This window comes from Brucella pituitosa, assembly GCF_003049685.1.
GTDB classification, from domain to species: Bacteria; Pseudomonadota; Alphaproteobacteria; order Rhizobiales; family Rhizobiaceae; genus Brucella; species Brucella pituitosa.
Genome location: NZ_PYSY02000002.1, coordinates 1,542,780 through 1,595,000 on the forward strand (window position 1 = coordinate 1,542,780; position 52,221 = coordinate 1,595,000).

Sequence of the window (52,221 nt, forward strand, 5' to 3'; positions counted from 1 at the left end):
AGGATGTCATCACGCGCTCATTTCAGATGCGCGGCTTCAACTCGAATTATGTGCCGGGCTGGGATTGCCACGGCCTGCCGATCGAGTGGAAGATCGAGGAAAAATACCGCGCACAGGGCAAGAACAAGGACGAAGTTGCAATCAACGAATTCCGCAAGGAATGTCGTGAATTTGCGGCTGGCTGGATCAAGATCCAGTCGGAAGAGTTCAAGCGCCTCGCAATCTGCGGCGATTTTGAAAACCCATACACGACCATGAACTTCCACGCGGAAGCGCGGATTGCTGGTGAACTGTTGAAGTTTGCTGCAACCGGCCAGCTTTATCGTGGGTCGAAGCCTGTCATGTGGTCGGTTGTCGAACGCACAGCCCTTGCAGAAGCCGAAGTCGAGTATCACGACATTGAGTCGGATATGATCTGGGTGAAGTTCCCGGTCGCAGGTTCTGGCGATCTTGCCGGGAGCTCCGTGGTTATCTGGACTACAACTCCATGGACCATTCCGGGCAATCGTGCCGTGGCCTATTCGACGCGTGTCGAATATGGCCTTTATGAAGTCACAGCTGCTGAAAATGATTTTGGCCCACGTCCCGGCGAAAAGCTTATCTTCGCTGATAAACTGGCTGACGAATGCGCCAAGAAGGCAAAGCTTGAGTTTAAGCGCCTTCGCGATGTGACCGGCGAAGAGCTTTCCAAGAATGTACTCGATCACCCGCTCAAGGGCTTTGGCGGCGGATACGAATTCGTCGTGCCGCTGGTTTCTGGCGATCACGTCACTGACGATGCCGGTACTGGCTTCGTGCACACCGCTCCAAGCCATGGTCGCGAAGACTTTGAAGCTTGGATGGACAACGCACGTGAGCTGGAAGCGCGCGGCATTGATCCGAGCATCCCGTTCCCGGTCGGCGATGATGGCTATTACACCAAGGATGCGCCGGGCTTTGGTCCGGATCGCGAAGGTGGGCCTGCGCGTGTCATCGATGATAACGGCAAGAAGGGCGATGCGAATGATGCTGTCATCAAACAGCTCATCGCGACTGACAAGCTGTTTGCACGTGGTCGTCTGAAGCATTCCTATCCGCATTCATGGCGCTCGAAGAAGCCGGTTATCTTCCGCAACACGCCACAGTGGTTTGTCTATATGGACAAGAACCTCGGCGATGGCACCACACTGCGTTCGCGCTCGCTGAAAGCGATTGAAGATACGCGTTTTGTGCCGGCTGCCGGTCAGAATCGTCTTCGTGCTATGATCGAAGGTCGCCCGGATTGGGTTCTTTCGCGTCAGCGCGCATGGGGCGTGCCGATCTGCGTGTTTGCAGATGAGGAAGGCAACATCCTTCAAGACGATGCCGTGAACAAGCGCATCCTTGAAGCGTTCGAGGCAGAAGGTGCGGATGCATGGTTTGCGGACGGTGCGCGTGAGCGTTTCCTCGGTAGCCGTTCCAACGAAAACTGGACACAGGTTCGCGACATTCTCGACGTGTGGTTCGATTCTGGTTCGACGCATACTTTCACGCTGGAAGATCGTCCGGACATGAAATGGCCAGCGGACGTTTATCTCGAAGGCTCCGACCAGCATCGCGGCTGGTTCCACTCGTCGCTGCTGGAGAGCTGCGGAACCCGTGGCCGTGCGCCTTACAATGCTGTCGTCACCCATGGTTTCACCATGGACGAGAACGGCAAGAAGATGTCGAAGTCGCTCGGCAACACTGTCACGCCGCAGGACGTCATCAAGGATTCGGGTGCGGATATTCTCCGTCTATGGGTCATGACGACCGATTATTGGGAAGATCAGCGCCTCGGCAAAAGCATCATCCAGACCAATATCGATGCATATCGCAAGCTGCGTAATACCATTCGCTGGATGCTGGGCACGCTCGCCCATGATGAAGGCGAAAATGTTCCGCATGCAGAACTGCCGGAAATCGAACGCCTGATGCTGCATCGTCTGGCGGAGCTCGATGAAGTCGTGCGTTCGGGCTATGACGCGTTTGATTTCAAGCGGATTGCCCGCGCTCTGATCGACTTCATGAATGTCGAGCTTTCGGCTTTCTATTTCGATATCCGCAAGGATGCGCTTTATTGCGATGCACCATCGAGCGTCCGCCGCAAGGCAGCCCTTCAGACTGTTCGCGCAATTTTTGACCGCGTGACAACCTGGCTTGCTCCAATGCTGCCTTTCACAATGGAAGAAGCCTGGCTCGACCGCTATCCGCAATCTGTTTCGGTGCATCTGGAACAGTTCCGCAAGACGCCTGCCGAATGGCGCGACGATGTGCTGGCTGAAAAGTGGCGCAAGGTTCGTAATGTTCGCCGGGTCGTTACGGGCGCTTTGGAACTGGAACGCGCGGATAAGCGCATCGGTTCTTCTCTGGAGGCAGCGCCCGTTGTCTATATCGCCGACAAGAGCCTTGTCGATTCGCTTGAAGGATTGGATTTCGCTGAAATCTGCATCACCAGTGGCATCAATGTGACTGATGCTGCAGCACCTGCTGACGCCTTCACGCTGGATGACGTGAAGGGCGTTGCAGTTGTTCCGGTTCGTGCAGAAGGTGAGAAGTGCGCGCGTTCGTGGCGATACACCACGGATGTCGGTTCTGACCCGGAATTCCCGGAAGTCTCGGCCCGTGATGCGGCAGCCCTTCACGAGTTGAAGGCTCTCGGCAAGCTTTCGGCATAATAATCAAAGGCCCGGCTGCGGTGTGCATCCGGGTTTTTCGCTTCAGGGCTTGCCTTGTAAAGTGAGGACATGGTGAAATAGCGGTTAATATCGCGATTGCCCGTAGAGATGCTCTCATGTACAAGGCTCTCCTTGAGATAAACTTGCAATCTGCCTTGGAGTTGCCGGTTTCTTGCGGCAAGGGTTGAAAAGAAGCCTTTGACGAAGAGAAAATCGACAGGCGTAAAAGAAGTGGCGCTAATGAAGATTGAAGGACGAGTTCTGGTATTGATGACGGCAGTCGCGGGCCTCGCGCTGTCTGGTTGTGTATCGTCGCCGACCTACGGAACCGACAAAACTGCGAATGCGCAGCTTCTCGATGACGTGTCGAACATGGCAAGCTTTGGTCAGGGCAAGAAAAAAGACCGTATTGATTACAAGCCACGACCTGATCTTGTGCGTCCGGGAGAGGGTGACAAGGGTGTGTTGCCAGCTCCACAGGAAAGTCTTGCAAGTGCGGGCGATCCATCATGGCCAGAATCGCCAGAACAACGCCGCAAGCGCTTGCGTGATGAAATCACCGCAAACCGCGACAATCCAAACTTCGTTTCGCCTGTTGAGCAGGACGTACCTGTTGCAAGCAACGTCCGGGCTTCATTGCCAAGCGGTGCCAGCCGTCGCGAAGATTATGAATCGCGCACGCCGACCTTCGATCCAGCCAAGGTTGCTGAGCTGAAGAAACAGCGTGCAGAGCAGACACAAGGTACATCAACCAATCGCCGCTATCTGAGCGAGCCGCCACTTGGTTACCGTCAGCCTGCATCTACAGCAGCTGTTGGTGACATGGGGCAGGATGAGGCGCAGAAAGAACGCGAGCGCAAGAAAGCAGCTGGCGGTGGCGGCAAGAGCTGGCGCGATCTGCTGCCCTGGAATTGATATACATAGTATAGATTTTCATAATTGCGGAAGCCGGAAGATTTTTTCTTCCGGCTTCTTTTTTATATCACTACCAATTTTCTGTCATGAAGTCGGAACTGCTCCGTAGTAACGGATCTACAATATTAAATATTTTTAATGTTGGCTATTCTGAACAATATTTGATTTCAATCAACGAAAGCATTCTGGCAAAGCGTATCCTGCAGCTTTTCGGGATGTAAGGTATAGTAATGAATAAGACAAATTCAATTTGGGATGGCCCCAATGGTTACGGCGTCGTCAGCCGTATGTTTCATTGGTTGATGGCCGCGCTTTTTCTGTGGCAGTTCATATCTGCTATCCTGCGCGTATTTATCAAAGAAACGCCGCTTTATAACTTCTTTTGGTCAGCGCATTTCACGATTGGCTTTTCTCTGCTGGTGCTCGTTCTGCTGCGTGGAATTTGGGGGGTGCTAAATCTTTCCAGTCGTCCGCATAAGCCGGGTGTGATGGGTAAGCTTGCGGGCTTCGGTCATCTGGTGATTTATGCGCTTATGTTTGCAGTGCCTGCGCTTGCACTACTCCGGAGCTATGGCAATGGCCGTGGCTTTTCGGTCTTCGGCATCCAGCTATTCGAACAGACTGGTGTGCAGAACGCAGCATTAACCGCGCCGGGCAACGCGCTTCACGGTCTTCTTGGCTGGGTATTGCTTGCCGTTATTGTCGGACATGTGCTGATGGCGCTGGTCCATCATTTTGCGCTGCGTGATAATACTCTGCGCCACATGATGGGACATCGGGTGGTAAATTAAGCTTCACTCATCGCTTTTCGCGAAAAAAATCCCGGAGAATTTTCTGGGCTTTCTCTTCGGAGAAGCCCGCATAAATTTCTGGAACGTGATGGCATGTGGGCTGTGTGTAGAAACGCGGCCCATATTCCACGCCGCCCCCTTTAGGGTCAGCGGCGCCATAATAAAGACGGCGTATGCGAGCAAACGAGATTGCAGCGGCACACATCGCGCAGGGTTCAAGCGTCACATAGAGATCGCAGTCGAGCAAGCGTTCGGAGTTAAGTGCTTCTCCTGCCTGACGAATTACAAGCACTTCCGCATGGGCGGTAACGTCGTTCAATTCCCGCGTACGGTTGCCAGCCCGGGCGATAATCGTGCCTTCATGCACGATGACCGCACCAATGGGCACCTCACCGCGGAGGGCTGCAGATTTTGCCTCTTCAAGCGCAATCTCCATCGGTGTCGCCACTTTTGGGCGTGAAATGTTTGCAACCTTTTTCAAGCCAACCTCATTTCGTGCGCTGGACAGGGAAATTTCGCTCGCAAGCCATTGAGCGATTTGTTACTGCATAAGTCACGAAATCAAAACCGATTTGTAAACGGATTTATACAGCGTTCTTGACCGGACGGTTCTTTGCCAACCCCCAAGGTGCGAAAGACGACACGGCGGCGCTGCTGAAAGGCCAATACCAGATGAGCACTGAAGACGATAACAAGGGCGGTCGACGCCCCCCGCATGGACGTGGTGAAGGCCGAGGCGATCGCTCCGGCAGCAGTCGCCCAAGCAGCAGTCGCGGTGAACGCGGCGAGCGAGGTTCGGGCCCACGTGAAGATAGGCCGCGCCGTGACGACGATCGCGGAGGTCCGCGTAAGTTCGGATCGCGCGACACGCAAGAGGGTGAAGATACCAGCGAGCGCATCGCTAAGCGTTTGGCACGTGCAGGCATTGCATCGCGCCGCGAAGCAGAGACCATGATTGCGGCGGGCCGCATCTCTGTAAACGGTAAGGTGCTTGAAAGCCCCGCGGTGAACGTGAAGCGCACCGACGTCATCACGGTTGATGGCAAGCAGTTGAAGCAGGCGGAACGCACACGTCTCTGGCTCTACAACAAGCCTGCGGGTCTTGTGACCACCAATCGTGATCCGGAAGGCCGTCCGACTGTTTTTGAGGCACTTCCTCCGGAAATGCCGCGCGTACTTTCAGTTGGCCGTCTCGACATCAATACCGAAGGTCTGCTTCTGCTCACCAATGATGGTGGTCTGTCGCGCGTTCTGGAACTGCCTTCCACCGGCTGGCTGCGCCGCTATCGCGTTCGCGCCCACGGCAAGGTCACGCAGGTACAGCTTGATGCACTGAAGGACGGTATTGCTGTCGATGGCGTTTTTTACGGCAGCATCGAAGCAACGCTTGAGCGCGAGCAGGGTGCCAATGTCTGGATTTCTATCGGTCTGCGCGAAGGTAAGAACCGCGAAGTCAAGAACATCCTTGGCGCACTTGGTCTAACGGTCGGTCGCCTGATCCGCGTTTCGTTCGGTCCTTTCCAGCTCGGCGATCTTGAAGAGGGTGCGGTTCGTGAAATTCGGGGACGCATTCTGCGTGATCAGCTTGGTGAAAAGCTCGTTGAAGAATCGGGCGCGGATTTCGATGCGCCAGTTCTGAACGAATTCTCCAACACCGTTGTGCAGGGCCGCACGCGTCGTGAGATGGAGCAGCAGGAGCCAGAAGGCGAATATCGTCGTCAGCCGCGTGAACGCGAATGGATCTCCAGTCAGCCAGAGCGTCGCAAGCGTGAAGAAAAGAAAGAAGACAAGGTTGAGCCGCGTCGCCGTGGCAATAGCAATGTCTGGATGGCACCAGGTGCCCGTCCACAGGGTGAAAAAGCTGCGGCAGAAAAAGCCGCGCGTGCTACGGCTCGTGGTGAACGCGCCAGCCGCTCGGGAGGTGATTTCAAATCGCGTCCACGCCGTTTCGAGGATGGCGATCAGCGTCGTGAAGCGGGCCGTGATGACCGTCCCCGCCGCTCAGAAGGGCGTTTTGATAAACAGGGCTCCCATTCCGGAAATCGTCCTGAGGGACGCTCGGATAGCCGTTCAGGACCTCGCGCTCCTCGTGCGGAAGGTGATTTCCAGTCGCGTCCACGTCGTTTTGGAGATGGTGATCAGCGTCGTGAAGAAGGTCGTGATGATCGCCCGCGCCGTTTTGAAGGCCGTTCGGAAGGCAGACCAGAAGGCCGTTACGAGCCTCGTGCACCACGTCCGGAAGGCCGTGATGATCGCAAGCAAGAGCGTCGTCCGGGCAAGCGCGAGCGCGCTGAACTGAAGAACGAAGGCGGCGAAAGATCATCGGGCGGATATGAAGGCCGTAGCTTCGGTAAGCCTTCGGGTCCACGCAGCGAAGGTCGTTTCGGTGGCGGTAATGCCGATCGTGGCCCACGCAGCAGCGGTCCGCGCTCTGGTGGCGGCGAAGGTCGTGGCCCGTCGAAGGGGCCAGGCGGCTTTGGCAAGGGGCCGGATCGTGGCGGTTCGGGTGGCAAGCCAGGCAACGGAAGATCTGGTGATGGAAAGCCACGCGGTGGCAAGCCAGGGGGCGGCGGTGCGGATCGTCGGCGGTAAATTCCGCGGGCGCGCGCTCGTCACACCGACCACAAATTCTATTCGTCCGACCACAGATCGGACGCGGGAAAGCCTATTCAATATTCTCGCACACAGCTTCCCGGACAAGGTTGAAAGCGGGCGTGTTCTGGACCTTTTTGCAGGTACAGGCGCGCTCGGCCTTGAAGCGCTTTCTCGCGGCGCCCGCTATGCCGTTTTTGTCGAAGAGTCGGCGGAAGGGCGCGGCATTCTTCGTCAGAACATCGAAGCTTTTGGTCTGCAGGGCCAGACCAAGGTTTTACGCCGCGATGCCTGTAAGCTTGGTGAAGCAGGCACGATGGAACCGTTCGATCTGATTTTTGCTGATCCGCCCTACGGCCGCCGCATGGGCGAAAAGGCACTTTTATCAGCACTTGAAGGCCGTTGGCTTAATCCTGACGCACTTCTCGTGCTTGAAGAAGATGCGGAAGCATCGCTTGAACTGGATGAACGATTCGTCGTTCATGAAGAGCGGAATTATGGTGGCACCATCATCCGGCTGATACAGTTGAAAGCGGACTAGAGATTTATCCGAAACCGGAGCGCCGGTTTCGGAAGCACAGTGAATTTTGAATATAGAGCATGTCTCCCAAAAATGGGAACCGATTTTGGGATAAAGACATGAGCGAAACAAATAAATAGAGCATTTCTACCTATTCATCTTAGATAGGAAATGCTCTGGATCTTGCCGCTCGCCAGACATTTCAAAGTTGTCAGGGCGGAATGAAACTGATTGGAGATGTCGTTTGGTGCATAACCCCTCACTCCGGCACTTTTTGTTGTCCACCGCCCTTGGTTTGGCGTTGGCTCTGCCACTTGCAACGGGCTCGGTTCAGGCGCAGACGCCCGCACCGGCAGCTGCAACTGAGGCTACCCAGTCTCAGGCACAAACAAATCTGCCAGAAATCACGAAATCCGAAGATATCAGCAGCTTTACCCTCGAAAACGGGTTGAAGGTCGTGATTATTCCTGATCATCGCGCCCCGGTGGTCACGCAGATGATCTGGTATCATGTGGGGTCGGCTGATGAGGCACCGGGCAAATCCGGTATTGCGCATTTTCTTGAACACCTGATGTTCAAGGGCACCAAAACCTATCCGGCTGGCGAGTTTTCCGCGAAGATCGCAGCCATTGGCGGTCAGGAAAACGCGTTCACCTCTTATGACTACACGGCCTATTTCCAGCGTGTCGCGCCCGATGCACTAGAAATGGTGATGGGCTATGAATCGGACCGCATGGCCAATCTGGTGCTCGACGAAGAGGCGGTAACGACTGAGCGCGAGGTTATCCTTGAAGAGCGTCGTATGCGTGTGGATTCAAATCCCGCAGCAATGCTGATGGAAAACACAGACGCTGTGCTTTTTTACAATCATCCTTATCGTGTGCCTGTGATTGGCTGGCGACAGGAAATGGAGAAACTCAGCCTCAAGGATGCGGTTGATTTCTACCAGCAATATTACACCCCGAATAATGCAACGCTGGTGATTGCCGGTGACGTGACACCTGAACGCGTGCGCGATCTTGTCATGAAGACCTGGGCCACAATCCCCAAGCGCGCCGAGGTTCTGCCGCGCGAGCGTCCGCAGGAGCCGGTCAAGCACGCAGCGCGCGTTGTGACGCTGCATGATGATCGTGTGAGCACGTCATCGTTCCGGGTGTCGTGGCTGGTGCCGTCTTATTCCAACGAGAAGCGCTTTCCGAATGTGAAGGCAGGCGATGCGCCAGCGCTCGATCTTTTGAGCGAAATTCTCGGCGGCTCGCTCCGCTCGCGTCTTTATCAGGAGCTGATCGTCAAGCAGGGCATCGCATCCAATACGGGTGCAAGCTATGATGGCGATCCCCTCGATGACGGTACATTCTCGGTTTATGGTTCACCACAAAACGGCAAGACGCTGGCCGATGTTGAAAAGGCCGTTGATGCCGAAGTTGCACGTATAATCAAGGATGGCGTGACACAGACCGAACTCGATCAAGCCCGCAATCGCTTCCTGAAAGCTGTCACATTTGCGCGTGACAGTCAGTCCGGCATGGCCCGTATTTACGGCTCCACGCTCTCCATTGGCCAGAGCATTGAAGATATTCAGAAATGGCCGGATGTTATCAAGGGTGTCACTGTCGAGCAGATAAAGGATGCTGCGAGCCGCTATCTGGTAAAAGACCAGTCGGTGACGAGCTACTTGCTGCCGCCGGATACCGATCCTGAAAATGCACGTGAAAATCCCAATGCTGCCGCTGGCAATGCAGGTGAGAATGGCGCGGGAGGAGCAATCCAGTGAGCAAAGCTATTGCGTTGAATGTTAATCGTGCAAAGACGGCAACGATAGCACTGGCAACATCCATGATGTTGCTGGTGGTTCTGAACCTTCCGGCATACGCAATCGAGATTCAGGAAGTCGTTTCGCCAAAGGGTATCAAAGCCTGGCTGGTTGAAGACAGTTCCGTACCGCTTATCTCCATGCGGTTTTCGTTCAAGGGTGGCACGTCGCAAGATCCGAGTGGCAAAGAAGGTCTTGCCAATCTGATGACGGGTCTTTTCGATGAAGGTGCTGGGGATCTTGATTCCGACAGTTTTCAGGAACGCATCGATAATCTTGGTGCAGAAATGAGCTTCTCGGCTTCTCCTGATTCGGTTTCCGGCAATATCCGTATGCTTGCCGAGAACCGTGATGCAGTGAACGGCCTATTGGCGCTTGCCGTTAACAAGCCACGCTTTGATCAGGATGCGATTGATCGTATTCGTCAGCAGGTGGTTGCAAGCCTCGAAGCTTCGCAGCGCAATCCTTCGACCATTGCCTCGCGCAAGTTTTCCGAAGTTCTTTATGGCAGCCATCCTTATGGTCGCCCGGACGAAGGTACGATCAAGTCGCTGCAATCAATCAGCCGCGAAGATCTTGTCAATTTCCATCGCAAGAACTTTGCTCGTGATCGCCTGACGATCGGCGTTGTTGGTTCGATCAACGCCAAGGATCTTGGCGAAATGCTCGACAAGGTATTCGGCGATCTGCCAGCAAATGCTGAGCTGGTGCCAGTGCCCGATGCGAAACTCGCGCTCGGCACGACGACGAGCCTTAGTTTTGATATGCCGCAGACATCGATCAGTTTTGTCTATCCGGCAGTTCCACGTAAAGATCCGGAGTTCTTCGCTTCCTATCTGATGAACCATATTCTGGGTGGCGGGTTTACGTCGCGCCTTTATGCGGAAGTGCGTGAAAAGCGCGGTCTGGCCTATTCCGTGTCATCGTCGATGGCGCTACGTGATCACGTATCGGCGCTGACGATTTCGACTGCAACACGACCTGAAAAGGCGCAGGAATCGCTCAAGATCATTCGTGAGCAAGTCGCTGCGATGGCAAATGACGGTCCGACTGAAGCTGAGCTTGCTGCAGCCAAGAGCTATCTCAAGGGCTCTTATGCGGTGAACAATCTCGATTCCTCGGTGTCGATTGCCGACACACTTGTTGGCCTTCAGGAAGCCGGGCTTGATCGTGATTACATCGACAGGCGCGCTGAACTGATTGATGCCGTGACGCTCGATCAGGTGAAAGCTATTGCCAAAAAGCTTTTGGAAGCTGAACCTGCAATTCTGATTTTTGGCCCAGCCCAGTCGTAAGCCTATATGCCGTGAGGAAAGTTTCATGGATATAACCGTACCGACATCACCACGTATCGCCGTCGCCTTTGGCGGCGGCGGTGCTCGCGGTATAGCTCATATCCACATTGTCGAAGTGTTGGACGAACTGGGTATAAAGCCAGTAGCAATTGCCGGTTCATCCATTGGCTCGATTGTCGGTGCTGGAATGGCGAACGGCATGAGCGGCAAGGAAATTCATGAATATATGGCGGCGATTTTTAATCGTCGTGCGGAAGTCGCCCGCCGTATGTGGCAGGCGCGTCCTGAACGTTGGGTGGAGCTGCTGAAAGGCGGTTTCCGCGTCAGCCAGTTCAACATCGAAAAGATACTGGACGTCTTTTTACCGGCGGCACTGCCCGAAAATGTGGAAGAGCTGAAAATCCCGATGAGCATTACCGCTTCGGATTTTCATGCAGCCACTGAGCTTAATATCGAACAAGGCGATCTACGCTCAGCCATTGCGGCTTCCTGTGCTATTCCGCCGGTTTTCAGACCGGTGCGTCGCAACGGGCGTATTCTGGTGGATGGCGGATTGCTCAATCCGGTGCCATTCGATCTGCTCTTCGACAAAGCGGATATCGTGATCGGTATCGATGTTGTTGGCGCTCCGGTTGGGCCCGACGACTATATGCCAACCACCATTGAAGCTGTCATGGGTGCCAACCAGCTTACCATGTGTTCGATCATCGAGAACAAGTTCCGCAATCGCCCGCCGCATATTTTCCTTCGCCCCAATGTCGAGAGAATCGGCCTGCTCGATTTTCTGAAGTTCGAGCAGATTCTGTCGCAGAGTGCAGACATTCGCGAAGAGTTGAAACTTGCCCTCGATGCAGTTCTAAGTGGCAAGCCCGCCGCTGCCGCTTCCTGATCCTATTCAGCGGCAACTGCGGCCGAGGCCGTTCCTTCATCGACATTGGCAACCGCATCGATGCTGTCGCCCGCTTTGTCAATACGCTGACCTTCGCGTTGTGGTTTAACCAGAGGCTCAGGCGTGACGGGCTTGTTGAAGAGCAGATGCCGTCCTGCCATGATTCCTTCCGACGCTTGTACGTGCAAACGATCTTCATCGCGCTGACGCACATCTTCGCGGATGGCATAGGCGTTGGCTTCCGAAAGCCCCAGACCTTCGAGCGTGCGCTGACCGAACAGAAGACCGGATTCGAAAGTTTCACGCAGTTCATATTCAACACCTTGAGCGCGAAGTTGCAGCGTATGTTCACGATCATAGGAACGCACAAAAAGACGTACGTCGGGAAATTCCGACTGGATCAGATTAACGATCCGGTTGGTGATTTCCTTCTTATGCGTGCACACGGCGACAATTTTGGCTTTGCGGATGCCCGCAGCTTCGAGCACGTCCTTGCGCGTGCCTTCGCCGAAATAGATGCGGAAACCGAATTTTCCGGCTGCACGCACGCGGTTAGGTGAGTTGTCGATCACCGTCACATCAATGCCACCGGCGAGCAGGATCTGAGCGGAAATTTGTCCGTAACGCGAAAAGCCGATCATCAGAACATCTGCGCCAGCGCCTTCGAAGTTTTCTTCGATGACGTCTTCGGTCTTGTCTTTGATCAGCAGCTTTGAGCCAATGGCTACAGAAAGCGGTGTCAGTGCCATCGAAACTGTGACGGCGGCGACAAGCTCTGAGCTTAACGCGCTTGAAATGACAGCAGCGGCAGCAGCTGCGGAAAACAGCACAAACGCAAACTCGCCGCCCTGTGGAAGCAGAAATGCAACGCGGATTGAATCATTATGGTTCGAGCGGAAGATGCGGCACAGCACATAGATAATCGCCGCCTTGACGATCATGAAGATCGGCACCGCCATCAGAATGGTCTGCCAGTATTGCAGGATCACAGTCAGATTGAGCGAAAGCCCGACAGCCACGAAAAACAGGCCGAGGAAAATTCCGCGGAAAGGTTCGATATCTGCTTCAAGCTCATGTCTGTAAGACGATTCGGCCAGCAGCACGCCTGCAATGAATGCACCCATTGCCATGGATAGCCCTGCTGCCTGTAAAAGACTGGCTGAACCCAGCACCACAAAAAGGGCAGCGGCGATCATCACTTCACGTGCGCCGGTATTGGCAATGATACGGAACATCGGATTGATGAGATAGCGTCCGGCAATCACCAGTGCGATAATCGCGGCAATGGCTGTCGCCAGATGAAAGCCCGCACTGGCCTGTGAAGGTTCATTGGGAGACAGTGCCGGAATGATTGCCAGAATAGGAACAATGGCGAGGTCCTGAAACAGCAGGATAGCGAAGGCACGCTGCCCGTGCTTCTGGTTAGTCTCCGCGCGATCTTCCAACACCTGCATGGCAAATGCCGTTGAGGACAGCGCCAGGCCGAAGCCGATGATGATTGCCGCATTCGTCTCCAGCCCGGCAAGATAGACGCCCAGGGCTGCCAATGCCGAGCCTGTAAGCAAGACTTGAGCAGCACCCAGGCCGAAAATTGCATGGCGCAACGACCAGAGCCGCGATGGCTTCAGTTCAAGTCCGATTATAAACAATAGGAAGACGACGCCGAGCTCCGAAAAATGCAGCAGTTCCTCGCCTTCCGAGATAAGGCGTGCAACGGGACCGATCGCAATTCCGGCGGCGAGATAGCCCAGAACGGTGCCAAGGCCAAGGCGTTTGAATAAGGGCGCAGCGATGATCGCACCACCCAGAATCATCAGCGCCTGTAAGTAAAGACTTCCGCCAGTTGCGACCATGTTGTGCTCTTGAAATGTGAAGAATGTGGCAGGCTTGCCTTGAAGCCCCCGGATTTCGGCAATATAGAAACAAGATATGGCTCTAATCAGCCCGATGTCGAATAATTTGACGATATTTTTTCGCAAATTCCCATTACGGTTGGTTATATCTCGTGGTTGCCAGTTTGGTGCCGTTTTGCCCCTATAGTCTTGGATTATGTAATGATTTCAGATAATTCGTCGGAGAAACTGGTTGATCGCGCAGCGCAGCTGGTGGCTGCTGCAAAGCGTGCGGGGGCCGATCATGCTGACGCGGTTGTGATCCGAGCGCGCTCGGTCAGCGTCTCTGTTCGGCTTGGCAAGGTTGAGGGAACCGAATCGTCCGAGAGTGATGATTTTTCTCTTCGGGTGTTCGTTGGGCGACGTATCGCCAGTGTTTCTGCCAATGCTGGAAGCGATCCCAACAAATTAGCTGAGCGTGCGGTTGCCATGGCGCGGGTTGCTCCGGAAGATCCGTATGAGCAACTGGCCGATCCGGCTTTGCTGGTGAAAGCGCCCCGCGATCTCGATCTCTTCGATGCGATTGAAATCGATACGGCGCGTCTTACCGAAGACGCACTGGCCACGGAAGCTGCGGCACGTGCTGTGCAAGGTGTGAGCAACTCCGGCGGTGCAGGTGCTTCACGCAGCATGGGTGGTCTGGTGCTGGTCACATCATCGGGCTTTTCGGGTGAGTATGCTGCAACGCGTTTCGGTCGTTCGGTGTCTGCAATTGCAGGCGAGGGGACCAAGATGGAGCGCGATTATGATTTCAGCTCACGCCTTCATTTTGCGGATCTCGACACACCTGAAAATATCGGCAGACGCGCCGGTGAGCGTGCCGTGCGTCGTCTGGGTGCACGCCAAGCCAAGACGGGTCCGGTTACGGTCGTTTTTGATCCACGTCTGGCGCGGGGCATTGCGGGTCATCTCGCAAGCGCAGTCAATGGCGCCTCTGTTGCACGCAAGACCAGTTTTCTGCGCGACAGCCTTGGCAAACAGATTTTGAAGGCCGGGATCAATGTTACCGACGACCCATTGCGCATTCGTGGATCATCGTCGCGTCCATTTGATGGCGAGGGCATCGAAGGCCAGCCTCTGACAATGGTTGAAAATGGCGTGTTGCAGCAATGGCTTCTGTCAGGTTCGAGTGCACGGGAACTGGGGTTGATTGGCAATGGACGCGGTGTGCGTTCAGGTTCAGGTGTCTCACCAGCTTCAACCAACTTTGCTATTGAACCGGGGGTGGAAACACCGGAATCACTGATCCGTTCCGTCGGTACTGGTTTTTACGTGACGGAAGTATTCGGGCAGGGTGTTGATATGATCACGGGTCAATATAGCCGTGGTGCTTCCGGGTTCTGGATTGAAAACGGGGAGCTTGCATATCCTGTGAGTGAGGTGACGATTGCCTCTAACCTCAGGGACATGTTCCTCAATATGACGCCTGCTTCCGATATTGACCGGAATTTTGGCATGACGGCTCCAACACTTGTGATTGAAGGCATGACCCTTGCCGGAAATTGAGAAACGCAAAGATATCCAGAACGAGCTTGAACTTCTGCGCAATGCAGCATGTGAGGCTGGCCGTATCGCTATGCGCTATTTCGGCCAATCGCCGGAAGTCTGGTTGAAGGATGGACAGTCGCCCGTCAGTGAAGCCGATTTCGCGGTCGATAACTATCTGAAGGAAGTGCTGCTTGATGCACGGCCCGATTATGGCTGGATTTCGGAAGAAACGACGGATGACAGAGCGGCAGCCCAGCGCCGTCGCGCGTTTGTTATCGATCCTATTGACGGTACACGCGGCTTTATTAATGGCCAGTCCCAGTGGTGCGTGAGCGTGGCTATTGTGGAAGACGGCAAACCGATTGCCGGTGTTTTGCAATGTCCTGTGGTCAACGAAGTTATTGAGGCAGGAAAAGGTTTTGGTGCATCGCAAAATGGCATGCCCATTCAAACCCGCTTGCCTCCACCGGGTGAAAAAATCTCGATGGCTTCGGCAAAGCGAATGGTCGATGTTTTGCCTGAAGGCTGGCGCGACCGTGTGACGGTGCACCCTTATGTGCCATCGCTCGCCTATCGTATTGCAATGGTGGCACGTGGTGATATTGCCGGCACCTTCATTCGGCCAAATTCGCATGATTGGGACTTGGCCGCAGCCGATCTCATCCTGAGTGAGTCGGGCGGAGCGCTCTTGACCCAGGACGCTCAGCCTCTCATTTATGGTGGACCTACACTGCAACATGGTGCGCTGGTTGCTTCCAGTGGAAACCTCCTGCAGGAAATGTTGAGTGTTGTCGCGGACTGGCCATTGAGTTAATCATGCTGCGAACCGGAATAAGTGCATCCCGAAACGTGTGAAGCGGTTTCAGGGCTAAGATGTGCGTTAGATAAACATGTTGAGATGCGCGATTTGATTTTGTCAGGTCGAACGCGTTTTTGTTCAAGGGATATTGTCATGAGTGCCGAAGGCGACAAAAAGCAGCTTCTTCATCTGGTATTTGGCGGTGAGCTGAAAAAGCTCGGAACCATCCAGTTTCGCGATCTCGATAACCTCGATGTCGTTGGCATCTATCCTGATTATGAGACTGCCAAGACGGCTTGGAAGTCCAAGGCGCAACAGACAGTCGATAACGCGCATATGCGCTATTTCATTGTGCATCTGCATCGCTTGCTTGATCCGGAAGGCGTGGACCTGAAGGCGGAATAAGCGCTTTTGTCTGCTTCGCACAAAGATCAGATGGCAAAGGAAAAAAGCGTATCGAAAGCCGATGCGCGCAGCCGCTCGGATGGATTTGCCAAGCGTATGTGGCGCCGCATTCGCGGGCCACTTGCGCGTTCGGCTTTCTTACAATCCGTGCTGGTGCAGTTGATTTCCAGCTATCTGAAATTTGTGCATCTGACTAATCCACGTCTCAAGGGATCTGCTGATATCAAGACCCTTTTGCGCGAAAACAGTCCCTCAATCATAACGTTCTGGCACGGCCAGCACATTATGGCTGCGGTGGTGCGTCCGCATGATCTGGAAGTTGTGGCCATGTTTTCGCGCAGTGCCGATGCGGAACTCAATGCACGCATTGCCGAGAAGTTTGGTTTCATCACAGTGCGTGGCTCTGGTGGGCGTGGTGAAGGCAATTCTGCCAGAAAAGGTGGAGCGCGTGCGCTTTTAACGTTGAAGAATGCCCTGAAAAAGGGACAGTCGGCATCGATGATTGCTGATATTGCCCATGGCAAAGCGCGTGAAGCGGGCGAAGGAATTATTTTGCTGGCCAAATTATCGGGTCGACCAATTATGCCTTTTGCGTATGCTTTTTCGCGGAATCATGTTTTGCATAAGACATGGGACAAGACCACAATTCCGTTGCCATTCGGCCGCTCGATAATTGTCTGCGGAGAGCCGGTCTGGGTGGATGAAAATGCCGATGAGGCACAACTGGAAGAAAAGCGCATGGAATTGACGCGCCAACTCAATGAGGCGACGACCAAGGCTTATGCGGCGTTGGAGGTAGGCAAATGAGTGAACGTTGGGCACGAAACATGTTGTCGGCCTATCGTATGCTCGGCTCTGCAGCCTATCCCTTCATTGGCGCTTACATTTCCTATCGTGCATCGCGTGGCAAGGAAGAACGCGTCCGGCGCGGTGAGCGCTACGGGAAAACCTCGATAGCGCGCCCACAAGGTCCTGTTATATGGGCTCATGCTGCAAGCGTTGGGGAATCGGTTGCCATTGCGCCGCTGATCGAAAGCATTGCAGCCACTGGTATCCACATTGTTATGACAACCGGAACAGTGACATCGGCGAAACTCGTTGCCGATCAGCTGGGCAATCAGGTTATCCATCAATATGCGCCGCTTGATCTGCAACCGGCTGTCAATAATTTCCTTGATCACTGGAAGCCGGATCTGGCGATAGGCTGTGAATCCGAGATTTGGCCAGCCACCGTGCTTTCGCTCGGCGCGCGGCATATTCCGCATGTGCTGGTCAATGGGCGTCTGTCTGATCGCTCTTTTGCCTCATGGCAGAAACGTCCTGAACTGGCGGAAGCGCTGTTTGAAAACTTCGCGCATGTGATTGCGCAGTCCGAGCTGGATGGCGATCGATTTCGGGCTCTTGGGGCAAGGCCGGTCAGCGTTTCAGGTAATCTCAAGGTTGATACGGCTCCGGCACCGGCCGATCCGCAGGCGCTGGCAACCATGCAGCGCCAAATTGCCGGACGTCGTACATGGGCTGCAATCTCTACCCACGATGGTGAAGAAGAGATAGCGGCAGAAGTGCATCAGATGCTGAAGGTACGTTATCCGCGTCTGGTCACAATCATCGTTCCGCGTCATCCAAACCGCGCTCCCGCCATTGAAGCCATGCTTGGCGAAAAGGGATTGAAGGTGGCTGCACGCAGCCGCGGAGACGTTATTGAAGCGGATACCGATATTCTGCTTGGTGATACGATTGGCGAGATGGGGCTTTATCTCCAGCTCACCGAGATCGCCTTCATTGGCAATTCACTGACCAAGGAAGGCGGGCATAACCCGCTTGAACCGGCCATGATGGGCACAGCAGTTCTGACGGGCAAGAATGTCCAGAATTTCCGTGAATCCTTCCAGCGGCTTATAAAGAATGGCGGCGCGCGCGTAGTGAAGGATCGCAACATGCTCGCTGGCGCGATCAATTTTCTCTTCAATAATCCGCAGCATCTGCGCGCGATGATCACTGCCGGTGCAAATACGGTAAAGGATATGCGCGGCGCGCTGGATCGCACATTGAATTCGCTCGAGCCATTCATTCAACCGCTGGTCTTGCAGGCGCAGTTGCCGGGGAATCGCAACGAAGCGACCTTTATCAACGGCGGTGTCTGAATGGCGAGCGAGGCGCCACCCTTCTGGTGGGAAAAGCCTGACTGGCGTGCTTACGGGCTTGCACCTCTCTCATGGGTCTATGGTGCTGTTGCTGGCCGACGGCTTCTCAAAGCGGAGCCGCCCAAAATAGCGGCCCCTGTTCTCTGCATCGGTAATTTTACTGTTGGTGGCGCAGGCAAAACCCCGACTGCGATTGCCTTTGCAAAGGCTGCCAAGGCACGCGGCTTACAGCCCGGTATTGTTTCACGCGGTTATGGCGGCAATTACAAAGGTTTGCATATTGTCGATCCGTCCATTGACAGCGCCCGTCATGTGGGCGACGAGCCGCTGCTGCTTGCGCGTCACGCACCGGTCGCGCTTTGCCCGGATCGCCTGAAGTCTGCATTGAAACTACGCCAGCGCGGTTGCGACTTTATCATCATGGATGATGGTTTCCAGAGCGCACGGCTGTATGCCGATTTTTCACTGCTGGTGGTTGATTCGACACGTGGCGTAGGCAACGGTCGGGTGATTCCCGCAGGCCCCTTGCGCGCACCATTGACTGACCAGATGCGCAAGACTGATGCTCTGCTGCGCATTGGCAAGGGCAGTGCTGCCGATTTCGTGGTGCGGCAGGCATCGCGTGCCGGACGCGCCATTTACGAGGCAAAACTGGTGCCTTCGTCTTCTTCAGCTGTTGCAGGCAATCGCTGGCTGGCATTTGCGGGAATTGGCAACCCTGCCAAGTTCTTTGCAAGTGTGCGGGAGGCTGGCGGTGAGATTGTAGAAAGTCAAACCTTCCCGGACCACTATAGCTATCAGCCCGATGATATTCGCAAACTTATTGAAACAGCGAACCGGCTTGGAACGGGTCTTATTACGACTGCCAAGGACCATGTTCGTCTTGTGACTATGAGTGACGTGCCGAGTGAGTTTATGCGCGAACTGGCCGTACTCGATGTTGATTTGCAATTTGAGCGCAAGGACGCGCTGGGCCATATTCTCGATATGGCGGTCGAGCGGTACAAAGTCCGCTCATTGTCAGCCTCTAAGCCTTCTTGCGGCTCCGCAATTCCGGATTGAGTGCAAGTTCGCGTTCGTAGGAAATCAACCCCGACGCATAGGCTTCCTGGCGCGCAACACTCCAGTATTTCAGCTCGTCGAGCGGAATAGGTGCGCCTGTCACGGCACACAGGACAAAAGAGCCGTGCTTTACGATTTCAAAATCGCCGTCGAGATAACGCAGGACAGCTTCTGATGAGCGAGGTGATTCAAATTTGTTCATTGTGTAATTCCTTGATACCAGAATCTATCAAGCAGCGAATGCTTCGTCCAGAGCGTGTCGCGTTTAATCGCACCCATGGCGCTCGCTCTAGATTCTTTTAATTGTCGCATGTTCGCGAACGTTAAATGAATCCATTTAACTGCGACATGCTTGAGCCTATGGTTAGCGTCGGCCAAACAATCGTTCAATGTCGGTCAACTTCAGCTCAATATAGGTCGGGCGTCCATGATTGCATGTACCGGAGCCGGGCGTCGCCTCCATATCACGCAAAAGCGCATTCATCTCTTCAGGTTTAAGCCGTCGACCCGAACGCACTGAACCGTGGCAGGCCATGGTGGCAGCGACATGGTTCAACATTGCTTTGAGACCATCGGATGTGTCGTGCTCCGCAACTTCATCAGCTAAATCGCGGATAAGCTGCTGCACGTTCATCTCGCCAAGCATGGCAGGTGTTTCGCGCACCGCAATTGCGCCGGGACCAAACTGTTCAATACCAAGGCCGAATCGTGCCAGCGTTTCAGAATGGGCAGTGAGTCGCTCGGCATCTTCTTCCGGCAGGTCAACAATTTCGGGAATGAGCAACATCTGTCCCGGTATCGGGCGGGAATGGAGCGCATTCTTCAGCGCTTCATAGACGAGGCGCTCGTGCGCTGCGTGCTGGTCTACGATGACCAGACTGTCTTCTGTCTGCGCGACGATGTAATTTTCGTGGATTTGTGCGCGCGCAGCGCCAAGCGGCTTCTGCATCGTTTCGACAGAGGCTTCCGCGATGGTGGCGCGTGCATCGGCTGCAGGAATTGTTACAATCGTTGCCTGCTCGTCTTCATGAAAGGCAAGCGGGCTATCAAAACTTAGTGGCTTATGTGCCGGGTGTGCCGTTTGCGGCGACCATTCTGTACGGGGTGTGGATGGTGTCGCTGGTCGCCACACAGGAGCCGCGTAATTGCCGGTAGAGGCGCGTGGCTGGAACCCTTCAGCCCGGAACGCTTGCAGCATGGCTTCTGCGCCGCTTGTTGCCGGGCGTATGCCTGATTGCGCAAGCGCTTGCTTGATGGCGCCCACAATAAGACCGCGCACAAGGCCTGGATCGCGAAAACGGACATCTGCTTTGGCGGGATGCACATTCACATCGACCAAAGAGGGATCGAGCGTCAGAAACAGCACTGCCACCGGATGCCGGTCACGTGCAATGACATCGGAATAAGCACCGCGTAGCGCTCCGAAAATCTGTTTGTCGCGAACAGGTCGACCATTCACATATGCAAATTGATGCAGTGCATTGCCCCGGTTAAACGATGGGATGCCGGCAAAGCCAGCGAGCCTCACACCATCGCGCTCGGCATCGATATGCAGCGCATTGTCCGAAAACTCCTTGCCGAGTATCTGGCCGATACGTTCAAGGGTGGCGTCTACACCGCTCCCTGTGGCCGGAAGTTCCAGCGGAGTTCGATCCGTGCCTGCTAACGAAAACCGAACCTGCGGGAAGGCGATTGCAATCCTTTTGACGATATCGGTGATGGCGGTTGCTTCGGCGCGATCCGTTTTCATGAACTTAAGGCGCGCAGGCGTCGCGTAAAAGAGGTCGCGTACTTCGGCAATGGTGCCACGATTAAGCGCCGCCGGGCGAGGGCCATCAAGATGCCCGCCATTGACCACTACTTCAAAGCCGGACTCGGCGTCCTGCGGACGTGATTTCAGCGTGAGTTTTGAAACAGAGCCGATGGATGGCAACGCTTCGCCGCGAAAACCCAGCGCGCGAATATCATTCACATCGTCGGTGAGCTTGGATGTGCAATGCCGTGAAACGGCGAGTGGCAGCTCATTGGAAGGAATGCCCGAACCATTGTCGGTCACACGCAGCAGCGTCTTGCCGCCGCCCGCGGTCACAACCTCGATACGGGTTGCGCCAGCATCGATTGCGTTTTCGACAAGTTCCTTAATCACGCTGGCAGGGCGTTCAATCACCTCGCCAGCGGCAATCTGGTTGATAATGGTTTCGCTTAGGTGCTGGATCGTCATGACACGACTATAGCGGATTCGCGATTGCTAAAAACCGCCATTTATAGATGATCCAGATCACAATTCGCGTCTTCGTTGCTGGATCAGGTGCGCCCATAAATATCATCGTAACGAACGATGTCGTCTTCACCGAGATATTCGCCGCTTTGTACTTCGATCAGGACAAGCGGAAGAATGCCAGGATTTTCTAGACGGTGCTTGAAGCCGCAAGGGATATAGGTCGATTGATTGTTGGTGAGCAGGATTTCCCGCTCGCCATTGACGACCTTTGCCGTGCCGGAAACCACAATCCAGTGTTCGGAACGGTGATGATGTGCCTGCAGGCTCAGACGGCGACCGGGCTTGACCTCGATACGTTTGATCTTGAAGCCATCGCCTTCTTCCAGCACTGTATAAGTGCCCCATGGACGGTGAGCAGTGCGGTGCAATTTGGCCGCTTCGTGGCCTTGAGCACGCAACTTGTTGAAGACCTTGCGCACATCCTGTGCCTTATCGCGATGGGCGACAAGCAGGGCATCCGGTGTATCGACAACCAGAAGATCGTGAACGCCAACGAGACTGACGAGGCGCGTTTCCGAAAGAACAAAGCTGTCGGTCGTTTCTTCAAGGACCGTTTCGCCACGCAGCCGATTGCCGTCAGCATCCGGCGCGATCAGGTCTGCCATTGCTGCCCACGAGCCAATATCGGACCAGCCACAGGAAACGGGGATACAGGCGATATTGTCTGCCTTTTCCATGACGGCATAGTCGATGGAAATAGCAGGTGTTGCCGCAAACTGATCCTTGGCAATTTCCAGCGTTCTGGTTTCGCCGTTCACACCACGACGCGAATGCTCGAGGGCTGATCTGGCGCCGATCAACACTTCCGGTGCGTGGCGCTGCATGGCGTCGATCATCGTTAGAGCCTTGAAGCAGAACATGCCGGAATTCCAATAATAGCGGCCGCTCTCAACATAGGTCTGTGCGGTGGCTGCATCAGGCTTTTCGACAAAGCGCAGAACGTCCGTGCCATCGACTTCGATGTAGCCGAAACCGGTCTCCGGATGATCAGGAACGATGCCGAAAGTGACGATGCGGCCAGCATCGGCAAGTTTGCGTGCTTCCAGTACAGCATCTGCGAAAGCGGCTTCATCTTCGATCAGATGATCCGCTGGCATGACGAGCAAAGTCGCGTCAGCGCCATAGGTCGATGCTGCTTGAAGCGCAGCCAACGCCACTGCGGGTGCCGTATCGCGGCCCACCGGTTCAAGAAGGAATGTATTGTCGATTTTGCGCGCAGAGGTATCCGTCTTAGCGTCTGCATAGGCATCAAGCGTCAGAAACAGGAAATCGCGGTTTGTGACAGTGAGAATCTGATCGGCATCCTGAAGGTGCGAAGCGCGTGCATAGGTCTTGCCGATCAGCGTGCCGCCGTCTGGCAGTTCGATGAACGGTTTTGGATGGGCGTCGCGCGAAAGCGGCCAAAGTCTGGAACCAGAACCGCCGCTGATGATAACCGGGATAAAGCTCATTTGCTGGTGGCATCCTTCGTTGCGTTACGGGCGATTTCGAGTCCCATTGTCAATAATTCATTGGCCTGAGCTTCGCTGGCGGCTTCGACATAGCAGCGCAGTTCGGGTGCATTTCCTGACGCGCGATAATGCACGGCATTCCCTGATTTGAAGAACAGCTTTACGCCATCGATTGTTTCGAACCGTATAACGGTGTCAGTCGCTGGGAAAAGCTGAACGCGTGCGTCTTCCTGCGTGATGACTGACAGAAATGCGGTGCTCTTTTCTTGCGGCACATTCTGCAAACGGTCGCTCAATGCAATTCGAAAACCATAGCTGTGCGCGATTTCGGACAGCGGCGTTTGCGTTTGCTTGATCGTGCTCAGGCAGGCAAGAATTGGCAGAAGCGCGTCGCGTGTAGGCAAAGCGGATAGTTGTCGACCATCCTTGTCGATGGTGCTGCCGAGAAGCACCCCGCCATTGGCTTCAAATCCAACCACGCTTTTTGCGTTTTCGTTGAGAGCTTGTTGCATGCCCGCAATCACATATGGCGAGCCAACGCGCGTGCGTAGAACGCGGGTAAACTTCCCACATTCTTCAAGTGCTGCATTGGATGTGACTGGCGTGACGATGACATCGGCACCGACCCAGGCAGATGTGATGGCACCCACAAGATCGCCGCGCACGAAATGCCCATGCTCGTCTGCAATGAGAGGGCGGTCTGCATCGCCGTCGGTTGAGACGATGGCGTCAAAACGGTCCTGCTGCGCCCATTCGGCAAGAAGGCGAATATCTTCCGGGCGTAGCGCCTCTGTGTCGACAGGCACAAAAATATCGGAGCGGCCAAGTGCTACCGTTTCCGCACCAAGTGCGCCAAGGATTTTGGTGAGAAGGTCGCGCGCCACCGATGAATGTTGATAGATGCCGATTTTCAGTCCTGTGAGGCTGCCACTGCCAAAAAGCTCGATGTAGCGCTCAGCATAGGCGTTGATTGCGCTGTCGCTTACGGACAAGCCAACTGCTTTCCGTGATGAAATATCAGACAGGAGGGCAGCATAAGCCGCATTTATTGCGGCTTCATCATCCTTATCGATCTCGCCATCGGCGCGATAGAACTTCAATCCATTGCGATCATCCGGGATATGACTGCCGGTGATCATGATACATGGCGCATTTTGCGCCATAGCATAATAGCTCAGAGCGGGTGTGGGTAATACACCGCAATCAACAGATGTGAAGCCTGCATCTTCAATCGCGCCCATTACAAGCGCTGCGATATCAGGACTCGATGGTCGCAAATCCTGACCGACAAACACCTTGTCGCCTGCGTTCAGGCTGCCCCTCGATTTCAGCATATGCACAAATGCCAGCGAATAGGCATAAGCAGGCAATCCGTTAAGCTCGGTCGCTAGCCCTCTGAGACCGCTTGTACCGAATTTGAGGGAATTGCCTGTCATGCTGTGTCCGACCTGTTTTCCAATGAAAATCAATTTAGTGCATTGTTTAGACTACCAGAACGATCTTTGTGCGCCCAACAAGGCGCGCGGCGCTCTAATTCCAATATCAGGCTCTGTAAGAGCCGCTTCTCATATCGCGTATATTACGGATCGTTTCAATCGCTGCGTGTTTATGTGGTTATCGAGAACTTTCCGAGTAGGGCGGTTCCAGTTGATATCAAATCGTTGGAACCGCTCTATCTATTTGTCTTTACACTTTTCCGAACGCAAAGCCGGTTCTTATTTTTGGCTCAAATACTCTAAACATAGTCCCGATGGGCGGGCAGGTTCAGGTCTGGCAGACTTTCAGCTTGCATCACCGCACGGGCAACGGCATGAGCCATCACAGTTGCGGCAATAGCACCAATGGCAGTTACATCAGCTTCAACACCTTCTGCCTTGCCTGTCGAGAGCGCAAAGATCGTATCGCCATCCCACATTGTGTGGATGGGGTTAATCGAACGGGCAAAACCGTCATGCGCCATGCCAGCGATCTTTTTGAGCTCAGCCTTGTTGAACGGAACATTGGTTGCAATGGCGCCGATGGTCGTGTTGGCCCCGCCAGACTTGACGACATTGCGGCCCTGCATGAGCGAGTCCATGATGTTGCGGAAGCCTTTGCCGTCTTCGTTACGCGCGCCCGCCAATATCTGCTGCGAGTTGGGGGCGTAAACATCACCCACAGCGTTTACGGCAACGATGGCGCCAACCACGACGTCTGTTCCGGGAACCTTGTAGCTCGCTGTGCCAAGGCCACCCTTCATCGCATATTCCATGCCAAACATTTTGCCGACAGTTGCACCGGCACCTGCGCCAATATTACCTTCGCCGGAGGCTTCGGCTTTTGCTGCCTTACACGCCAGATATCCGGCTTCTTCATCGGGGCGAACGGAAAAATCTCCAACGCCAAGATCCATCAGGATCGCGGCAGGCACAATCGGAACAACACCCTTGCCGATCTTGAAACCCAGGTTGTTTTCTTCGAGATAGCGCATCACACCGGTCGCAGCACTCAGGCCATAGGCGCTGCCGCCGGACAACAGAATTGCTTGTACCTGTTGAACATAATTCATTGGATCAAGAAGATCAGTCTCGCGCGTGCCGGGTGCAGAGCCACGCACATCAACGCCTGCGGTTGCTCCTTCTTCGCAAAGCAAAACGGTGCAGCCGGTGGGGCGCTTGGTCAGCGTGTGATGCCCGAGTTTCATTCCCGGCACATCGGTAATGCTTCCGCCCATCAATTCCAGCATGCTTTCTTCTCCCCTTTGTGCTGCTGTTGCCGAACCGACTAAGAAGGGTATTGTCCCAAACCCCGCAAGCGATTTTGCGAATGTTCTTCGATCCATAGGTATGTCCTCCCCCAAAGATGATTGTTTATTCAGACGATATATTCTTTTCCCTTGCGCGACGCTGGCGCAAGACATCTGCCACGAATGTTCGCGACAAGGCGTGATAGAGCGGCTCATGTGAGATGAGGCGCGCGGTGCCATATCCCAGCATCGATGCACACATCAGCGGAATGACATTGTTGTGGTTGCCGGTCATTTCCAGAATGATGACAAATGCAGTCATGGGTGCCTGCACAACGCCGGCAAAATAGCCCGCCATACCCAGAACAGCTGCGAGACTGATGCTGGTCCCCAGAAGCAGTCCTATGGTGCTGCCAAGTCCAGCACCAACGGATAGGGATGGTGCAAATATGCCGCCGGGAATACCGGACACCATAGAGAGAAGTCCTGCAATAAATTTCTCTACGAAGTAGAATGGAGACAGCGGCAGACCTTCCACGGCGCTACGCGCTTGATCATATCCGGTGCCAAAAGTTGCTCCACCTGATGCAATGCCGCTGATGGCAATCACCAGACCACAAGCGCCTGCTATCAGTACCGTATCCCGAAGCGGAGCTTTCTGCACGCGGCGGCGTACACGATTTGTCAGGTTGAGTGCGAGCGCGCTGAATGCAGCGCCGAATGCGCCGCCGATCACACCGCAGCCAATCACCAGAACCCAATCCATATGGGTTGTAACGGTTACAGTCGTCAGGCCGAAATAATTATAATTGCCGACGAGGCCGAGTGAGGCGAGACCTGCAAGGATAACTGCCGAGAGAACCAGACCGTTGGTTCGCGCTGCATAGGCACGCCCCATTTCTTCGATGGCGAACACGATGCCCGCAAGCGGTGTATTGAAGGCTGCGGCAATGCCGGCTGCTGAGCCTGCCAGAATGAGTCCGCGCGCTTGCTCCATGCTGCCGATGCGTGCCGATAACAGCATGATCGATGCGCCGATCTGCACGGTGGGGCCTTCACGCCCGATGGATGCGCCTGAAAAAAGGCCCACGATGGTCAGAACGATCTTACCAAATGCAATCTTCAACGAGAGCAGCAACGTCCTGTCTTCATGATTGTTCAGGTGACGGGCAGCAATCGCCTGCGGGATGCCGCTGCCGCCAGAGCCGGGAAAGCAGGCGATTGCGATCCAGGAGCATAGCATAAAGCCAAGTGGTGTGATGATGAGCGGCAACCAAGCCCGCCATGGGCTGGCTGAACCATCGGTCAATCTCTTGAACCAGTCCTGTGCGATATCTGCGGCTTCTGCAAAGGCGACGCTGATAAGGCCAATTGCGATCGCCCCGCACCAAAAAACGAGCCGGGGCTTCCACAAACGTGGAGACATCCACATTGCCCGTGAACGGCGAATGAGTGGAACGCGTTGATATGATTTACGCATTGTGCCCCCTTTGGGCCAATTACACAAAGTATGCGGGCGATTTATCATGAAAATCGTTATCAGTAACTGAAACTTGTCCGCAAAAGACTTTCCAAGCAGTCATAACCATGTTACCAGCCGGTGCCAATTCAACACGAAACCCAGTCTAGTCGCTGCTCCCGGATGTTTACCGGAGAGGCGGCTTTTCTCATTCGGTAAAACCGGTAAAGGAATTGGCAATGGCAAAAATCGTGGAATCTTCCACTGGCGCGCTCGCTCTCACCTTCGATGATGTGCTTTTGCAGCCGGGTCATTCCGAGGTGATGCCCGGACAGGTCGATCTGCGCACACGTATTGCCAAGGATATCGAGCTTAACCTGCCCCTGCTTTCCGCTGCAATGGACACCGTAACCGAATCGCGTTTGGCCATCGCCATGGCGCAGTCGGGCGGCATTGGTGTTATTCACCGTAATCTGACACCTGAGCGCCAGGCCGAGGAAGTCCGTCAGGTCAAGAAGTTTGAATCTGGCATGGTGGTAAACCCTGTCACAATCGGACCAGATGCGACACTTGCCGACGCACAGGCGCTTATGAAAGCACACGGTATTTCGGGTATTCCGGTCGTTGAAAATGCAACCAAGGGCCCGGGTCGTCTGGTTGGCATTTTGACCAATCGCGATGTGCGCTTTGCTTCTGACCCGGCACAGAAAATCTATGAACTGATGACGCGCGAAAACCTCATCACTGTGCGTGAAAACGTGCAGCAGGATGAAGCCAAGCGCTTGCTGCATGCACACCGTATTGAGAAGCTGCTGGTTGTTGACGATAAAGGCCGCTGCGTTGGCCTCATCACGGTCAAGGACATTGAGAAGTCGCAGCTTAATCCAAATGCTGCCAAGGATGCACAGGGTCGTTTGCGTGCTGCTGCTGCCACGAGCGTTGGTGAAGACGGCTATGAGCGTGCCGAACGTTTGATTGATGCAGGCGTTGATCTTCTCGTGGTTGATACGGCGCATGGTCATTCGCAGCGTGTTCTTGATGCGGTTGCACGCATCAAGAAGGCCTATCCGAATGTCGCTATTCTCGCAGGCAATGTTGCCACCGCTGGTGGTACGCAGGCGCTTATTGATGCGGGTGCGGATGCCGTCAAGGTTGGTATCGGACCGGGTTCGATCTGCACGACGCGTATTGTTGCAGGCGTTGGCGTTCCGCAGCTTTCCGCAATCATGTCGGCGGTTGAAGCAGCTCACAAGCACAACATTCCGGTAATCGCCGATGGTGGCATCAAGTTCTCCGGCGATTTCGCCAAGGCGCTTGCTGCCGGAGCGGTCGCAGCTATGGCAGGCTCGCTTCTGGCGGGTACGGAAGAAAGCCCGGGCGAAGTTTATCTGCATCAGGGTCGTTCGTTCAAATCCTACCGTGGTATGGGCTCAGTCGGTGCAATGGCTCGTGGTTCGGCAGATCGCTATTTCCAGGCGGAAGTGCGTGACGAGCTGAAGCTGGTACCAGAAGGCATCGAAGGTCAGGTCGCTTACAAGGGCCCGATCTCAGCCGTTCTGCATCAGCTTGCCGGTGGCCTACGCGCTTCCATGGGTTATGTCGGTGCGAAGACACTCGAAGAGTTCCGCGATAAAGCGACCTTCGTGCGCATTTCCAATGCGGGCTTGCGTGAAAGCCATTCCCATGGTGTGGCAATCACTCGTGAAAGCCCGAATTATCCGGGCGGCATGTAATATCCACTGGATGGTGCAAGATATAATACCAAGGCGGCCTTCGGGTCGCCTTTTTATTTTGCAAGCGACGGTAACTCATCATCGCTGATGAGGAGATTGCTGGCGCTTTCGACGATGCATTCGGCAAGAGCATGAAAATCTTTACGGCGCTTACTTTGCCTTCGCCACAAAAGTGCTATTTCCCGTTTGGGCTGTTCACCTTCAAACGGAACGATGCGCATGTGATTGCTGCGTGCCTCGGCACGAACGGCAATTTCCGGGATCAGCGTCAGGCCCATGCCATGGCTCACCATTTGCAGCAGTGTCGTCATGCTGGTTGCGCCATATTTCACCAGCTGTCGCTTCGACGGCAATGAGCAGACCGCCAGCGCCTGATCGCGCATGCAATGGCCTTCTTCCAGTAACAGCAAACGATCCAGCACCACACTATCCTGTGTCATGGGTGAGGAGAGTATCGTCTGGTCATTGCTTGAAGTGGCTATCAGAAAGCGGTCGTCGAACAGTTTTTGATGCGCAAGTCGCTCATCTGCGATTGGAAGTGCCGCAACGATAGCGTCGATTTCACCAGCATGAAGTTCATCAAGTAGTTTTGCCGTTACACTTTCACGCAGTTGCAGACGGAAAGACGGATGCCGGTCTCTGAGTAGTGGAATGAGATGGGGCACGACATAAGGTGCAACGGTCGGAATAATCCCAAGGCGCAACTGTGTTTGCAGCAAGCCTTTGCTTTGTGCCGAGATTTCCTCCAGCGCGTGCAGCTCTTTGAGAATCGTTCTGATGCCGGGGAGAAGTTCACGGCCAAGCTCTGTCATAATGACTTTACGTTGTGAGCGCTCGAATAGTGGCGCGCCAGCGACGGCTTCCATTTCAGCAATCTGTGCCGAGAGGGCAGGCTGAGAGATATGCGCGAGCTCAGCGGCTTTTCTAAAATGTAGCGTGCTGGCAAGTGCATCGAAGTAGCGCATTTGTCTGATCGTAAACATGATAAGAAAATCCTATCAATAATAACACAAAAAGCAATTGGAGATTATTATTGGAACAAGTCTAAACTGTTTTCGTTACCCAGCGAGAGTGGGGCATAGCAGGGCTATGTCGCGCCAAAAGCCAGGCTGATTGCTGGATAGACCAATTTATTTTAGGAGGGAAATTCCCATGGCAGACCGTCCGATTATGACTACAAGCGCTGGTGCGCCAATCCCGGATAACCAGAATTCCCTTACCGCTGGTGAGCGCGGTCCTGTTCTGTTGCAGGACTATCAGCTGATTGAAAAGCTGTCGCACCAGAACCGTGAGCGTATTCCTGAGCGCGTCGTTCACGCCAAGGGTTGGGGTGCATTCGGCACGCTGACAATTACTGGCGATATTTCGAAATACACCAAGGCCAAGGCGCTGCAGCCGGGTGCCAAAACTCCAATGCTGGCTCGCTTCTCGACTGTTGCCGGTGAGCAGGGTGCAGCTGATGCCGAGCGCGATGTGCGCGGCTTTGCATTGAAGTTCTACACCGAAGAAGGCAATTGGGATCTGGTTGGCAACAACACGCCAGTTTTCTTCGTGCGTGATCCATTGAAGTTCCCGGACTTCATTCACACCCAGAAACGTCATCCAAAGACCAACCTGCGTTCGGCAACTGCCATGTGGGATTTCTGGTCGCTTTCGCCGGAAAGCCTGCATCAGGTTACGATCCTGATGTCTGATCGTGGCCTTCCAACGGATGTACGCCATATCAACGGTTATGGCTCGCATACCTATTCATTCTGGAATGATGCCGGTGAGCGTTATTGGGTCAAGTTTCACTTCAAGACCTTGCAGGGTCACAAGCACTGGACCAATGATGAAGCTGAGCGCGTGATCGGCCGTACACGTGAATCCACGCAGGAAGATCTGTTCACTTCCATCGACAAGGGCGAGTTCCCAAAGTGGAAAGTTCAGGTGCAAATCATGCCTGAGCTTGATGCTGACAAGACGCCTTATAACCCCTTCGATCTCACCAAAGTGTGGCCGCATGCCGACTATCCGCCGATCGATATTGGCGTGATGGAACTCAACCGCAATGCGGAAAATTACTTCACCGAGATTGAAAATGCTGCGTTTTCGCCATCAAACATCGTGCCGGGTGTCAGCTATTCGCCAGATAAGATGCTGCAGGCACGCCTGTTCTCTTATGCCGATGCGCATCGTCATCGCCTTGGTACGCATTATGAGAACCTTCCGGTCAACCAGCCGAAATGCCCAGTGCACCACTACCATCGCGATGGTCAGATGAACACTTTTGGCGGTATTGCGACGGGTAACCCCGATGCCTATTACGAGCCAAACTCGTTCAATGGTCCGGTTGAGCAACCAACGGCCAAGGAACCGCCGCTGCGGATTACTGGTAACGCCGATCGGTACAATCATCGTATCGGCAACGATGATTACTCGCAGCCGCGTGCCCTGTTCAATCTGTTCGACGATGGGCAGAAAGCGCGCCTGTTCTCGAATATTGCGGCGGCAATGACCGGTGTTCCGGGCTTCATCGTCGAGCGTCAACTCGCTCATTTCAAGCTTGCGCACCCTGATTATGAAGCTGGTGTTCGCAAAGCATTGAAAGATGCGCATGGCTATGAGGCCAATACGATCGCTCTTGAAGAAGAGTCGACCGCAGCGGCTGAGTAAGCGACTTAGCAACCATTTAAAAGGCCGGGACGATTGTTCCGGCTTTTTGCTTTTGAGGGGATCAATTGCGGCATGATAAAATACACCGCGCTCTAATTGCCGATTGCCTTTTCCCATCAAGGAAGGCTATGCCCGACACTTAAGATGTGAAGGAGTGGTAATGCGGCTTGGCGGACGCCTTCAGGCGGCGATTGAGGTTCTGAACGATATTGAAGCGGGCAAGCGCCCGGCTTCCGATGCGCTGAAGGATTGGGGTGCATCGCATCGCTTTGCCGGTGCTGGCGATCGTGCTGTTATCGGCAATATTGTTTATGATGCGCTTCGCCGCAAACTATCCATTGCGTGGCGCATGGATGCGGATGATGCACGTGCATTGGCCCATGGCGCGCTGGTCTCCGAAGGTGGCATGGATTTCGCAGCCATTGATGCCACGCTTGAAGGCGATAAATTTGCCCCTGAACCTCTGGAAACCGCACGTCGCGAAGCCTGGGCCAGTCGCGATCTTTCTGCAGCACCAGCATTTGTGAAAGCCGATGTGCCCGAATGGTGCGTCCCGTCATTTGAAGCGCTGTTTGGTGAACGATGGGTGGAAGAGGCCGCAGCCCTTGCCACACGCCCACCAGTCGATCTCAGAGTGAACCTGCTGAAAGCCACGCCTGAAGCAACGCTCCAAGCCCTTGAAAAGGCGGGCGTTGCAAAGGCACCGTTTCTTGATCAGGCCTTGCGTATTCCGCCGATTGAAGCGCTTGGACGTCATCCCAATGTGCAGACCGATCAGTCCTTTCTTGACGGCTGGTTTGAGGTGCAGGATCTGGGATCACAGCTGGCTGCCCTGTTTGCAGGTGCGAAGCCCGGAGAGCAGGTGCTGGATTATTGTGCGGGTGCGGGTGGCAAGACGCTGGCGCTGGCTGCCGCTATGCACAATAGCGGACAGGTTCACGCTTATGATGCCGAACGCGCGCGGCTTTCGCCGATGCATGACAGATTGCAGAGAGCGGGCGTCCGCAACACGCAGATCCACGGTAACCTTGATGCACTCGCTCCGCTTATCGAGCGTATGGATCTTGTGCTGACCGACGCTCCATGCACCGGTTCGGGCACGTGGCGACGCAGACCGGACGCAAAATGGCGTCTCAATGATCAGCAGCTTGAACGTCGTGTGCAGGACCAACAGGAAGTGTTGGAAGCAGCCAAGCATTACGTGAAGCCGGGCGGACGACTGGTTTATGTGACCTGTTCGCTATTTGACGAAGAAAATACACGACAGGTTGAACGCTTCCTTTCTGAGAACAGCAACTATTCAGAAATTGCCCCGTCGGAACTCTGGAACAGGGTAGTTCCGGAAGCCGGTGCGGTTGCGCCGGTGTATCCTGCGCGGGGCAGCGTATTTTCTCCATTGTCAACGGATACCGATGGGTTTTATGTGGGCGTTCTACAAAAACGAGGCTAATCTCAGGGAACTTTATGCCAGCGCACAGAATTGCCGAGCCTGATTTTAAAGAGCGCGTTGAAGAGAGTTTTGGACGCCAGGCGGCCATGAAATTGATCGGCGCGGAACTCACGCGCTGTGAGCCAGGCATTGTTGAAGTCGAAATGCCGTTTCGCGAAGAGCTGACACAGCAGCACGGTATTCTCCATGCGGGCATCATTTCTGCGGCATTGGACTCTGCCTGCGGGTATGCAGCCCTTAGTCTTATGCCGACTGATGCTGCCGTGCTTACAATCGAGTTCAAAGTCAATCTGTTGGCCCCAGGTAAAGGTGACCGTTTTCTGTTTCGCGGCGAGGTTACCAAGCCCGGTCGGACAATTATGGTCAGCGATGGTCAGGCTTTCGCTGTGACAGACACAGAGGTGCGTCTCATTGCGACCATGACTGGCACGATGATGGTTGTTCAGGATCGTAAGGGCCTGCAGGGATGATCAAAACCATTGCAGGAAAACGTCTTCTTTATGTCATGGCGACAGAATCGGAATATGGTCCATATCTGAGCTCGCTTTTCTCGCCATTGATGATCGGCGTCGGTCCGGTCGAAGCTGCAATCAATCTGACGCGTGTTCTCACCCTATTCGAACAGCAGGGCGAATTGCCCGATCTGATCGTCTCGCTCGGCTCAGCTGGATCCGCGACACTCCCGCAGACTGAAATCTATCAGGTCTCATCGGTTGCTTACCGCGATATGGACGCTTCACCCTTAGGCTTTGAAAAAGGCTGCACACCATTTCTGGACTTGCCGAGAACCCTTGATTTGCTCTGTCTGGTGCCGGGTCTTCCCAGTGCGTCGCTTTCAACCGGTGCGAATATCGTCTCCGGAAAAGCCTATGATACAATTGATACCGATATGGTGGATATGGAGACCTACGCCTGCCTGCGTGCATGTCAGGCATACGGCATCACGCTGATTGGCCTGCGTGGCGTTTCCGACGGCGTACGAGAATTGCAGCATGTGGGCGACTGGACCGAGTATCTCCATGTTATCGACGAGAAGCTCGCAAGCGCGGTTGAAGAGCTGGAAGCAGCGATTTTGGATGGCACCCTGATACTTCCTGACAAGGATATGTCAGTATAGGCCAAGTTTCTCTGTTTGATTGTTGAAACGTGGCACTTCTTCCATTGCATTTTGGCCGCTTTTTATCTAGATGCTCCGCATGAGCACCACGGCACATCCTGACACTATCCTTATCGTCGACTTTGGCAGCCAAGTCACGCAGCTGATTGCACGCCGCGTACGTGAAGCCGGAGTCTATTCCGAAATCGTTCCGTTCCAGTCGGCGGAAGATGCCTATAAGCGCATCAATCCGAAGGCTGTGATCCTGTCGGGTAGTCCACACTCGACAACGGACATCGGCAGTCCGCGCGCGCCGCAGGCAATTTTCGAGGCGGGCATTCCCGTTCTTGGCATTTGCTATGGCGAGCAGACCATGTGCGCCCAGCTGGGTGGCAAGGTCGAAAGCGGTCACGACCGTGAATTCGGCCGCGCGTTCCTCGAAGTTCAGGAAGACAGCGCGCTGTTCGCTGGCATCTGGGCTAAGGGCACACGTCATCAGGTCTGGATGAGCCACGGCGACCGCGTTACAGCGCTTCCTGAAGGCTTCAAGGTTATTGGCACGTCGCCAAATGCACCTTTCGCAGCAATTTCGGATGAAAAGCGTAAGTACTTCGCAGTTCAGTTCCACCCGGAAGTGGTGCACACGCCAGATGGTGCAAAGCTGCTTCAGAATTTCGTTCACAACATCGTCGGCATCAAGCCTGACTGGACCATGTCTGCCTATCGCGAACAGGCAGTTGACGCCATTCGCAAGCAGGTCGGCAAGGGCAAGGTCATCTGCGCTCTCTCTGGCGGCGTTGACTCCTCAGTTGCCGCTCTCCTGATCCACGAAGCCGTTGGCGATCAGCTGACCTGTATCCTCGTGGACCACGGCCTGATGCGCAAGAACGAGGCTGCCGATGTGGTGGCCATGTTCAAGGAGCATTATAACCTGCCGCTGATCCTCGTGAACGCGCAGGACCGCTTCATTAGCGCTCTCGAAGGCGAAAGCGATCCGGAAAAGAAGCGTAAGACCATTGGGCGTTTGTTCATCGAAGTTTTCGAAGAAGAAGCGAAAAAGCTCGGCGGCGCAGACTTCCTTGCGCAGGGTACGTTATATCCGGACGTTATCGAAAGTGTCTCGTTTACGGGTGGTCCTTCAGTCACGATCAAATCGCACCACAATGTTGGCGGTTTGCCAGAGCGCATGAACATGCAGCTGGTCGAGCCTCTGCGCGAACTCTTCAAGGACGAAGTGCGCGTATTGGGCAAGGAACTGGGTCTTCCTGACAGCTTCATCGGACGTCATCCGTTCCCCGGTCCGGGTCTTGCGATCCGTTGCCCGGGCGGCATCACGCGCGAAAAGCTTGAAATCCTGCGCGAAGCAGATGCGATCTATCTTGATGAAATCCGCAAGGCTGGCCTTTACGACGCTATCTGGCAGGCTTTTGCCGTTCTGCTTCCGGTTCAGACCGTTGGCGTTATGGGTGACGGCCGTACCTATGAATTCGTCTGTGCACTGCGTGCAGTGACTTCGGTTGATGGCATGACTGCTGACTTCTACCACTACGACATGAACTTCCTTGGAAATGCGGCTACCCGTATTATCAATGAAGTACGCGGTATCAATCGCGTAGTCTATGACGTGACTTCGAAGCCTCCGGGTACGATCGAGTGGGAATAATATCCGCCAAAAATCGATCTAAATCACTGAAATGAAATAATTTTAGCGTTCATGCCTATCGATGTCTATCGGTAGGCATGTTCGTTTTCGTGACTGCATGTTGTGGCCCCCACGCCCAGACGCCTTGGTTTCTACAAGGTGAGATTCTGATTGAATAAACGGGAATCTTGTCCATTCTGTCGTAGAGGTCAACGTGGCTGCCACCGGGAGTGATCAGCAGCTCCTTTCTACTTATGAACAAGTATAGTCGCCTTCACAGCCGCCGCAGCGCGGTTCTCGACCCCAAGTTTAATGTAGATCTGTTCGAGATGCTTGTTCACGGTACGGGCACTCAGGTCGAGAATAGCACCGATGTCACGATTGGTTTTTCCTCGCGCGACCCAAAGCAATACATCACTTTCGCGGGGCGTCAGGCCGAAATGAACGCGAAGCATATCCTGTTCCCCGGCCTGATCAATAGCAGTCAGGCGAAACAGGAACTCGTTCGCACCCGTGGAGCCGAGATAAGCAAGATGCAGTGAAATACGGTCATCTGCAGAGATAATGTCTGGTGCATCTCTGGAAGCGTCTTGTCTGTCTCGCGCCTGCAGCCACTCGGCGCATTTTTCCTGCAACAACGATTGTCCTTTGCCGGGGGCGCTGACACCATCCATCAGACGTACGGCTTGAGGCGTCGACCAGAGGATGGATCCATCGCGATCCACGGCGAACAGATGTCTGCCGCTTGCATCAAGCGCCACGCGTGCGCTTTGCACGGAACGGGCGTTGGTCAGATGCACTTTTATGCGCGCCCGCAGTTCGTCGATATTGATGGGCTTACTCAGATAGTCGACCCCACCCGCTTCGAGTGCGTGAACGATATGCTCGGTTTCAGTCAGGCCGGTCATGAAAACTACTGGCACCTGCGAGATTGCCGGATTCGCTTTGAGCTGGCGGCAGGTTTCAAAGCCGTCCATTCCCGGCATAACAGCGTCCATCAGGATCATGTCCGGGGTGATACGCTCTGCAATGCCGAGTGCCGCGCTGCCCGATGTGGCGATTAGCACGGAGTAACTCGCCTGTTCGAGCGCCTCAGTTAGAAAGCCGAGTGTCTGCGGGGAATCGTCGACAATTAGAACCGTGTCGCGGGGGAGAACACTCATAGCCGGTGATCCATTTTTTGTTCCAGATCGCGTAAGAACATATCATAGCCAGACATGTTGAATGCACGAATATATTCGCGCGCATTTTCAACGAAGGGAACGAGGCTTTCGTCCTGCGCGAGAAGAGTGAGTTTTGCCTCGATCCCTCGGACATAGCCGATTTCACCCAAACGGATCAGATCCTGGAGGTCGGTGATTGTGGGGCTGGTGATGGTTGCCTGTAGCGGCTGAGGTTTGCGCTGGTCTTCCTCTTCGTAAATCCAGTTGAGGCCCAGATGTACGGCGAGTTTGGCGTGAATCTGCCGGATGTCGAACGGCTTGGTCAGCGCGTCACTATGTGCGTTGTCTGGCAAGCTACCAGGGCGCGTGCCATCGCCAATATTGGCTGAAAGCATAATGATGGGCGAGGTTTCACCCTTTTCGCGCAGGCGTGCCACCAGTTCCCAACCGTCCATCTCCGGCATTCGGATATCGATGAAATAGAGATCCGGGCTGATGCCGTCGATCAGGGTCAGACATTCCGGCCCGCTTTTTGCCGTCAACACGATGAAATCGAGTGGTGTCAGGATTTCGCGCATCAGCGTGCGATGGTCGTCATTGTCGTCGACGATGATCAGGGTACGTCGCGGGCCGCTATAATTCTCAATCTTTCGCGTTGGGGCAGCCAGATTGATCGGGCGGTCGATGGCACTCAGCATCAGGCGGACCTGAAAAGTCGAACCTTTGCCGTAGGTGCTCGTGACTGAAAGTTCACCACCCAGCGTGTTGGTCAGAAGCTTGGTGATCGTCAGGCCGAGGCCGAGACCCGGCAGGTGACGGGTATGTTCAGCCTCGCCTCGCTGGAAGGGTTCGAAGACACGCTCAATATCCTTCTCTACAATGCCACGTCCGGTGTCCGCGATTTTGAAAGTAGCAACCTGATTGCGATAGTCGACCTCCAGAGCGACTTCGCCCTTCTCGGTGAATTTGATTGCGTTGGTCAGCAGGTTGACCAGTATCTGACGCAGGCGCTTCTCGTCAGTACGCACATATTGCGGCAGTGTCTTGGCCTTGTGATAACGAAATGTAATACCCTTGGCTTCTGCCTGCGGCTTTAGCATATCGATGATCTGGTCGAGAAAATCGTGCAGAATGATCTCGTTGGAATAGACCTGCAAATGGCCGGTTTCGATCTTGGATATATCGAGAAGTCCGTCGATCAGTCCTGAAAGATGATCGGCGCTGCGCCGGATTAGCTTGATCGACGGCTGGCGGGCCACCGGAATGGTTTCGTCGCGCTCCAATATCTGCGCGTAACCAAGAACCGCATTGAGCGGCGTGCGAAGTTCATGGCTGAGGCCGACGACATAACGGCTCTTGGCGCGGTTTGCGGCTTCGGCATTGTCCTTGGCCTGTTGTAACGCTGCGTCTGTCTTTTTGTGTGCTGATATTTCTCTCAGCAAAAGTGCGGTTTGTCGTGAGGATTCCTCTTCCGCAACATGACGGCTGTCATGCGCCAGCACGTAGAACCAGCAGACGATCACGGCGATCAAGGCCAGAACGAAGAACACGATCAGGATCGTTCGGTTGACGACCTCTGCGGTTTCGGGCGATGCCGCTCCCGCATGATAAGCCACGAGAGCGAGGATAAAGCCCAGAAAGGCAACGGAAGCGACAACCGTGACAGCGTAGCGCCCCAGCCGTGTCGAGAGTTTTTCAATGACGGCGGCGGGCAGCAGTGCATGGGCTACTTCGGCGCTCTGCGCTCGTAAATGCGCCTTCGGTTTGCAAAGGTCGTGACAACGGCTGTCGAGCGAACAGCAGAGCGAGCAGATCGGCGCGGCATAGGCTGGACACCAGGCCATATCCTCCGGCTCGAAATCATGTTCGCAGACCGAACAGGTGATGGCGAGTTGATTCTGCCAGGCCCGACGCGGCTTGCGGGCGAGGTAATATTTGCCGCCGGTTTTCCATGCGATCAGCGGAGAGACGATAAAGGCTACGAGCAGCGCGATATAGGGCGCGAGCGCCGAGACGACAGTACCGAACGTACCAAAATGGGCGGCTATCGCGACAAGGGAGGCAATGGCCATTGTAGCCGTGCCGACCGGATTGATGTCATAAAGATGGGCGCGCTTGAACTCGATACCGGGTGGCGACAGGCCAAGACGTTTGTTGATAAACAGATCTGCGGAGATCGTGCTCAGCCAGGCCATGGCAACGATGGAGAAAATACCGAGCGTCTGTTCCAGTACTTTATAGATGCCGAGCTGCATCAAGAGGAGGCCGATGCAGACATTGAATACGAGCCACACAACGCGACCGGGATGGCTGTGCGTCAGCCGCGAAAAGAAGTTCGACCAGGCTAGAGACCCGGCATAGGCGTTCATGACATTGATCTTCAACTGCGAGACCACGACGAAGGCGACCGTCAGCAGCAATGCTGCCGTATGAGACGGGATCATATAACCGAAAGCCGTCAGATACATATGCGCCGGATCAGCGGCCACACTGGCCGGAACACCTGTGCTGAGCGTCAGCACCACCAGAAATGATCCGGCCAGCAATTTGGGCGCGCCAAGCACGACCCATCCGGGACCAGCGAGAAACACCCCAATTTTATGCCGCCATTTACGTTGGCCTCCGGGTGGCAGGAAACGCAGGAAATCCACCTGTTCGCCGATCTGCGCCATCAACGCCAGAATGACTGCCGATGCGGCCCCGAACTGCACCAGCACGAAAGGTGCGCTGTCGCCGCCGGTAAAACCCGCCTGAATGCCGGAAAAGGTTAGCCAGAGATTGAATTTATCCCAGTCGACCAGTGCGATGAAAATGAAAGGGAGGATGTTGAGGGCGATCCAGAACGGCTGGGTGATGATCTGAAACCGGCTGATCATGCGCACACCATAGGTGACGAGCGGTATGACCACGATGGCGCTGATGATATAGCCGAGCCACATAGGAATGCCGAAGGCCAGTTCCAGCGCGCCAGACATGATGGAGGCTTCGATGGCAAAGAGCAGGAAGGTAAAAGTCGCATAGATGAGCGAGGTGACGGTCGATCCGATGTAGCCGAAGCTGGCACCGCGCGTCAAAAGGTCGATATCGACGCCATGACGTATGGCATAGCGGCTGATCGGCAGGCCGACCCCCAGCATGATAAGGCTTGCGACAATGATGGCGGCAATGGCGTTGCTGGTGCCGTATGACAGCGTGATCGCGCCGCCGATTGCTTCGAGAGCGAGGAAGGAGATCGCACCTATGGCGGTGTGGGCAATGCGATTGGACGAGAAGCGGCGTGCGCTTTTCGCGGTGAAACGCAAGGCGTAATCCTCCAGCGTTTCATCAGCAACCCAGCGGTTATATTCCCTTCTGACTGGGATGATGCGTTGCCGCGCTGCCCCATGCTGTCCCATACTGCTCCATTTCCCCTCCGGCTCTTTATTGTGCCGTTTCAAAGAGAGATAGCAGGTAAACTCAATAATGCATATTTCACCCCGGTAACTACGTCATTTAACGTATAAGGAAACGGCGACCTCTCCCCAATAGTTGGCAATAACCCGGAGAACCGGGAGAACCATACAGAGAGGGACACACAATGAAATTCCGGTCGCAGATGCTTGCCGCGCTTTTTGCAAGCGCGCTTACCATCCCGAGCCTCTCCGGCGCATTTGCCGAAGAAGACACGATCAAGGTTGGTATTCTCCATTCGTTGTCGGGCACAATGGCCATTTCCGAAACGACACTCAAAGACGCCATGCTGATGCTTATCGAAGAGCAGAACAAGAAGGGTGGTCTTCTGGGTAAAAAGCTTGAGGCCGTTGTCGTGGACCCCGCTTCCGATTGGCCGCTCTTCGCTGAAAAGGCGCGCCAGCTGATTTCTCAGGATAAGGTCGCAGCCGTGTTCGGTTGCTGGACGTCGGTGTCGCGCAAATCGGTTCTCCCGGTCTTCAAGGAACTCAACAATATTCTGTTCTACCCGGTGCAGTATGAAGGTGAGGAATCCGAGCGCAACGTTTTCTATACGGGCGCGGCACCGAACCAGCAGGCAATCCCTGCTGTTGACTATCTGATGGAAAACGAAGGTGTTGAACGCTGGGTTCTCGAAGGCACCGATTACGTCTATCCGCGCACAACCAACAAGATTCTTGAAGCTTATCTGCTTTCCAAGGGCGTGAAGCCTGAGGATATCCGTGTCAACTATACGCCATTCGGCTTTTCAGACTGGCAGACGGAAGTGGCGGCGATCAAAGGCTTTGGTGCTGCTGGCAAGAAGACCGCTGTGGTTTCGACCGTCAATGGCGATGCCAATGTTCCATTCTATAAGGAACTCGCCAATCAGGGCGTAAAGGCAGAAGATATTCCGGTCGTGGCCTTCTCGGTTGGTGAAGAAGAACTGGCGGGTATCGACACTGCTCCGCTGGTCGGCCATCTTGCAGCGTGGAACTATTTCGAGTCGGTTGATAATCCGACCAATGCCAAGTTCATTGAAACCTGGCATGCTTTCACCAAGGATGACAAGCGCGTCACCAACGATCCGATGGAAGCTTCGTTCATCGGTTTCAATATGTGGCTCAAGGCTGTCGAAAAGGCCGGAACCATCGATCAGGACGCTGTGATCGATGCAATGGTTGGCGTCTCCGTGCCCAATCTTTCAGGTGGCTATTCGACCATGATGCCCAACCATCATATCACCAAGCCGGTGCTGATCGGCGAAATCCAGTCGAACGGTCAGTTTGAAATTGTCAGCCAGACGCCGGGACTGATTGTTGGTGATGAGTGGTCTGATTACCTGCCGGATTCCAAGAACCTGATCTCGGATTGGCGCAAGCCGATGTCTTGCGGCAATTTCAATGTCGAAACCGGCAAGTGCGGCGGTCAGGGCGGATCCTGATAACGGGGATGCAGAGGGCGGGCATGAACGGGCCTGCCCCTTGCAGTTCAGAGGTCTGAACAGGCCACAATCGAGAATACAGCTATAATTAAGGAAGTCAGCTATGGAGTGCCGGATACGGGCCGTCTTGCTCGTCCTGTCTGTCCTGTTTGCCGTCATGGCGACGGCGGCGAGAGCGGATGAATTTCAGGGGCTTGTCGATGCATTGGGTAGGGCGAATTTTACCCAGATGCAGGACCGGATCTCCGCTCTTGCGGATACGGGCGATGCGCGGGTCGTACCGATGCTGAATGCACTTGGCGATGGCGATCTTTATATGCGCAAATCTGATGGCCGGGTATTCATTACCAAGGCATCCGGTGCCAGCTTCCAGATTATCGACCCGATCACCGGCGAAAAGGCTGGAGAGGCGCCGAAAGGCGGGATGGAAAAGGTCAAAGTCAACAATTCCGTGCGCCGTGCGATTCGCACCGCTCTAGGTGGGCTGACGCTGATGAGTCCCAATCGGGTTGAGCGCCTGAAGGCTGCCGAAATTGTCGCCGCAAGCCCGAACGCAGACGCGCTTGAGTCAATCGAAGCTGCGCTTTCCAAGGAACAGGACAGCGCAATCCGGACAGTGCTGGAAAAGGCGCAGGCCGCGTCGCTTCTGATTTCCGATCGCCCGCTCGGCGATAAGTTGGGAGCGGCACAGTTCCTTCAGGATCATGGCGATCGTTCCACCTTGTCGGTTTTGAGCGCCGCTCGCGCCAATGCGCAGCCTGAGCTTGCAGTGGCGCTTGATGGAGCCATCGCGCATATCGAGCAAAGACAGGCCTTATGGGATATCGGGCAGAATGTCTGGTATGGGCTGTCACTCGGCTCGGTGCTGCTGCTCGCCGCTATCGGCCTTGCAATTACCTTCGGCGTCATGGGCATCATCAATATGGCACATGGCGAAATGGTCATGCTGGGTGCTTATGTCACTTACGTGGTGCAAGACGTCATCCGCACCAGCTACCCCGGCTTGTTCGACTGGTCGCTTGCTATCGCATTGCCATTGGCATTCCTGTTCACGGCGCTGGTCGGGCTGATGATCGAACGTGGTGTCATCCGGTTCCTCTATGGACGTCCGCTCGAAACCTTGTTGGCGACCTGGGGTATTTCCCTGATCCTGCAACAGGCTGTACGTACGATATTCGGACCAACCAATCGCGAAGTTGGTAATCCATCGTGGATGTCGGGTGCGTTCGAACTGGGCGGTATGACCATCACCTGGAACCGCTTCTGGATCATCCTGTTTTCGATGGCCGTTTTCTTCACGCTACTGGCTCTATTGAAACGGTCGAATTTTGGCCTGCAAATGCGTGCTGTCACCCAAAACCGGCGCATGGCGTCGTCAATGGGCATCCGGACGCCCTATGTGGATGCGTTCACCTTCGCATTGGGTTCGGGGATTGCGGGCATAGCTGGTGTCGCGCTGTCGCAGATCGATAATGTGTCGCCCAATCTCGGACAGGGCTACATCATCGACAGTTTCATGGTTGTGGTGTTTGGCGGCGTTGGCAATTTGTGGGGCACACTGGTTGGCGCATTCTCGCTCGGTATCCTGAACAAGTTCCTCGAACCTTACGCCGGTGCAGTGCTTGGCAAGATCCTGGTGCTTGTGCTCATCATTCTCTTTATCCAGAAACGCCCGCGCGGTTTGTTCGCTCTCAAGGGCAGGGCGGTGGAAGCATGATTACGGCATTTCTGTTCCGAAAACTCGACCGCGGTGTCTTTATCGCCGCTGCAATCCTGATCGCTGCCGCTTTTGCTGTTCCGCTGCTCAATCTGCTGACAGCACCCGATCACTCGCTGCATGTGCCAACCTACATGGTGTCGCTGCTTGGCAAGTATCTGACCTATGCCTTGCTGGCGCTGGCGCTTGATCTGGTCTGGGGCTTCTGCGGTATTCTCTCACTTGGTCATGCTGCATTTTTTGCGCTCGGCGGCTATGCAATGGGTATGTATCTGGTGCGTCAAATCGGCGTGCGCGGGGTTTATGGCAATCCGGACCTGCCAGACTTTATGGTGTTCCTTAACTGGAAAGAACTGCCATGGTACTGGTTTGGCTTCGACCATTTCTGGTTCGCTTTCCTGATGGTACTGCTGGTGCCGGGCTTGCTGGCCTTCGTGTTCGGCTGGTTCGCCTTTCGCTCCCGCGTGACTGGTGTCTATCTTTCGATCATTACCCAAGCCATGACCTATGCCTTGATGCTGGCTTTCTTTCGCAACGAGATGGGTTTCGGTGGCAATAACGGTCTGACGGATTTTAAGGATATTCTGGGTTTTAACATTCAGGCCGATGGTACGCGCGCCTCCCTCTTTGCCGTCTCCGCAATCGTGTTGGCCATGGCTCTGGTCTTCAGTTCGGCTGTCGTCAAATCGAAATTCGGCAAGGTGCTCGTCAGCGTACGTGATGCCGAGAGCCGCACTCGGTTTTTGGGTTACCGCCCGGAAAACTACAAGCTCTTCATATTTACGGTTTCGGCGATGATGGCAGCTGTGGCCGGTGCACTCTATGTGCCACAGGTCGGCATCATCAATCCGGGTGAATTTGCTCCGGCCAATTCCATCGAAGTCGTCATCTGGACGGCGGTCGGGGGGCGAGCAACACTCGTGGGGCCGGTGATTGGCGCCGTATTGGTCAATTTCGGCAAGAGCGTCTTCACCACGGCTTTTCCGGAAATGTGGCTGTTCGTGCTCGGAGCGCTGTTCGTCGCTGTTACCCTGTTCCTGCCTAAAGGCATTGTCGGCACATTCCGGTCATTCATGGTTTCACGTCAATCTGCAAAGGCATCAGTCGGGAACGACACGACAGTGCAAGCCAAATTGCAAACGACGCCAGCGGAGTAAGATAGATAATGACCGAAAGCCCCAACACTCTGCTTTATCTCAACGGTGTTTCCGTTTCCTTCGATGGGTTCAAGGCGCTTAATGCGCTGTCCTTCGTCGTCGAGCCGGGCGAGCTGCGTGCCATTATTGGTCCGAATGGCGCTGGCAAAACAACGATGATGGATATCATTACCGGCAAGACAAAACCGGATGAGGGTGAGGTGTTTTTTGAGGGTAATATCGATCTCACCAAGAAGGATGAGGCTGATATTGCCCAGATTGGAATCGGCCGCAAGTTCCAGAAGCCGACCGTGTTCGAGAGCCACACTGTCTGGGACAACATCGAGCTTGCACTCGAACGTAAGCGGGGTGTCTGGGCGACATTGTTCTATCGTCAGGACAAGGCAGATAGCGAGCGCATCGAGGAGATATTGAAGACAGTGCGCCTTTGGGCGCGGCGCGATGAACTCGCCACCAATCTTTCTCATGGTCAAAAGCAGTGGCTCGAAATCGGTATGCTACTTGCTCAGGAGCCCAAGCTTTTGCTGGTCGATGAACCGGTCGCGGGCATGACGGACGCTGAAACGGCTGAAACCGCTATTCTTCTTAAGGCAATCGCCAAGACGCGCTCTGTTGTGGTGGTGGAACACGATATGGGTTTCATCCGCGAGCTGGGCGTCAAGGTGACGTGCCTTGCTGAGGGTAGCGTGCTTGCCGAAGGATCGATCGATTTCGTCAGTTCTGATCCGAAAGTGATCGAAAATTACCTTGGGCGCTAGAAAGGCTTACGGATGTTGAACGTTGAAAATGTGAGCCTTCATTATGGTGCGGCACAGGCCTTGCGCGGAGTGTCGCTGAAGGCGGAAGCAGGGCGGATTACCTGTGTTCTGGGCCGCAACGGTGTTGGCAAGACCAGCTTACTGCGCGCAATTACCGGACAGCAGGCTCTGAGCGGCGGGCATGTCGTGTTCGACAATGAAGATATGAAGGCCCTGCCACCTTATGCGCGTGCCAGCCGGGGCATGGGCTATGTTCCGCAGGGACGTGAAATATTCCCGCTTTTGACAGTGAAGGAAAACCTCGAAACCGGTTATGCGTTGCTCAAGCGCTCGGAGCGGTCTATTCCAGCCGAGATATTCAATCTCTTTCCGGTGCTGAAGGACATGCTGCCGCGACGGGGCGGCGATCTGTCGGGTGGTCAGCAGCAGCAACTGGCCATCGGTCGTGCCATGGTTCTGAAACCGCGTATTCTGGTGCTCGATGAACCGACAGAAGGCATACAACCTTCCATCATCAAGGATATTGGCCGCGCTATCCGCTATCTGCGCGACTCGACCGGCATGGCCATCCTGCTGGTTGAGCAATATCTCGATTTCTGCCGCGAACTTGCCGATCGTGTTTATATCATGGATCGCGGTGAGATCGTTCTGGAGGGTGCTGCCGAAGTGCTGGATACGCCGAAAGCCAGAAGTCATCTGACTGTTTAGGACAATGGCGGCGGCGACATTATTCAATCAGGTAGCCGCCCGCCGATAATTATCTCAGATAATGTATATGCGGTCGGCAGGAATGCGAGGAAGTCTCCACTCGCGCCTCGATACAGAAGACATCCCTGAGAAGCCGCTCATTGATGACGTCTTCCGGTATCCCGGTAGCCACTATTTTGCCGTTCTTCATGACGATCAGTTCATCACAGAACATGGCTGCATGATTGAGGTCATGCAGCGCGATAATGCTCGTGATAGGCAAACCGGAGACAAGTTTGAGCAAACTCATCTGATGCTGAATATCCAGATGGTTCGTTGGCTCGTCAAGAATGAGTTCTTTTGGCTTCTGCGCTAATGCTCTTGCGATATGTACGCGCTGCTTTTCGCCACCCGACAAGCTTTGCCAATGATCATTTCGCTTGGTCTTCATGCCTGTGCGTTCAAGTGCATCTTCCACTGCGGTATCATCCATACCTGTCCAGCCGGAGAACAACGAGCGGTGCGGAAAGCGCCCAAGCTTTACGACATCAATGACTTTGAGATTGGCATTGGTTGTTGCGTGTTGCTCCACAAAGGCAATCCGCTGTGCGATGCTGCGTCGGGAGATTTTGCTGATATCCGTTTCATCGAGCATGACGCGTCCGCAATTAGGGCGCTTTAGTCCGGCGACCAAACGCAGTAAGGACGTCTTTCCCGACCCGTTTGGTCCCAGAAGCCCAAGCATCTTTCCTGGCTTCGCTTCAAAAGACACGCCATCGAGAATAGTTTTCTTGCCAATCTTCCACGTGATATTTTCGGCGATGATTGTCATGATGCGCGCTGAAACCGGTAAAGAATGATCGAAAAGAACGGCACCCCGACCAGTGCGGTGACAACGCCAATCGGCAAGACCTGCTGCGGTATCAGCGCACGTGATGCAATATCGGCGAGCACCATGAAAATCGCGCCGACAATGGCACAGGCTGGCAGCAATCTTATGTGTAGCGGCCCCACAATGAAACGGGCGGCATGAGGCACAACCAGCCCGACGAAACCAATTGATCCAACCATACTGACGATGGTTGCTGTCATCATCGCGGTCAACGCAAACAGGACAAGGCGAGCGCGTCCCACATTGACCCCGAGCGAGGAAGCAGCTTCATCACCAAAGGCAAATGCATCGAGGACATGTGCATAAAGAAGACAGGCGATAAGCGCAAAGCCCACGACCACAGAAACCAGCATGAATTCTGGCCAGCGAACGCCACCAAAACTGCCGAGCAACCAGAACATCACGTCGCGGGCCTGCTGTGCATTACCCGATGTGGTAACAATATAGGAGGTCGCGGCATTGAAAAGTTGTGAAGCTGCGACGCCTGCAAGAATGGTGCGATCAGCGCCGCCCCGTGTCCCATTGGAGAGAAGAGCTACGAAGAAGAAGGCAGCAAATGCACCGACAAAAGCGCCTGCGGAAAGTGAAACGGCGCCGGCTCCAATACCCAGAATGACCACGGCAACCGCGCCGGTTGATGCACCAGCCGAAATACCCAAAACATAGGGTTCGGCCAAGGGATTGCGCAAAAGCGACTGCATAATCGCGCCCGACAGGGCAAGGCCGGCACCGCAAAATGCTGCAACAAGAGCCCGACTTAAACGATAATCCCAAATCACCGTCTCATGAATGCGATTGAGTTCGACCGCACTCCACCCAAGGCGATTGGTGATCGCAGCAAAAGTCGTTGAGAGTGGGATCGGCAAATCGCCGATCCCGACGCTTAAACCCACAACAAGTCCGATTGCGAAAAGAGACGCCAGCAGTACAAGGCCAAATATGCCCCAATGCCTTAGGGGATGGCGCCTTAAGGGATGACTGAGGTCACTCACTTGAGGATACCAAGCACTTTCAATTGCTCTGCAACCTGTTCTGCACCATAGATCGTGCGGATGGTTGGGTTCATGGCCTGACCGTCCATGACGGTGATCGCCTTGTTTTTGACGGCGGGCATCTGGCTGACGGCCGGGTCGGAGTTCAGGAACGCAATCTTGGCCTCAGGCTTGTCAAGCTCCCAACGATTGCGATCGAGATTGGCCACAACGATGACGTCGGGATTTGCAGCGATAATGCTTTCCCAGCCGAGGGTCGGCCATTCTGCCTCGGCTTTGATGGCATTTTCGCCGCCAAGTACATTCGCAATGAAACTTGATGCGCCATTTCCGCCGCCCAGATAAGCGTCGGCAGAAGGGGACTGGCTGGAGAACCAGAAGACGTAGGAAAGCTTCTTGCCGCCTGTAGGGACGCTGGCTCTCAACGCAGCTTCACGGGCCTTGAAATCAGCAATGAGACGCTGCCCGCGATCGGTAACGTCAAAAATTTGCGAAAGCTCATCGATCTCCTTGTAAAGAAGATTCATGTTCCACAATTCGTCTCTGCTGCCATATTCATCCTTGACCTGTTCCGTGCTCAGGCAGGTGCTTGGCGACAAATAGGTTGGAACACCGACCTTGTCGAAATCTTCGCGCTTGGCGACCTTGCTGCTTTTTCCAATCAGGCTCGGCAATGATGCCGCAACGAAATCCGGGTTCTCCGCAAGGATGGATTCAAAAGTCGGGAACTCCACTGTCAGAAGCTTTACTTTTGAATTGGCGGCTTCAAGCTGTGGGAGGACCTTGCTCGGCCAAAAAGCGGTTCCCGCCATTTTGTCTTCGAGACCAAGCAGCAGAAGAATTTCTGCACTGTTCTGACCAAGGCCGATAGAGCGCTCGGGAGCTTCTTCGAACGTGATTTTTGCACCGCAATTTTCAATTGTCAGCGGATACTTTGTCGAAGATGCGGTGGCCGGGTTGATCTGAAAAGTAAGTATGGCAGCGAGGCCTGAAACAGCCAGAAGAGACTTCATTGCTATCAAGGGAGGAGTCCTGAGTTGAGAACCAATAACTGTGGCGTGCCTAAAACACTCGATTTCCCTATAATCCAGATGCTAACGCCAAAACAAGAGATAGCTAGTCATATTTTAACCTGATCCAGTTCGCAGCTCTGTGTTCGCGGCATAGCTCCGACACAGGAACACCACCTTCGGCCTGACGCAGGATTGTAAGAATCTTTGATTGGTTAAGCGTGCTCGTTTTCATCGCAATCTCCTCGATCACAATGCCGAGAAAATCCCACTTTTAAGCCCTATTAATTTCTGGCGGAATTACGGGCCGACGAAGCAATAATACGGCAGGTGACAGCGCCAATATCATCATTCCCATTAGCCAAAAGCAGTCATTATAGGTCATCACAAGCGCATTTCTTTCGATCAGGCTCGTTAGCTGCGATATCGCGCGCAGCTTCGCTGTGGCGGCATCTATGCCCTGGCTGACACCATTGACTGCGAGCCGTGCCTGACCCGCCAATGAGTTTGCAGTGAGAGACTCTCGAATGGAATCAGAATGAACCGCAGTTCGATGGTCAATAACTATACCGCTAAAGGCCAACCCCAGAGAGCCTCCGAGATTGCGCGCCATGCTGTAAATTCCTGCCGCATCAGCTGCGTTTTCTCTTCCGATCGCGGCCATCGAAACCTGATTGAGTGGTAAAACGGTCAGAATCTGACCGACGCCTCGCAGCAATTGTGAGAGAGCAAAATCCGCTCCGGCACTGTCTGGACTAAGTCCAATATCGACAAAGCAACTCGATGCTAGCAAAACCAATCCCAGGGCGACCATGATGCGTGCATCAAAGCGTCCTACGATACGCGGCAGAACAGGGACGAGTAAGAGCACAGGAACTGCCGCAAGCATCATAACGCTCCCGGCTTGCCTCGGATTGTATCCCGCAATGGAGCTAAGAAACTGGGGTAAAATGAACGTGGCACCATAGGTTGCAGCGCCAACGACGAGCGCAATCAGTGTAGCGCTGGCGAATGTAGCATTACGGAGAAGTGACAGCTTTATAACCGGGGCAACGCTCGTTTTCTGTGTGATGAATAGAATGGCAAAGCCAAAGAGCGAAGCGAAACTGAGCCCGATAATGAAGACGGATTCGAACCAGTTTTCGCGTTGCCCTTCCTCAAGTAAGACGGTGAGGCAACTAAACGCCATCGTCATTCCGATGATGCCCCACCAATCCGCCTTCGCCAAAAGTTCCGGCTTTGCATTTTTTTGCGGCAGGCCGACCAGGAGGAGAACAGCAAGAGCAATGCCGACAGGCAAGTTCAGGAAAAGCACCATCGCCAGCTGATCTCCTCAGCAAGATAGCCGCCGAGAACAGGGCCCAAAATTGGCCCGATCAACACAATGACGCCAAATATGCTCATACCAATGGGCATTTGCCGAACAGGGAGGCGGGTGCGAATGATTACCTGCGCAGTGGGTATGAGCGCACCGCCAAAAAAGCCCTGCCCAACGCGTCCGATGATCATCGCAAGCAGACTATTGGACAGACCGCAGAACATTAAGAAAATGATGAATGCTGTGGTCGTAATAAGCAGCAGTGTACGCAAACCGAGCAAACGCGTGAACCATGCCGTCAGAGGGATCATGATTACTTCTGCAACCAGATAACCGGTGCCGATCCATGTTCCTTCCGTACCACTGGCACCGATTGCGCCCTGAATTTGCGGTAAGGCTGTGTTGGTAATTGAAATATCGAGCGTGGCCATCAGCGCACCAAGCGCGCCAGCAACAACGGCAATCCAGTCAGTGAGTTTCGCTGATTCCTGTTCGGGCCCCACGATTGGATTGAGTGTTCCTTCCTCGGTCATCGAGAAGAAGCCATTCGGTCTGCGGCCGCTGTCCTTGTGTCGACCGTTACCTCGACCGACAGGCCTGGCACCAGAGGTGGTGCGTCTTTGCTCTGGGCTTCGAGCTCAATACGAACTGGTACGCGCTGTACAATCTTCGTAAAATTTCCAGTCGCATTTTCAGGAGGTAAAAGAGCAAACTGTGCACCTGTGCCGGGCGCAAAACTACGGACCACACCGGTAACAGTGGTGTTAGGATAGGCATCAATTCGCAAGTCTGCGCGCTGCCCTTCCCGCATATTGCCGATCTGAGTCTCTTTGAAATTGGCAACGAGATAGATATTGTTGGTCGGTACAACCGTCATCAGTAAGGTGCCAGGCTGAACAAACTGCCCCTTCTGAACCGTGCGGTCTCCTATCCGGCCTGTAATCGAGCTTCGAAGGACTGTATCCTCCAAATCGATTTCAGCTTTGCCTAAACTTTCCTGAGCTGCATCGAATTGTGCCCGAGCGAGATCGATTTGTGCCTGTAGCGTGGCAGTTTGTTGACGAGCTGTTTCGAACGCTGCCTGTTTCAGTCGAATGATCGATTTGGCTTGCTCAAGCTTACTTCTTGTCTGCTCGACTTTCTGCTGGCTTTCTATCCCCCGAGCTACAAGTGGAGAGGCCCGATTATAGTCTTTTTGCGCAAGGGCTGCGTTCTCTGTTGCATTCTCAAGATCCGCCTGAGACTGTGCGATAACCGAAGTTTGTTGTTGAAGTTCAGCTTCACTCCTGGCGAGATCAGCCTTTCGGGCATTTAAGGTTGCAGCAGCCTCGTGAACTGCCATTTCATATCGGCGCGGATCAATTTTCACGAGCGCTTGTCCGGCCGCGACCTCCTGATTGTCTGTAACATACACTTCGATGATTTGGCCCGAAACAGCCGGGGCCATCGAAACCTGATCTGCACGCAGATAAGCATTATCCGTGCTGACCATAAAGCGGCCGGTCACATACCAGTCATGACCATAATAGCCACCTCCGACTACACCAAGAATAGCCAGAACAGTGAGTACGCGCCTTGAGGGGCGGCGTTTTCTTTGAGTTGAGGTTTCGTTTGATATGACGGTTTCTGGCGATACGGTCGCGTTCATTTAATGGCCCAATGGCTGTCGGATTAGAGAGTAAATATTCCATTTGATATAATTCTGTCAATCGGAAGAAATCTGACATCTGGAATACTTTGAGTGGCTGTGATATTTTTCCGACGACAGGAGTGCGCAATGGCAAATGTGAGAAGACGTAAATCGGAGAACGGTTATCCTCGTGGAGAGGAAACGAAAGCCAATATAATAAGAACAGCGATTTCTCTGTTCGGAGAGAAGGGC

General features: G+C 54.4%; 41 protein-coding genes and 1 pseudogene (2 of these 42 running past the window's edge). 26 read left to right on the forward strand and 16 right to left on the reverse strand.

Going from position 1 to position 52,221, the window contains the following annotated elements; all coding sequences use genetic code 11:
• From ileS to C9380_RS19580, 3 genes are all read left to right on the forward strand, one after another.
• On the forward strand, window positions 1–2,675 hold the 3' portion of the coding sequence (ileS, locus tag C9380_RS19570) for an isoleucine--tRNA ligase (RefSeq protein WP_128094356.1). The gene continues 241 nt to the left of window position 1, outside the view; 2,675 of the gene's 2,916 nt are visible here — the last part of the coding sequence; its start codon lies beyond the left edge, outside the window; it ends in the stop codon at window positions 2,673–2,675.
• A gap of 240 nt (window positions 2,676–2,915) precedes the next feature.
• On the forward strand, window positions 2,916–3,590 hold the full coding sequence (locus C9380_RS19575) for a hypothetical protein (protein WP_024897743.1): 675 nt from the start codon (window positions 2,916–2,918) through the stop codon (window positions 3,588–3,590).
• Window positions 3,591–3,820: 230 nt separating this feature from the next.
• Window positions 3,821–4,381, forward strand: a complete 561-nt coding sequence (locus C9380_RS19580) for a cytochrome b (protein ID WP_128094357.1) — start codon at window positions 3,821–3,823, stop codon at window positions 4,379–4,381.
• A gap of 7 nt (window positions 4,382–4,388) precedes the next feature.
• On the opposite strand, the gene C9380_RS19585 is transcribed toward C9380_RS19580, so the two are convergent.
• Window positions 4,389–4,817, reverse strand: a complete 429-nt coding sequence (locus C9380_RS19585; RefSeq protein ID WP_374844449.1) for a nucleoside deaminase — start codon at window positions 4,815–4,817, stop codon at window positions 4,389–4,391.
• Window positions 4,818–5,053: 236 nt separating this feature from the next.
• Between C9380_RS19585 and C9380_RS19590 the strand changes: the two genes are divergently transcribed.
• From C9380_RS19590 to C9380_RS19610, 5 genes are all read left to right on the forward strand, one after another.
• Window positions 5,054–6,973 carry a pseudouridine synthase gene (locus C9380_RS19590; protein ID WP_128094359.1) on the forward strand — a complete coding sequence of 640 codons (1,920 nt, stop codon included), beginning with the start codon at window positions 5,054–5,056 and terminating at the stop codon, window positions 6,971–6,973.
• Entirely contained in the window at window positions 6,954–7,514 is a 561-nt protein-coding gene (gene rsmD, locus C9380_RS19595) for a 16S rRNA (guanine(966)-N(2))-methyltransferase RsmD (RefSeq protein WP_024897747.1), read from the forward strand. The genes C9380_RS19590 and rsmD overlap by 20 nt, the downstream gene beginning before the upstream one ends.
• 226 nt (window positions 7,515–7,740) lie before the next feature.
• Window positions 7,741–9,267 (forward strand): M16 family metallopeptidase, encoded by a 1,527-nt coding sequence (locus C9380_RS19600; RefSeq protein ID WP_128094360.1) that lies wholly within the window; start codon window positions 7,741–7,743, stop codon window positions 9,265–9,267.
• Between the two features lie 62 nt (window positions 9,268–9,329).
• A complete protein-coding gene (locus C9380_RS19605) occupies window positions 9,330–10,601 on the forward strand; it encodes a M16 family metallopeptidase (protein WP_247877591.1) in 1,272 nt (423 codons plus the stop codon).
• 25 nt (window positions 10,602–10,626) lie between these two features.
• The gene (locus tag C9380_RS19610) at window positions 10,627–11,490 is read left to right on the forward strand and encodes a patatin-like phospholipase family protein (protein ID WP_128094362.1); all 864 of its coding nucleotides are present in this window, start codon (window positions 10,627–10,629) and stop codon (window positions 11,488–11,490) included.
• 2 nt (window positions 11,491–11,492) lie between these two features.
• On the opposite strand, the gene C9380_RS19615 is transcribed toward C9380_RS19610, so the two are convergent.
• Window positions 11,493–13,343: a monovalent cation:proton antiporter-2 (CPA2) family protein gene (locus C9380_RS19615; RefSeq protein WP_128094363.1), complete on the reverse strand. Its 1,851-nt coding sequence runs from the start codon at window positions 13,341–13,343 to the stop codon at window positions 11,493–11,495.
• Between the two features lie 201 nt (window positions 13,344–13,544).
• Here C9380_RS19615 and C9380_RS19620 point away from each other — a divergent pair, with 201 nt between their 5' ends.
• The 6 genes from C9380_RS19620 to lpxK all read left to right on the forward strand — a co-directional run bounded on the left by C9380_RS19620 (window position 13,545) and on the right by lpxK (window position 19,280).
• The gene (locus C9380_RS19620; RefSeq protein ID WP_128094364.1) at window positions 13,545–14,888 is read left to right on the forward strand and encodes a TldD/PmbA family protein; all 1,344 of its coding nucleotides are present in this window, start codon (window positions 13,545–13,547) and stop codon (window positions 14,886–14,888) included.
• Window positions 14,875–15,684: a 3'(2'),5'-bisphosphate nucleotidase CysQ gene (locus C9380_RS19625; protein ID WP_128094365.1), complete on the forward strand. Its 810-nt coding sequence runs from the start codon at window positions 14,875–14,877 to the stop codon at window positions 15,682–15,684. Before C9380_RS19620 ends, C9380_RS19625 begins: the two co-directional genes overlap by 14 nt.
• A 138-nt stretch (window positions 15,685–15,822) precedes the next feature.
• Complete coding sequence (locus C9380_RS19630) at window positions 15,823–16,074, forward strand: DUF4170 domain-containing protein (protein WP_024897754.1); 252 nt, start codon at window positions 15,823–15,825, stop codon at window positions 16,072–16,074.
• A gap of 30 nt (window positions 16,075–16,104) precedes the next feature.
• On the forward strand, window positions 16,105–16,881 hold the full coding sequence (locus C9380_RS19635; RefSeq protein ID WP_024897755.1) for a lysophospholipid acyltransferase family protein: 777 nt from the start codon (window positions 16,105–16,107) through the stop codon (window positions 16,879–16,881).
• A complete protein-coding gene (gene waaA / locus C9380_RS19640; RefSeq protein WP_024897756.1) occupies window positions 16,878–18,218 on the forward strand; it encodes a lipid IV(A) 3-deoxy-D-manno-octulosonic acid transferase in 1,341 nt (446 codons plus the stop codon). Before C9380_RS19635 ends, waaA begins: the two co-directional genes overlap by 4 nt.
• Window positions 18,219–19,280, forward strand: a complete 1,062-nt coding sequence (gene lpxK, locus C9380_RS19645) for a tetraacyldisaccharide 4'-kinase (RefSeq protein WP_128094366.1) — start codon at window positions 18,219–18,221, stop codon at window positions 19,278–19,280.
• Here lpxK and C9380_RS19650 read toward each other — a convergent pair.
• The 6 genes from C9380_RS19650 to C9380_RS19680 form a co-directional block, all read right to left on the reverse strand.
• Window positions 19,246–19,482: a DUF2093 domain-containing protein gene (locus C9380_RS19650; protein WP_024897758.1), complete on the reverse strand. Its 237-nt coding sequence runs from the start codon at window positions 19,480–19,482 to the stop codon at window positions 19,246–19,248. The two genes, lpxK and C9380_RS19650, sit on opposite strands and share 35 nt — an antisense overlap.
• Before the next feature lie 162 nt (window positions 19,483–19,644).
• The gene (gene mutL, locus C9380_RS19655; RefSeq protein WP_100557744.1) at window positions 19,645–21,501 is read right to left on the reverse strand and encodes a DNA mismatch repair endonuclease MutL; all 1,857 of its coding nucleotides are present in this window, start codon (window positions 21,499–21,501) and stop codon (window positions 19,645–19,647) included.
• Window positions 21,502–21,584: 83 nt separating this feature from the next.
• The gene (locus C9380_RS19660; protein ID WP_128094367.1) at window positions 21,585–23,012 is read right to left on the reverse strand and encodes a mannose-1-phosphate guanylyltransferase/mannose-6-phosphate isomerase; all 1,428 of its coding nucleotides are present in this window, start codon (window positions 23,010–23,012) and stop codon (window positions 21,585–21,587) included.
• Window positions 23,009–24,448 carry a phosphomannomutase gene (locus C9380_RS19665; RefSeq protein ID WP_128094368.1) on the reverse strand — a complete coding sequence of 480 codons (1,440 nt, stop codon included), beginning with the start codon at window positions 24,446–24,448 and terminating at the stop codon, window positions 23,009–23,011. Before C9380_RS19665 ends, C9380_RS19660 begins: the two co-directional genes overlap by 4 nt.
• A 299-nt stretch (window positions 24,449–24,747) precedes the next feature.
• Window positions 24,748–25,833 carry a P1 family peptidase gene (locus C9380_RS19675; RefSeq protein ID WP_128094370.1) on the reverse strand — a complete coding sequence of 362 codons (1,086 nt, stop codon included), beginning with the start codon at window positions 25,831–25,833 and terminating at the stop codon, window positions 24,748–24,750.
• 28 nt (window positions 25,834–25,861) lie between these two features.
• Window positions 25,862–27,217 carry a chloride channel protein gene (locus C9380_RS19680; protein ID WP_128094371.1) on the reverse strand — a complete coding sequence of 452 codons (1,356 nt, stop codon included), beginning with the start codon at window positions 27,215–27,217 and terminating at the stop codon, window positions 25,862–25,864.
• Window positions 27,218–27,435: 218 nt separating this feature from the next.
• On the opposite strand from C9380_RS19680, the gene guaB reads away from it, so the two are divergent.
• Window positions 27,436–28,929, forward strand: a complete 1,494-nt coding sequence (gene guaB, locus C9380_RS19685; protein ID WP_024897764.1) for an IMP dehydrogenase — start codon at window positions 27,436–27,438, stop codon at window positions 28,927–28,929.
• 53 nt (window positions 28,930–28,982) lie between these two features.
• Here the strand turns inward: guaB and C9380_RS19690 are convergent, their stop codons facing one another.
• Window positions 28,983–29,912 carry a hydrogen peroxide-inducible genes activator gene (locus C9380_RS19690; RefSeq protein ID WP_024897765.1) on the reverse strand — a complete coding sequence of 310 codons (930 nt, stop codon included), beginning with the start codon at window positions 29,910–29,912 and terminating at the stop codon, window positions 28,983–28,985.
• A 169-nt stretch (window positions 29,913–30,081) separates the two neighbouring features.
• On the opposite strand from C9380_RS19690, the gene katA reads away from it, so the two are divergent.
• The 5 genes from katA to guaA all read left to right on the forward strand — a co-directional run bounded on the left by katA (window position 30,082) and on the right by guaA (window position 35,793).
• Window positions 30,082–31,584: a catalase KatA gene (gene katA, locus C9380_RS19695; protein WP_100557747.1), complete on the forward strand. Its 1,503-nt coding sequence runs from the start codon at window positions 30,082–30,084 to the stop codon at window positions 31,582–31,584.
• A 160-nt stretch (window positions 31,585–31,744) separates the two neighbouring features.
• Complete coding sequence (locus C9380_RS19700; protein WP_128094372.1) at window positions 31,745–33,034, forward strand: RsmB/NOP family class I SAM-dependent RNA methyltransferase; 1,290 nt, start codon at window positions 31,745–31,747, stop codon at window positions 33,032–33,034.
• Between the two features lie 14 nt (window positions 33,035–33,048).
• On the forward strand, window positions 33,049–33,504 hold the full coding sequence (locus C9380_RS19705; protein WP_024897768.1) for a PaaI family thioesterase: 456 nt from the start codon (window positions 33,049–33,051) through the stop codon (window positions 33,502–33,504).
• Window positions 33,501–34,151, forward strand: coding sequence for a 5'-methylthioadenosine/S-adenosylhomocysteine nucleosidase (locus tag C9380_RS19710; RefSeq protein ID WP_128094373.1), 651 nt, complete (start codon window positions 33,501–33,503; stop codon window positions 34,149–34,151). The genes C9380_RS19705 and C9380_RS19710 overlap by 4 nt, the downstream gene beginning before the upstream one ends.
• A gap of 79 nt (window positions 34,152–34,230) precedes the next feature.
• Window positions 34,231–35,793, forward strand: coding sequence for a glutamine-hydrolyzing GMP synthase (gene guaA, locus C9380_RS19715; protein ID WP_024897770.1), 1,563 nt, complete (start codon window positions 34,231–34,233; stop codon window positions 35,791–35,793).
• A 227-nt stretch (window positions 35,794–36,020) separates the two neighbouring features.
• On the opposite strand, the gene C9380_RS19720 is transcribed toward guaA, so the two are convergent.
• Together C9380_RS19720 and C9380_RS19725 are read right to left on the reverse strand one after the other, a co-directional pair.
• Complete coding sequence (locus C9380_RS19720) at window positions 36,021–36,935, reverse strand: response regulator transcription factor (protein ID WP_024897771.1); 915 nt, start codon at window positions 36,933–36,935, stop codon at window positions 36,021–36,023.
• Complete coding sequence (locus tag C9380_RS19725) at window positions 36,932–40,330, reverse strand: hybrid sensor histidine kinase/response regulator (RefSeq protein WP_128094374.1); 3,399 nt, start codon at window positions 40,328–40,330, stop codon at window positions 36,932–36,934. The genes C9380_RS19720 and C9380_RS19725 overlap by 4 nt, the downstream gene beginning before the upstream one ends.
• Before the next feature lie 200 nt (window positions 40,331–40,530).
• On the opposite strand from C9380_RS19725, the gene urtA reads away from it, so the two are divergent.
• The 5 genes from urtA (at window position 40,531) to urtE (ending at window position 46,148) form a co-directional block, all read left to right on the forward strand.
• Window positions 40,531–41,808 (forward strand): urea ABC transporter substrate-binding protein, encoded by a 1,278-nt coding sequence (gene urtA / locus C9380_RS19730; RefSeq protein ID WP_374844450.1) that lies wholly within the window; start codon window positions 40,531–40,533, stop codon window positions 41,806–41,808.
• Window positions 41,809–41,911: 103 nt separating this feature from the next.
• Window positions 41,912–43,525 carry an urea ABC transporter permease subunit UrtB gene (urtB, locus tag C9380_RS19735; RefSeq protein WP_128094375.1) on the forward strand — a complete coding sequence of 538 codons (1,614 nt, stop codon included), beginning with the start codon at window positions 41,912–41,914 and terminating at the stop codon, window positions 43,523–43,525.
• Entirely contained in the window at window positions 43,522–44,682 is a 1,161-nt protein-coding gene (gene urtC, locus C9380_RS19740; protein WP_128094376.1) for an urea ABC transporter permease subunit UrtC, read from the forward strand. Before urtB ends, urtC begins: the two co-directional genes overlap by 4 nt.
• A gap of 8 nt (window positions 44,683–44,690) precedes the next feature.
• Window positions 44,691–45,440, forward strand: a complete 750-nt coding sequence (gene urtD, locus C9380_RS19745; RefSeq protein WP_128094377.1) for an urea ABC transporter ATP-binding protein UrtD — start codon at window positions 44,691–44,693, stop codon at window positions 45,438–45,440.
• A gap of 12 nt (window positions 45,441–45,452) precedes the next feature.
• Entirely contained in the window at window positions 45,453–46,148 is a 696-nt protein-coding gene (gene urtE / locus C9380_RS19750) for an urea ABC transporter ATP-binding subunit UrtE (RefSeq protein ID WP_128094378.1), read from the forward strand.
• 49 nt (window positions 46,149–46,197) lie between these two features.
• On the opposite strand, the gene C9380_RS19755 is transcribed toward urtE, so the two are convergent.
• From C9380_RS19755 to C9380_RS19775, 5 genes and pseudogenes are all read right to left on the reverse strand, one after another.
• Entirely contained in the window at window positions 46,198–46,959 is a 762-nt protein-coding gene (locus tag C9380_RS19755; RefSeq protein WP_100557757.1) for an ABC transporter ATP-binding protein, read from the reverse strand.
• On the reverse strand, window positions 46,956–47,960 hold the full coding sequence (locus C9380_RS19760; protein ID WP_100558080.1) for a FecCD family ABC transporter permease: 1,005 nt from the start codon (window positions 47,958–47,960) through the stop codon (window positions 46,956–46,958). The genes C9380_RS19755 and C9380_RS19760 overlap by 4 nt, the downstream gene beginning before the upstream one ends.
• Window positions 47,961–48,007: 47 nt before the next feature.
• Window positions 48,008–49,033 carry an ABC transporter substrate-binding protein gene (locus C9380_RS19765; RefSeq protein WP_128094379.1) on the reverse strand — a complete coding sequence of 342 codons (1,026 nt, stop codon included), beginning with the start codon at window positions 49,031–49,033 and terminating at the stop codon, window positions 48,008–48,010.
• 262 nt (window positions 49,034–49,295) lie between these two features.
• Window positions 49,296–50,872 (reverse strand): annotated as a pseudogene (locus C9380_RS19770) (DHA2 family efflux MFS transporter permease subunit).
• A complete protein-coding gene (locus tag C9380_RS19775; protein ID WP_100557760.1) occupies window positions 50,869–51,987 on the reverse strand; it encodes an HlyD family secretion protein in 1,119 nt (372 codons plus the stop codon). Before C9380_RS19775 ends, C9380_RS19770 begins: the two are co-directional and overlap by 4 nt.
• 129 nt (window positions 51,988–52,116) lie before the next feature.
• On the opposite strand from C9380_RS19775, the gene C9380_RS19780 reads away from it, so the two are divergent.
• On the forward strand, window positions 52,117–52,221 hold the beginning of the coding sequence (locus tag C9380_RS19780) for a TetR/AcrR family transcriptional regulator (protein WP_100557761.1). Its footprint extends 588 nt past the window's final position; the window shows 105 of its 693 coding nt (coding positions 1–105); its start codon is at window positions 52,117–52,119; the stop codon falls past the right edge of the window.

What these genes read in the sequence shown, in the direction of transcription:
- C9380_RS19575 (WP_024897743.1), top strand. Translation starts at nt 2,916, where the DNA reads ATGAAGATTGAAGGACGAGTTCTGGTATTGATGACGGCAGTCGCGGGC.
- C9380_RS19580 (WP_128094357.1), top strand. Translation starts at nt 3,821, where the DNA reads ATGAATAAGACAAATTCAATTTGGGATGGCCCCAATGGTTACGGCGTC.
- C9380_RS19585 (WP_374844449.1), bottom strand. Translation starts at nt 4,817, where the DNA reads ATGGAGATTGCGCTTGAAGAGGCAAAATCTGCAGCCCTCCGCGGTGAG.
- C9380_RS19590 (WP_128094359.1), top strand. Translation starts at nt 5,054, where the DNA reads ATGAGCACTGAAGACGATAACAAGGGCGGTCGACGCCCCCCGCATGGA.
- C9380_RS19605 (WP_247877591.1), top strand. Translation starts at nt 9,330, where the DNA reads ATGATGTTGCTGGTGGTTCTGAACCTTCCGGCATACGCAATCGAGATT.
- C9380_RS19610 (WP_128094362.1), top strand. Translation starts at nt 10,627, where the DNA reads ATGGATATAACCGTACCGACATCACCACGTATCGCCGTCGCCTTTGGC.
- C9380_RS19615 (WP_128094363.1), bottom strand. Translation starts at nt 13,343, where the DNA reads ATGGTCGCAACTGGCGGAAGTCTTTACTTACAGGCGCTGATGATTCTG.
- C9380_RS19620 (WP_128094364.1), top strand. Translation starts at nt 13,545, where the DNA reads ATGATTTCAGATAATTCGTCGGAGAAACTGGTTGATCGCGCAGCGCAG.
- C9380_RS19630 (WP_024897754.1), top strand. Translation starts at nt 15,823, where the DNA reads ATGAGTGCCGAAGGCGACAAAAAGCAGCTTCTTCATCTGGTATTTGGC.
- C9380_RS19635 (WP_024897755.1), top strand. Translation starts at nt 16,105, where the DNA reads ATGGCAAAGGAAAAAAGCGTATCGAAAGCCGATGCGCGCAGCCGCTCG.
- waaA (WP_024897756.1), top strand. Translation starts at nt 16,878, where the DNA reads ATGAGTGAACGTTGGGCACGAAACATGTTGTCGGCCTATCGTATGCTC.
- lpxK (WP_128094366.1), top strand. Translation starts at nt 18,219, where the DNA reads ATGGCGAGCGAGGCGCCACCCTTCTGGTGGGAAAAGCCTGACTGGCGT.
- C9380_RS19650 (WP_024897758.1), bottom strand. Translation starts at nt 19,482, where the DNA reads ATGAACAAATTTGAATCACCTCGCTCATCAGAAGCTGTCCTGCGTTAT.
- mutL (WP_100557744.1), bottom strand. Translation starts at nt 21,501, where the DNA reads ATGACGATCCAGCACCTAAGCGAAACCATTATCAACCAGATTGCCGCT.
- C9380_RS19660 (WP_128094367.1), bottom strand. Translation starts at nt 23,012, where the DNA reads ATGAGCTTTATCCCGGTTATCATCAGCGGCGGTTCTGGTTCCAGACTT.
- C9380_RS19665 (WP_128094368.1), bottom strand. Translation starts at nt 24,448, where the DNA reads ATGACAGGCAATTCCCTCAAATTCGGTACAAGCGGTCTCAGAGGGCTA.
- C9380_RS19675 (WP_128094370.1), bottom strand. Translation starts at nt 25,833, where the DNA reads ATGGATCGAAGAACATTCGCAAAATCGCTTGCGGGGTTTGGGACAATA.
- C9380_RS19680 (WP_128094371.1), bottom strand. Translation starts at nt 27,217, where the DNA reads ATGCGTAAATCATATCAACGCGTTCCACTCATTCGCCGTTCACGGGCA.
- guaB (WP_024897764.1), top strand. Translation starts at nt 27,436, where the DNA reads ATGGCAAAAATCGTGGAATCTTCCACTGGCGCGCTCGCTCTCACCTTC.
- C9380_RS19690 (WP_024897765.1), bottom strand. Translation starts at nt 29,912, where the DNA reads ATGTTTACGATCAGACAAATGCGCTACTTCGATGCACTTGCCAGCACG.
- katA (WP_100557747.1), top strand. Translation starts at nt 30,082, where the DNA reads ATGGCAGACCGTCCGATTATGACTACAAGCGCTGGTGCGCCAATCCCG.
- C9380_RS19700 (WP_128094372.1), top strand. Translation starts at nt 31,745, where the DNA reads ATGCGGCTTGGCGGACGCCTTCAGGCGGCGATTGAGGTTCTGAACGAT.
- C9380_RS19705 (WP_024897768.1), top strand. Translation starts at nt 33,049, where the DNA reads ATGCCAGCGCACAGAATTGCCGAGCCTGATTTTAAAGAGCGCGTTGAA.
- C9380_RS19710 (WP_128094373.1), top strand. Translation starts at nt 33,501, where the DNA reads ATGATCAAAACCATTGCAGGAAAACGTCTTCTTTATGTCATGGCGACA.
- guaA (WP_024897770.1), top strand. Translation starts at nt 34,231, where the DNA reads ATGAGCACCACGGCACATCCTGACACTATCCTTATCGTCGACTTTGGC.
- C9380_RS19720 (WP_024897771.1), bottom strand. Translation starts at nt 36,935, where the DNA reads ATGAGTGTTCTCCCCCGCGACACGGTTCTAATTGTCGACGATTCCCCG.
- C9380_RS19725 (WP_128094374.1), bottom strand. Translation starts at nt 40,330, where the DNA reads ATGGGACAGCATGGGGCAGCGCGGCAACGCATCATCCCAGTCAGAAGG.
- urtA (WP_374844450.1), top strand. Translation starts at nt 40,531, where the DNA reads ATGCTTGCCGCGCTTTTTGCAAGCGCGCTTACCATCCCGAGCCTCTCC.
- urtB (WP_128094375.1), top strand. Translation starts at nt 41,912, where the DNA reads ATGGAGTGCCGGATACGGGCCGTCTTGCTCGTCCTGTCTGTCCTGTTT.
- urtC (WP_128094376.1), top strand. Translation starts at nt 43,522, where the DNA reads ATGATTACGGCATTTCTGTTCCGAAAACTCGACCGCGGTGTCTTTATC.
- urtD (WP_128094377.1), top strand. Translation starts at nt 44,691, where the DNA reads ATGACCGAAAGCCCCAACACTCTGCTTTATCTCAACGGTGTTTCCGTT.
- urtE (WP_128094378.1), top strand. Translation starts at nt 45,453, where the DNA reads ATGTTGAACGTTGAAAATGTGAGCCTTCATTATGGTGCGGCACAGGCC.
- C9380_RS19755 (WP_100557757.1), bottom strand. Translation starts at nt 46,959, where the DNA reads ATGACAATCATCGCCGAAAATATCACGTGGAAGATTGGCAAGAAAACT.
- C9380_RS19775 (WP_100557760.1), bottom strand. Translation starts at nt 51,987, where the DNA reads ATGAACGCGACCGTATCGCCAGAAACCGTCATATCAAACGAAACCTCA.